Below are 57,671 nucleotides of genomic sequence, written 5' to 3' on the forward strand. Positions count from 1 at the left end.
TGAATATGACCTTAGTAGGTATCGTGCTGGCGATGCTGGCCGCCATTTGGGTGTTGATAAAGGTATTTGGCTACCCGCGCAATATTTGGGTGCTGTTTGTCACCATGCCGATGTTGATGTGCATCAGCTCTACCATCACCTTTATTGGCGGATTGTTGGCAACAAAAATTGCCCCAGATCCCACATTAGCTACCATGCCATTAACAACGATGATTATCGGCACGGCTTTGGCGACATTATTTATTTCAAAATTAAACCAACGCTTTGGCCGTAAAATTGCCACCAACATTGGCTTTGTTATGGCGATTATAGGTGCCAGCTTAGCCTGTATTGCCGCAATGAACGGCTCGTTCGGTTTATTATTGTTAGCGACCATGATCATGGGCTCGAGCTTGGCATTTGCACAACAAATGCGTTTCGCGGCGATTGAAAGCGTTACCGCCGAGCAAGCCCCCAAAGTGCTATCCGCATTGATGTTATCCGGTGTTTACGCCGCCATGCTGGGACCAGAAGTGGCATTTCTCGGCAAAGATTGGATAGCCTCTGAACACGGCTATGCGGGGTCATTTCTCGGTTTAGCACTAGTGGTTGCCTTGGCAATGGGGCTGTTTCAATTATTCAGTAACCCTAGCGTCAAAGAAGAGAGCCAAGTGCACGGCGATGCTCGTGGTTTATCGGTCATCATAAAACAACCGATATTTATGATTGCGCTGCTATCAGCGGCGATTGGCTATGGTTTGATGAGCTTTATCATGACCGCAACGCCATTGAGCATGCACGACATGAACGGTCACTCATTGCATGATACAAAGTGGGTTATTCAAAGCCATGTGATTGCCATGTTTTTGCCATCACTGCTAACCGGTTGGCTCATTAAAAAGTATCATTCGGTATGGGTATTGAGCGCCGGACTTGCTGCTTATGCGTTAGTCGCTATTATCGCCTTAAGTGGCCAGCATGTGATTCATTATTGGTGGGCATTGGTACTATTAGGCATCGGTTGGAATTTTCTGTTTATTACCGGCACGGTATTATTGCCACAAAGTTATCAAAACAATGAACGATTTAAGGTTCAAGCGGCCAATGACTTTGTCATCTTTGTCACTCAAGCGTTAGCGTCTTTATTGGCGGGTTGGTTGTTATTTAAAAGCAGCTGGACAATGGTGGTGCTGTCTATGGTGCCATTTATTATCATTATGTTTTTTGTTATCCGCTGGCACAACAAAGATCGCAAGCATCAAATTTAAACGCAAAATGTCGCAATGATTTATTGCTGTCATAACCGCATGTCATAACCTCGAGTCATAAGCGCGTTGCTCGCAAGCCGCGCACAAAAAAGCCGGCATCAGCCGGCTTTATAACTTATTGTGTCAGCAACTGACTAGTAGTAAGAGTGCTCACCACGCTGATGTTCAGTCACATCGCGTACACCTTTGATCTCACCAGCCATGATATCAACCAATTGTTTTTCAACACCGTCTTTTACGGTTAAATCAATTTGCGAACAACCGTTACAGCCACCACCAAATTGCAAGATAGCAATACCGTCATCGGTAATTTCAACCAACTGACAGTTACCGCCGTGACCAGCAAGTTGTGGATTAACTTCTGACTCGATAAAGTAATTTACGCGCTCAAATAACGGCGCATCTTCGTTCACTTTACGAAGCTTAGCGTTTGGTGCCTTTAAGGTTAACTGTGAGCCCATTTGGTCGGTTACGAAATCAACCTCGGCATCTTCAAGGTACTTTTCACTGTCTTTATCAACCAAGGCAGCAAAACCATTATATTCGATGCGAATATCGTCAGCTTCAATCGCTTCAACAGGGCAGTATGAAACACCACACTCAGCTTGGGCTGTGCCTGGGTTTACTACAAATACGCGAATACAGGTGCCTTCAGCTTGTTGTGAAAGCAGTTTTACAAAATGCTGCTGCGCAGTTTCGGAAATATTAATCATAGGTGTCTCGCTAAATGCTCACTTCGACATTTAAGGTCAGGATAATTCCCGACTATTTAACTCAAGTATGGGGCCTATAATACGCTTCTCAAGGGGAAAACTCCAAATAACTTTTTAATTTTGTCTATGCTTAAACAACCCCTGTTCTGAAAATAGCTGCAACTTTGCTAGTCATTTTTGCTAAAGTATTAAAAATAATCATGTTTTATACGTTTTTTCATTAATGGAGTGCATTTTGTTGTCATTGCCACGATTTTTTCTCGCTGTTTGCGCCTGTATGTCTTTATCTCTCGCTGCAGAGCCACTCTCCTATTACTTCCCTGATCAGTCAGACTACGAGCAACAGATACCAACGCCAAAACAAGTGTTTGGCTTTGAGGTAGGTGATCGCCACCTTCGTCACGACCAATTAATAGATTATTTCAAACAGTTAGCGCAAGCCAGTGACAAAGTACAAATCACTGAAATGGGCTACAGTCACGAATATCGTAAGCAAATAATTGCCACCATTAGCAGCAAAGAGAACCTTGAAAATCTCGATGACATCCTCGCCCAACGTCGCAAATCTGGCAAACAAGCAGACGATGCACCAGCGGTTGTTTGGCTTGGATATAGTATTCACGGTAATGAAATTTCTGGCTCAAATGCCTCGGTATTGGTTGCCTATTATTTAGCGGCAGCAGAAAACGGTGATGTTGAAGATATACTCGACGACTTGATCATTGTTATCGAGCCTAGCATGAACCCTGATGGCATGGACCGATTCACCACGTACGCCAATGCTAATCGCAATGTCAGCCTAAACACCGATCCCAACCATCGTGAACACCATTTTCAATGGCCGTGGAGTCGCACCAATCACTTTGTGTTTGATTTAAACCGCGACTGGTTGCCATTGACGCAAATCGAAAGCCAAAACCGTGTACGTCAGTATCATTATTACAAACCGAATGTCCTCGGCGATTTTCATGAGATGGGTCACAACAGCAGTTATTTTTTCCAACCGGGCGTACCGAGTCGTAATAACCCGATTACACCAAAAGAAAACTTAGAGATGACCCGACTGTTCGCCACCTATCATGCCAAAGCATTGGATAAGGACAATAGCCTGTATTACGCCGAAGAAGACTTCGACGATTTTTTCTATGGCAAAGGCTCGACCTACCCAGATATTAACGGCACCGTAGGCATTTTATTTGAACAGGCAAGTTCACGTGGTTACGCGCAAGACACCATCAATGGCGTATTGACCTTCCCTTATAGCGTTAAAAACCATGTTGTGACCTCCTTTTCAACCTTAACCGCAGCACAAGAGAACAAGCAGCGATTACACGATTATCGCGCCAATTTTTATGATGATATTGAAGATCTTGCCGATAACGAAAGTTTTGCCGGATACCTGTTTACCGAACAGCATGACCAGACTCGCTTAAATATGTTTTTAGAGCTGTTGAATCAACATGAGATTCAAGCGTTCCCGTTAAGCAGAACCTATAACGGCAAAGAAGTCGATTACAAGGCCGGTTCAAGTTACTTTGTGCCGCTAAAACAAAACCAATACCGTGTGATTAAAACCATTTTTGATCAGGTTGTCAGCTTTGAAGACAAGACCTTTTATGATGTGTCTGGCTGGACCATGCCACTGGCCTTTAATATTCAATTTGCCAAAGTTGAAATTAGCCGCGGTTTGTCGATATCGTCATCACCGTGGCAACCCAAAGAGAAACAGTTAGCGCCGTTCAGCCGCGATGCTTATGCCTATGCGTTTCGTTGGGATGATTATCTCGCACCAAAATTTTTGAATAAGTTGCTAGAGCAAGGCATCAAAGCGCGAGTGGCCAACCAAGCCTTTACCGCCAGCGTTAACAATGAAGCGGTTCGTTTTGACAAGGGCACGGTGATCATCCCCGCCTATGTGCAAGATAAAAGCAGTTGGGTTGATATCTTGGTCAGTATTCAAAAAGACATCCACATAGATGTCTTCGATTTACAAACCGGCCTTAATGCTGGTATCGATATAGGCAGTCCGTCGATTGTGCCAATAAACCCAGTCAAAGTATTGATGATTGGCGGGCGCGGCGTATCGGAAGCCGAAGTCGGCCATATGATGTTTTATCTCGACGGGCAAATGAACATCCCGGTGTCGGTGGTCGATATATATCGCCTAAATAGCATCGATTTTAACGACTACACCCACATTATGTTGATGGATGGTAAATACAATAATTTCCCGCAAGGCACAGGCAAGCGCTTGCTCGCCTTTGCTGAACAAGGTGGCACCATCTATGGTCAAAAACGGGCGATGAAGTATCTTGCCAGTAAGAACATTTTGCAAGCCAGCTTTACCAGTAAAAGTGAGATTAATCGCGCCTTTGACACCCGAGATTTAGCTTATGATGACAAGCAAGACCTAACCGCCAATAAGCGTATTGCTGGCACCATCTTTAATAGCAAGCTTGATACCAGCCATCCATTGGCTTACGGCTTTAATAAAGACGACTTGGCTTTGTTTAAAAACTCCACCGACATTATTGAAATGCCGTCTAAGCCATTTATCACCTTGGCCCGATACACCTCAGCACCATTGATGAGCGGATATGCGGCAGAAGAGTTGATTGATTTGGTCTCCGGTAACGCGGCTATCATTGCTCATAACGTCGGCAAAGGTCGCGTGGTGGTCAGCGATTCCAACTTAGTGTTTCGTGGCTATTGGCCAGGGCCTGCGAAAATCATTGCCAACACCTTGTTTTTTTCTAAAGCTTTTAGCGTCAAGGTAAGCGACTAGTATTAAGCGATTAACCTTAAGCGATTAACCTTAAACGATTAACCTAAAGCGAATAAAAGATTCAGCTTATTTTATTTAGGCTGAGCACTTAACGCATTGCCATACAAGGCAACACTGATACTGAGCACGGTGACTCTTGCAGCACCGTGCTTTTTTAGTAGCTTGGCAATGGTATTTACCGTCGTACCTGTAGTCACCACATCATCAATCAGCAACACATGTTTACCCTTAAGCTGCATATCACCACCGGTCACATAAAACGCTTTGCTCAATGCTCGTCGTCGCTGCGCACCGCTTTTACCAACCTGACGACGCACGCTTTGCTGGCGCCGAAGATAATGATAGTCACATGAAATAGCACTGTATTTGGCCAAAGCTTTGGCAAGCAATACCGTTTGGTTAAATTGTCGCCAGCGCAAACGCGCATAGGATAACGGCACCGGCAGCATAATATCGGCGGTTACGTTTGTCGCTTGTATTTGTTGATACATCAAGTGAGCCAGCATGGTTGCTAACTCAAAACGCCGAGCGTATTTAAGCTGAGCTATCCAGTCACTAAACGGGCGCATATGCGGCGCCACGGCTATTAACGCTTCGTAATGCTGATGACTAAGGTACCGAGCAATCGCAGGCGTATGCAATAAGTTATTGCTGCAATGTGACCAATCAAACGCCGCCAAAGTTTGCTGGCAATCGATGCACAACAATGGCTGGTTATGACTTGCTTGGTGACATAAATCACAATGGTAATCCTGGCTAAAAGCGCCACTAACCGTGTGTTTTAGAGTGGCAATGGCGTTGGTTATTGTCTTCATATTCATCCTTGAGTCGTCAATAAAACTACATCTGGGCACTGGTTCGGGCTAGAATAGCGCCATCAACTACAGTTATTAGCTTAGAACAAAATGAACAACGCAATGCGATATCAAAGTCAGGGTGATGGCACACCTGTGGTTTTTATTCACGGTTGGGGACTTAACAGCGCGATATTCAGTCCTCTGGCAGAAATGTTAGAGAATGAACACCGGGTGACGTTAATCGACTTACCGGGCTTTGGTGACAACCATGAAAACATCCCAGCAAGCTATGACATTGCATCGATTACCCACATGGTTGCCGATTGCATCGATCAACCGAGCATCATCGTTGGCTGGTCATTAGGTGGTCTGGTGGCAACCGAATTGGCGCTGCAACACAGTGACTTGGTAAAAGCGGTGGTGACGGTTACCTCAAGCCCGTATTTTGTTGAGCAAGACAATTGGCCAGGCATAAAACCAGAATTGCTCAAGTCTTTTCATCAACAATTGGCGGTCAATAGCGATAAAACCATTGCCAACTTTTTAAAAATTCAGGCTATGGGCTCTGAACATGTGCGCCAAGACATAAAAGAGATAAAGAGTCTTATCGACTCTCGGCCGAAAGCGAATATCGACATATTAGACGCTTCACTGTCATTGCTAGAAAACGTCGATTTACGGCGACAAGTTGGTGATTTACAGGTACCTTTATTGCGCTTGTATGGTCGCTTAGACTCGCTGGTGCCCAAAGCGGTTATCGAGCGTATGGATGAGTTGGTACCGCAATCGGACAGCTTTATGTTTCATCGAGCCTCGCATGCGCCTTTTATTTCCCATAAAGACGAGTTTTATCGGGTGTTAAGAGATTGGATTCAAGGTATAATCGCTAACTAATTACGTCTTTTCACCGAATTTCGCCGCATTTAATAACAATTAATTAACAAAGCGGCACAAGTTAAATATTTTAGGAAACACAGTTAATGTCACCTTTAGCACAATCATTAACGCTGCCATGTGGCGCCGTTATTAACAATCGACTTGGCAAAAGCGCCATGACCGAAGGTCTTGCCGACGCCCACGACCGACCAACAGAACAGCACAATACCTTGTATCGTACCTGGTCATTAGGCGGCACTGGTGTACACATTACCGGTAACGTGATGATCGACCGACGCTACTTAGAGCGCGCCGGCAATGTGGTTCTTGAAAATGACTCGGCCATCGACAAGTTTAAAGCTTGGGCTGCGGCGGGTACCGAAGGTGGTAACCACTTATGGATGCAGATTTCTCACCCTGGACGTCAATGTCCGTCTTTGGTCAATGCCGAGCCGTTGTCGCCATCAGATGTGCATTTAAAAATGCTTGGTTCATTTTCTAAGCCACGGGCGCTAACGCAACTAGAAATCGAAGATATTATCCAACGCTATGCCAATACCGCCGCATTAGCGAAAGAAGCAGGCTTTACTGGTGTGCAAGTACATTGTGCGCACGGATACTTGATCAGCCAATTTTTATCACCAAAAACCAATCGTCGCCAAGATCAATGGGGCGGCAGTTTAGAAAATCGTGCTCGATTCGCCCGCCATGTTGTCCGTGCCGTGCGTGCTGCAGTTGGTCCTGAGTTTCCGGTCGCGGTTAAGCTTAACTCAGCAGACTTTCAAAAAGGTGGTTTTTCACTAGACGATTGTGTGCAAGTTGCCGGTTGGTTAGCCGAAGACGGTATCGATTTACTTGAGATCTCGGGCGGCACCTACGAGCAGTTGTCATTAATGGGTGTTGAAGCGACTGAAGTTAGAGAAAGTACCCGCCGCCGTGAAGCGTATTTCCTTGAGTATGCACAAGCGATTAAAGCCAATGCTAAGGTGCCATTAATGATCACCGGTGGCTTTCGCTCTCGTGAGGTGATGGAACAAGCGGTTGCCAGTGGTGAAATTGATATGGTCGGCTTAGCGAGACCACTATGTACCATGCCCGCGGTATCTGCTAAATTAATAGAGCAAAGCATTGACAGTGTTGATGATTTTGAAACGAGTTTAAAAATAGGTGATGGCTTTTGGGGCAATAACAGTCCGTTGGCGTTAATTAAATCAATGAACAGCGTCGGCCAAGTAAGCTTTTATTATCAGCAGATAATACGTTTATCAAAAAATGAAAAAGTAGATACTAGCCTTAAAGTCGCTCCATTATTTTTCAAGCACTTATACAACGATACCTGTTTGAATTTGCGACGCAAAAAAGCGCAAAATAAGCGTTTGATATCAAAAGATTAAAACCATAAGAAACACAAAGGGTTGGCTATGGAAAACCTCATGCAACAACTAAGGCATTACCTTGGCTTTATCGGCGATAATTTATTCCTACAAGCCGGGATAGTTGTTCTTGCCTCGTTTCTCTTCGCCTGGATATTAGACAAAGTCGTTATATCTTGGGTAAGACGCATGACGGAGCGCACCGACGGCAAGTTCGATGACCAATTAATTGAGCTGCTGCATCAACCCTTATTTTATTCTGTTGTTGTATTCGGCATCTCCGTCGCATCTAAGATAATTCAGTTGCCTGAACATGTTGGCGGCTACATATTCCCAGTTTTGTATACATTCTTGTTAGTGCTGTGGACCATGTTCTTTATTAGAATTACCCGCATCATACTGCGTCGCACAGCAGAAAATGAGAAGCATTTCAAAGTCTTGCATATGCAAACTTTGCCACTGTTCGAAAACCTTGCGTTGATCATTATCATTGTCCTATCGATATACTACATATTATCGACGTGGAAAATCGATATGTCGGCTTGGTTGGCCTCGGCGGGTATTGTTGGTATCGCCGTGGGTTTTGCCGCAAAAGACACCTTAGCAAACCTGTTTTCAGGGGTGTTTATCATGGCTGATGCGCCATACAAGATTAAAGATTATATCGTCCTTGAAACAGGCGAGCGTGGCGAAGTCACCAATATAGGTTTGCGTAGTACCCGTATTCTTACCCGTGATCATATTGAGATTACTGTACCGAACTCGGTTATGGGTAACACCAAAATCATTAATGAATCAGCTGGCCCAAGCACCAAGTCTCGTATTCGAGCCAAGATTGGCTGTTCTTACGACAGTGATATCGATTTGGTGCAAAAGGTGTTGATGGAAGTCGCACAAGAAGAAAACGAGTTATGCCGTTATCCAGCACCGATTATTCGTTTTCGTAATTTTGGTGCATCGAGCCTTGATTTTGAATTAATGGGTTGGATAGACCTACCGGCCAATCGTGGCCGGATATTGCACCAAATCAATAACGCTATTTATAACAAATTTGCTGAAAACAACATTGAAATTCCTTATTCGAAACAAGATTTATACATCAAGGAATTACCGCCCTCATTAATGAAGGGCACAAGCGATGACAAAGACAGCGAACAACCAAGCTAATGATCCACTGGCCAGCACTTATAAAGCATGATGGTGAAGATGAACTGATATTCATTGAAAACCGTGATGCGTGGCGCAATGATGAAGAAATGCTATTGTATTTGTTCACCGAGTCCGATGTGCTTGTCGACAGCACAGGCCAAATATTTAGCCTGCCCGATTTACAAAATAACCTAGATAGCGAGCAAGTTTTAGGACAAGCGAGCTTAGACAATGTCATCGAATTGGTCGCCAACCATGCCGTAGTTTGCAACATCTGTTGCGCCGAAAAAATCAATGCAAAAAATATCTTGGAAGCCGTTGAACTAGTCGCTAGTATGAAAGACTAAATAAAAAATGCGCTAACACCTCTGCAAACCTAAATAAACATAGTGTTAACAAACTCACACAACATAAAAATGTCAGGTTTGTAGAATAAAGCCTCAAATTCCTAATGGTTTTTCGTATGAGACTTATCGCCGCTCTGATGCTGGTTTTTATCTGTAGTTTATTGTTTATGGCCAATACCGGTCAGGACAACCTGTTTTTTGAATTTAAGCGCGGTATTCCTTTTGGCGATAAAGTCGGCCACTTTATGTTATTTGGCAGCCTTGCCATGTTTGCCAATTTCGCCTTCAGGTTTCGTCATCTCGCGAAAACATCTGTACTTCAATACGGTGCCTTGCTGGTATTATCCCTATCAACAATAGAAGAGTTTAGTCAGATTTTTATCAGCACCCGTACCTTTAGCTTTTATGATCTTGCCGCCAATTTTCTTGGCATAAGCCTATTCACCATCTTATCGATAGGTTTAGGTAAACTGATCCCTCGCTATAATCGGCGTTTACTGAAAAGCGCTTAACCTACAACCCTTGCAAACTGTCATTCAATAAGGTTTTAAACCAGTTATGTACTTTGCTTTGCTCATTGCGTTTATGGCGGATAAGGTAAAACTTCATTTTTTGTTCATCGGTTAAATTAAAATGATATACAGGCGCAATGTGGTCTTTCAAACTGTGACTGGCGATAAGAGACCTAGGACCAATAAACAAGGCATTACTGCTATTTAACACCTCCATGACTGACGACAGTTGGCCGCTAGAGAAAATAATGGAGCGCTTTACATTTAATGAATTTAACAGGTTATCAACGGGGTGAACGAACGACGTTCGAGCGCTTTTATCAACCATCAAGTTAACGAATCCATAACCTAAACATTGGCCAAGGGTGGCTTGCTTAGAGGCTAAGGGATGGCGCTTACTAGCGTAAATCGATAAGTCAGCACTACCGATTAAACTTACCTCAAAATCCTCGTTAAAATTGGCGTTAGGGTGTATGGCAAAATCTATCTCACCGGTTTCCAACGCGACCGATGGGTCACTGACCGGTGGGTGTTCTTCAATGACCACGCTAGGTGCAAGCTGCGCGACTTGGGTAAACAGCCCCAGTAAACAGCCTTGCCCAATCAATGGCGGAATAGACAAGGTAAATACTTGCTCTATGGTGCTCGGCGAAAATTCTTCTTCACCAACAATCGATAAGGCTTGCTGTAAAAATACTGGTAACTGTCGGCCAATCTGTTTCGCTCGCTCAGTTGGCATCATGCCTTGTGAAGTGCGATACAAAATATCGTCGTTAAAGGTATCGCGCAAACGCGCCAGGGTTTTACTCATCGCCGGTTGACTGACAAATAACGTTTGTGCCGCGCGGCTGATATTGCGTTCCCTCAACAATACACTCAAGGCCACCAGCAAATTTAAATCAATTCGATGCAGTTGCTGTTCTGTAATCACCACTATTCCAAATAGTTATGCACTTGTATAAATTTTATTCATTTTAAGAATAGTAATTAAACAACTAAACTACAATCCATCAACACATTAATTCGTTTATAAAACCTTTGGAGTAAATGAGATGAGATTTACAATATCAAAAGCCATGCTAACTACCGCAATGATTGCCGCAAGCAGTATTGCCCTTGCAGGTACTGCAACCTATCAGGCCGAGGTGCCAAAATCGATCATTACCGCCAATCAAGTTGAGTCAAAATATCTTGGCGACTTGTCTTATACCGACGGTGCTCCAAGCTTAAATACCCACCATAAAGCCCGTGATTTTGTTGATACCGCCGATGCCGTACGAGTGTTCTTGTCAGGCATCCCAGTCGCCTCGATTCAGGGCTTATTAGCCGGCCATCAAAGCATTGGCATGAAGCCAAACCAAACCATCGGCATTTCCGAAGGCTTATTAAATGCGAAAAGTATTTGGTTAACAGCCAATACCACCACCCCATATGTAACCGGTGAATTGGACGTTAAACATGGCCCAGTCGTTCTTGAAGTGGGCACGCCTATTCTTGGCTTAGTTGACAATGCCGCCTTCAAATTTGTTTCACGTGTTGGTGTAACTCACCCAGAAGATAAAGGTAAAGGTGGTAAATACTTCTTCTATCACAGCTCATACAAGGGTGAACTACCAGAAGGCTATATCCATGTGAAAACCGACGGTTATCGTCATTGGTTGCTATTTCGCATCATTACCAAGCCAGATACCATGAAAGCCGATATCGCCAAGCTAAAACAAACTATGAAGCTATACCCCTATGGCAAACAAGATCGAACCAACTTTGTTAACTTTACCGATGTGAAGTACAACACGGTTCATGCCATGGACGAAACCTTCTATAACGAGGTCAATAACCTGATTCAATACGAGCCAGCGGCTATATTTGATGCGGAGTGGTTATCAATTGCCAAACGTCTTGGCATTGAGAAAGGTAAAGAATTCAAGCCAGATGCGCGTATGCAAGGCATCTTAAAAGAAGCCTCTAAGATTGCGACTGCAGAAGCTCGTAGTTATTACTTCCACCCGGATGCATCGGTAACGACTTATGATGACCGCAAATGGTTTACACCACTGATTAACGGCCACAAGTTCATTGATAACGAGCACGGTGTGGTTAATGCCGATGACAGAGCCATGTTTCATTTTATGGCAACGGGCATCACCCCAGATATGGTAACCAAAACCGTTGGTGCCGGTTCAGACTACCGTTTAGCAACTCGTGATATCGACAATAAATTATTGGATGGCTCGAAGCATTACACGGTTACCTTGCCAGCCAATGCACCGGTTACCAAGTTCTGGTCATTTATGATTTATGACAATCAAACACGTTCAATGCTGGAAACCGATCAAGCGGCGGCAGGTATTGATGGTCTGAACAAAGGCGTGAAGAAAAATGCCGATGGTTCAACCACCATTCACTTTGTTCCAGAAGCGCCTAAAGGTGCTGAAGGTAACTGGGTACAAACCACAGAAGGTAAAGGCTTTAATGTTATCTTTAGAGTCTATGGACCAACCGAAGCTTGGTTTGCTGAAAGCTGGAAGCCAAGTGACTTCGTTGAAGTAAAATAAGACTTGCTTTAATACAAACAAAAAAGCCGCTCTAATGAGCGGCTTTTTTTTGTTCGATAACGGCGGTTATTCGATGCCGTATTCGGCGCGATAGGCTTTAACCGCATCAAGATGCTCAGCCATATCACCGTTTTCAGTTAAGTAGCTGATCACATCATTTAGGCTAACAATAGAAATAACCTTGGTGCCAAAATCGCGCTCGACTTCTTGAATAGCCGACAGCTCACCTTGACCTTTTTCTTGACGATCAAGAGCGATAAGAACACCAGAAAGTTCGGCGCCATTGGCTTTGATGATTTCCATTGATTCACGAATTGCAGTACCTGCGGTGATCACATCATCGACCAACATGACTTTACCTTCTAGTGCAGAGCCAACTAAGTTGCCTCCTTCACCATGGGTTTTCGCTTCTTTGCGGTTAAAGCAATAAGGTACGTCGGCATCATGATGATCAGCCAAGGCAACCGCGGTGGTTGTCGCAATTGGAATACCTTTGTACGCTGGGCCAAACAGTAAGTCGTAATCAATACCTGAATCAACTAGCGCAGCGGCATAGAAGCGGCCTAAACGAGCCAAATCACGACCTGTGTTAAATAAGCCAGCATTGAAAAAATATGGGCTAGTACGACCTGACTTTAAGGTAAATTCGCCAAATCGTAGTACTTGTTTCTCAAGAGCAAATTCAATAAATTCGCGTTGATAATCTTTCATTGTTGTTCCAATAAATGCGTTTAGTTTAGCGCTGCTTTTTGCGCATCAAATAGTTCATTAATGCCCGCTTTTGCTAGCTGCATCATATCGTTCATTTCATCAAAGCTAAACGGCTCTTCTTCCGCCGTGCCTTGTACTTCGATAAGCTTACCGGTGTCGGTCATAACCACGTTCATGTCGGTTTCAGCGGCGCTGTCTTCTGGGTAATCCAAATCAGCAACCGCCGTGCCTTTGTATATACCAACCGATACAGCAGCGATCATGTGCTTAAGTGGGTTGGTTTTTAACAAACCTTTGGCGCGCATGTAATCAAGCGCATCAACTAATGCCACGCAAGCACCAGTGATAGAAGCGGTACGTGTACCACCATCGGCTTGGATAACGTCGCAATCTACGGTTACGGTATTTTCACCAAGTGCCGCTAAGTCAACGGCGGCACGCAATGAACGAGCAATTAAGCGAGAGATTTCTAATGTACGACCACTTTGCTTACCAGCAGCGGCTTCACGGCGCATGCGGGTGTGCGTAGAACGCGGCAACATGCCGTATTCAGCGGTGATCCAACCTTTGCCCTGGCCCTTCAAAAATCTTGGTACACCTTCTTCTACGGTTGCTGTACAGATTACTTTGGTATCGCCAAACTCGATTAGAATTGAGCCTTCCGCATGAGCGGTAAATTGACGGGTAATGGTTACTGGGCGAATTTGCCCTGCACTTCTGCCACTTGGTCGCATAGTCTATCCTACATTTAAATTTTTACTGGCGCGCATTATAAAGCTTATCCACTGAGTTTAATAGAGAAAGTGTCGACTGCTTAGCCAATTATGGCACCAGGTGCAAGTTGTTGAAATTTAGTTAATACTAAAGAGGTCACATTAATAGTGTAGAGAAAGTGTAGACCAAAAAATATGATGAAAAGCTGTAAAAACATAATTTTAGCGGTATTGGTAAGTCTATTTAGCTGGCCGTTAATCGGCCTAGCTGACAATGTCAGTGACAGCACCAATACCAAAGCGGTGGCCAATGCCAGCATTGAAAATGCGCTGCCTTTATACTCGAAAGTATATGATCCTAAACGTGATCCATTTCAAGATGCCAAAGACGCGATTAAACTCGCTAATGAGTCTGAGCGTAATGTATTGATAGAAATTGGTGGTGACTGGTGTACCTGGTGCCACAAAATTGATGCCTTTTTGGCGGCGAACCCCGATATTTATAAGCAACTGCATGACACATTTGTCTTACTTAAGATTAATGTCAGTGACGTAAATGAGAACGCCGATTTTATGGCCGGCTTTCCCAAGGTTCTTGGTTACCCGCATATGTACGTGTCCACAGGACAAGGCAAGGTCATATTATCAAAAGATACGGCAGAATTTCTCGACAACTCTGGTGTTGCCTATTCACGTGAAGCCTGGCTTGAATTTATCGACACCTTCAACGCAGAAAATAACAAAACCAATTTACGTAAGTTTGAAATAGACAAACTCACCCAGCGTCAAGGCGACCAAGGTTAACAACTCACGTAACTAATTTAACTAAATAGTTGAAGCAAATGACTAGGGCGAATAATTAAGGTAGTGCTATGAATTCTTTTTTTGATAAAGAGTATCACCCCCCAAAAGCCATACTGACCCGCATTTCCCGCCGGCAGTTTTTAAAGTCTGCGGCAATGAGCAGCGCGATATCGATGGCACCGGTTAGCTTAGCCTTTGCTAACAATGCCGGCAAAGTCGACACCAGCCAAGATCCATGGCTAACCTTAGATATAACGATGCAACATTTACTGCCAAGCTCAGATACTGGCCCTGGCGCCAAAGAGTTTCAGGCCATCAACTATCTGGTTAATCTGCTTGAAGAGCAACCCATTGACGAAGAAGAAAAGCAGTTTGTACGCAATGGCATTGGTTGGCTCAATGGTTACACACAAAAACATTACCAACAGCCATTTAGCAAACTAACCCACGACGATAAAGAAAAAGCGCTGCGGGCGATTAGCAAATCTCGCGCCGGTGAAAACTGGCTGAGCACCTTGATAAGTTATGTCTTTGAAGCCATGTTGGCGCCGAGCAGTTACGGCGGCAATCCAGATGGTATTGGCTGGCAATGGCTGCAACATAAAGCGGGTTTTCCGATGCCCGAAAAGGGTAAACGTTATTACGAGCTCACCGCCTATGGCAATATCGATGTGAAGCAAGAACCACAACAAGATAAAGATAATAAGGCGCGCTAATGAAAACAGAATTTGATGCAGTAATCGTTGGCAGCGGTGCAGGGGCATCGCCTGTAGCTTACACCCTGGCGAAAGCTGGTAAAAAAGTCTTGGTGTTAGAAAAAGGCCCATGGCTAACCGAAGAAGACTTTTATAAAGACGAGCTTGCCTGTTGCCGCCGAACCACTTATTCACCAAAGCTTGAAGACGAGCAACACGTTATCGAAGAAGAATACGAAGATAACGACGGCAACAGCTACTGGCAGGGTGAAGCGACCAGCGAGTCTGGGTGGGATTTTTGGAACGGCAATATGGTGGGTGGTTCATCTAACCTAATGAGTGGTTATTTTCATCGTTTAAAACCTATGGATTTTCGCTTAAAGTCTGAATTTGGCGGCATAGACGGTGCCAACATTGTTGATTGGCCAATCAGCTACGATGACATGGAACCATTTTATGACATGGTCGATAACGTTGTTGGTGTTTCTGGCAAAGTGGTTGAACACCCTCATTTAGAGCCGCACAAATCGGATTACCCATTTCCACCAACGGCCGAACACCCAATATCCGCTTGGATTGACGACGCCGCGAAACAAATCGGTTACCACAGTTTTCCTGTGCCGCGTGCGGTATTATCGCGCCCAGCGATGGGCAGACGTAGCTGCGAATATTCCGGTTACTGCTCAAACTATGGTTGTTCTTCCGGTGCCAAAGGTAGCGGCCGTGCAGCTTTACTAAACCATGCAGTAGCAAGCGGTAATTGCACCATAAAACCACACAGCAAAGTGTTCAAACTGGAATCAGATGATAATGGTGATGTCACTGGCGTGTGGTTTTATGACAAACACAATCGCAAACACAAAGTCACCGGTAAAACCTACGTGATTGCTTGTCAGGCCATCGAAACCTCGCGTTTGTTGTTGGCTTCTACGGGGCCAAAACACCCGAATGGTTTAGCCAATAACCAACAACAAGTCGGTAAAAATATGATCTTCTCCGCCGGAGGCACTGGCCGTGGTGATTTTATCTTTAAAGACATAGATAAAGACAAAGAAAACCAATTGCGCGTGGTTGGCCCGTTTATTAACCGCGCCTTGCAAGACTGGTACAAAATAGACGATAAAGCCTTTGGCAAAGCCGCTAAAGGTGGCACCATTGATTTCTTGTTTCATCAAAACCCTATTTCCAAAGCCGGCTCAACCAAATGGGACGATGACGATCAATTGGTGTGGGGCGAACCGTTAAAAAGTAATCTGCAAGATGCCTTTAACTTTGGCAAAACATTACGCTTTGAAGTATTTAATGACTGGCTACCCACCGACAACTGCTTTGTTGAGTTAGACAGCGAGGCCACCGATAAATGGGGTGATCCTGTCGCCAAAATACGCATAGGCGCCCACCCACACGACATTAAAGTAGGCGAGTACATAAGTGCCAAAGCTGAAGCCCTACTCGAAGCCATGGGCGCGACCAATATTAGCTCATCAGTAAGTAGTTACCCACCGCCGAATCTGCAAGCTGGTGGCTGTCGCTTTGGTGATGACCCAAAAACCTCGGTGTTAGATAAGAACTGCAAAGCGCATGATGTCAGTAACCTGTATGTCACCGATGGCTCGTTTATGCCAACCGGTGGTAGCGTACCGTATACCTACACCATTTACGCCAACGCATTTCGGGTTGCCGAGCACATAAAGCAGCAATTGAGCGGCTAGCCGACCGCAATCATAAGTACAATCACCGACAATTTCGTCTGTTTTTCGCAAGAAATTGTCCCGATTGGCTATTCCCTAAGCAATTGAGCCAACACAAGTTTGCTCAATGCCAACCCTTGTAGCATAATTTGAGTTAGCAATTGGCACAGATATAGAGAAAGAGAAAGTGTGCCGATTGCCCTTTAAAATTTAAACAACAATACAAGGGTAATTTTATGATCCACAGCATGACTGCGTTCGCTCGTCACGAAGTAAAAAGTGACTGGGGTAACGCCATTTGGGAAATCCGCTCGGTAAATCAACGCTTCCTTGAAACCTACTTTCGCCTACCAGAACAGTTTCGTGGGTTAGAGCCGGTTCTACGTGAACGCTTTCGCAAGCAACTAAACCGCGGCAAGGTCGAATGTAGCTTACGCTTTAACGCCAACCCGGCAGCAAAAAGCAATTTGTCAATTAATGAAAAACTGGCCGAACAACTGATTGCCAGCGCCCAATGGATAAATGACAAAGCCAACAACTCAACACTAAACCCAGTTGAAATTATGCGCTGGCCTGGCGTTATGGAAGCAGAAGAAGCCGATATGGACACAATTTCAGCAGAACTATTAGCCGGCTTTGATAAAGCATTAGGTGACTTTAAAGCCGCTCGCGCCAGCGAAGGTAAAAACATGGCAGCATTGATTGTTGAACGCCTTGAAGGCATCGTCACACAAGCAGAGCAAGTAAAGGCACAAATGCCAGACATTGTGAAATGGCAACGTGAACGCATCATCGAAAAATTCAATGACGCCAACATCGAACCAGACTCAGGCCGACTAGAACAAGAGTTGGTATTACTGGCGCAAAAAATGGACGTTGATGAAGAAATCGACCGCCTATTCAGTCACGTAAAAGAGACCAATAAGATCCTCAAAAAAGGCGGCGCTCAAGGCCGACGCTTAGACTTTATGATGCAAGAGTTTAACCGCGAAGCAAACACCCTAGGTTCAAAATCTATTAATACCGACATCACTGCTGCTGCAGTTGAGTTAAAAGTATTGATTGAGCAGATGCGTGAGCAGATCCAAAATATAGAGTAACGTTCACTGGCTTCCGGTAATGTGTAGTAGGCATCATTATTAAACAATAAAGCGACATGGTAATGAGGTACAGCAGAGTCGTGCTGCTCTTTAGCCCAAATATAGCGGAGTGTGTTGGGGTGGACTCGCTTACCAGCCCGAAGACTTCTTTCTTGTTGCGCCCGCAGCTGGGATTTTAGCGACTCAATAAACCGAGTGATTGCCTCAGTATTAAAGTCAGAAGGAAAATCTGGGCAAGCCAAAATCTTAGGTAAGTGCAAATCGAATCGAACCAAAAAGGTTCTAGGGTGCTGCTGCAATGACTTATTTAATACGCTTTGTATTTTACTGAGATATTCTTGGCTTAACTGATAATTGGTTAACACATCCCAGTCATTGAACTTAGGTTCATGATGAATTGTTAAGTTTCTATTGGTTGAATGCCTTGTCATGATTGGCTCCTATTGATTAAGTATCAAGAGAAGTAATCGTTAAGTAATTTTAAGATGTATTGATTTTATATATTAACAATCAGACACTGAGCCGCCGGTAATGAACAGCCATAGCTATGGGTAAAAAATTTGAAGGCTAGCTTTACAGTGGTTTAGCAACGAGCAAGCTACTCTGATAACAAATGCAAAGCCCTATTTCTAATCAACGAATGCTGAATCAGTCTCACTTTCCAATCCCATATAACTAAAGCCTTGTTGACGTTTTATAGAATTGTCGCCCAAACTCGAACCCCTTGATTTTAAAGGCTTGTAGGGTTAACCGTCTACCAAGCTATCCGAAACGGCGTTTCACAATAAAAAGTCGAGTTGGGTCTGACCTAGCGAGTACACAAACGATCACCGCAAATAATCAATGCTGTACAGCTTTCTGGCAGTAAGCAAGAAATCGCTCAAGAGGCACAAATGTTTCTCGGCGTTGGTTACTGCGCTTTACCTGACTGTTTAAGTACATAGACAGCTCTTCCGACAGTTCATAAGGCAAAACATCAAGGCCTCTATCTCTGAGTGTATCTGTAACCCACAGAGCTGCATCGGTAATATGGCCATTTATACTGAGGTCGGTGTTTTTACGCCACTGGATTTCAAACGGCAAACTATCAAGTTTGCTCAAGAGAAAGACTGCATCGCTGTTTGGCATTAGCACAGGTAAGAAACAAGTGAATCGGCTGAATGCCTCTGTGGCAATGATCGTTTTTTCAAATGACCGGTAACGGTTGTCAACGATATGCAACTGCCAACTTAGGGTACACTCATCCGAGAAAATCGGATTGCGTCCTTTCTGTGGCCCTTCCAGACTTGGGAGATCCGCTTTAAGCCATTTATCGAGCGCTTTGCTTGTTGAATACAATAACCGCATTTAATTCACCAATTCCGGCCATTGAATACTAGATTTATCTTTACCATTTCGACAGCTGAACTCCTCGTTCCCTTTGTAGTTTCTGCACCCCCAAAACTCACCTTTAGGGCCATTCCTCAGGGCCATTTCAGCCCCGCATTTTTCACAAACAGGTACTATATGGTTACAGCCATTGTTAATACATAGCTTAAACCCAGTGTAACGGGTTCGTGTCATAGGGCTCTCGCATTGGCTACAAGGCTTCTCAACATGCCCACAACGGGGAAACATAGAACATGAGTAGAATGCCCCAAAACGACCGTCTCTCTTTTTTAGAGTGCCGGTGTCACAACGCATGCAATTTATATCCTGCACAAAAATTTGATCGCATTCACTGATAAACTCGTCAGTCTCAATTTCGTGGTCTGCAATGAGTTCATTCACAAAACAGCTAGCATTGGCCATATCAGCAATAATATAAGCTCTGTGCTTCGCTCGCGTGAGAGCTACGTAGAAAAGGCGTCTTTCCTCAGCATGAGCAAAAGCCTCTTTTTGCGGCAACATTGCATCTAGTATCGGCGGGGTTGCTTTCTCACAGGGGAAACCGTGTTTTCCCTTTTGCATACCTAAGACAATAACATAGTCTGCCTCTTTCCCTTTTGACGCATGAAAAGACTGAGTATCTATCTTCAGCAAGGGATACTTTGCACACAAAGCCTTCACATCAGCTTTGTTAGGTAGCTGAAACCAAAAACGCGCCAGCAGGTATACAGTGACTGATTTTGTCACCCTAGTTGATATCGATTGCAACACATCATCAATCGCGCCATTCGATAGTTCCATCAGCGGGCTTTGATAGTAATTGCCGGTTGCACCACTTCCCCTTCTTAAAAGGGATATTGCAGGCGTTGATTCCTGCCTCAGTGATGATATTTCCTTGTCTATCTGATCGGGGTTTTGCCCTATAAACTCAGAGGCTACCTGGCCTATCTTATTATTAAAGCGGAAAGTTAAATTAAGTGCGGTCTGAGTGGTAAAGCCAAAGTATTGCTCGAACTGAGTAGTCAGCCGGATATCAGCACCGCTAAAACGATAAATCGCCTGCCAGTCATCTCCGACCGCAAACACTGAGCAACCTCGATGGGAATTTCGGAGTGCTTTCACTAACCGGGCTCTAGGCTCAGAGATATCCTGGAATTCATCAACCATAATGTATTTCCAAGGGGATACGAAACGACCTGACTCAACGTAATCGATTGCTTTCACAATCATATCTTCGAAATCGATCTCTTCACGATCGCGTAAATGCTGGTTGTACTGCGATAGGATTGGTTTAAGCAGTTCTAAAGCTTTCTCCGTCTGCTTGGCATCGGCAGATCTTTCGATAACGCCCCTCTCATCACTGTCAGTTAAGTTGGCTCCTTTATACAATCCTAGCAACTGCCCAAACAATTCGGCCAATACTGTGATCCTGCCGGTTTCTTTAAGGCTTGCCAGAATAGACTCAACAGGTAACAGCTCATAGCTAATTTCGTGTTCAGTTAGAGCTTTCTGCAAGCATTGTAGTAAATGCCCTCTTTTATGTTGAGCATAGGTGAGCGGTATGCATTTAGTGCCGAATCGTTCATGGGTTTCTGCCTTCCATGTCATTGCGTTATGGTATTCATCCTTGTTGATATACGGCGCAGTATTACCCTCTTCATCTATGCCGTAGTACTCAATGTAGAGATCGTATTCCGGTAAATAAAAATCAGGCTGATATTGTCTACGCTCAATCGTTTTTACATCGAACTGAAAAGCCGCCTCGTACTCGTAATCAATACCGTGGTAGAAAAGCCAGTTGGCAATATACAACTCACCAAAACTTTTAACCTTGTCACCTTTCAAACTACGAATATCATTGTCTTCTAGGTATTGGTAGTAATCGCCTAAGGTCTCGAAATCGAAATCATTTTTTTCTACGTAGTAATACTTGCTGAAATAACTGAAAACTAGGCTTCGATATTCAGGGTGGTTGTCGATCAGTGACTCAAAGCAGTCTTGTACCCACTTTGCTTTAGCTTTCTCATCTTCGGCAAAATTTGAAAGGCTGGGTTTTGCACGTTCAACCTGAGAAATGATTTGCAGGCCTACGCTGTGAAAGGTGGCAGCCTTGATCTTATCGGTTGCCAGCTTATCCTGGATTCTTTCATCCATTTCATCAGCAGCTTTGCGACCATAGGCAAGTAAAAGGATATCCTTGTACTCGGCCTGGTTACTTTCAACCAAAAAACCAGCCCGACCCACCATGACACTGGTTTTTCCTGTTCCAGCGCCAGCCAACAATAAATTATTGTCATCATCAATGACGCACGCCCTTCGCTGTCTTTCAGTTAACGGGTTCGCTTCTACATTGTCGAAAAATAACTGATGGCGCTGTAGCTGAGTCTGAACATACTTCTCTTGAAAATGCTTGGTCAACTCATCGTTCCAAGCTACGTACTTTTCCAAAAGTTGAATTTGTCGCGATATGGTTGAAAATGATTTGCTATCCGTTAGCCACGGTAACCAACGACGATGCTCTTGTAAGACTAGGTTTTTGATAGTGCCTACCGTCGATTGACGCAAAAAGCGAAGGTTTACTGCTTTATCTATTTTACCAAGCAGAGAATCAAGCTGTGGGAGATTTCCTTTTATCCAATAGTCCTGGCACCGCGAATGTAAAAAGTACTCGCTGCTGTAAGCCATCATGGAAAACTTGTAGCTTCTACTGGATGTTGAAAAGGCGATGGCTTGGCCTAACAATCCAAACTCAAAGGTGATCGGCGCAGTTAGTTCGCTCCATTTTATCAACTTAGATGAATCACCTTCGGGTATGAGCAAACCAGTATCATCGAGCGCAACCGGCGACAGAGAAGAAAAAATACGACCAAAGATACTTGGTGCCAACGAATCCATTAAATACAGAATTCCTACTAAAAATTAGGGACATAGGCACATTCTACGCCAATAGGCTGGATTAGTGAAAAGCTAACTCAATTCCAAAATCTTCAAACCTATATTACTGCTATCCAATGCAAAGGAAAGAGCGACTTCTAAGATAAATGATAATACAACAATACTAAGTAAAATAAGGCCTAAGCTCGAAGAAGAAATTAAAGCGTTAGAGGCTGATACGCCAGAGTATCTAGACGAATTTAAAAATAAATTCTATTCCGGCGAACCGTCAATAACTGAGTTTTTTCAATGGACTGTTGGTGATAGTTCATTCTATTTTTCATCCGCAGGTATCCGCCTAATAAGAGATGACAAAATTGAAAATACTATTGAATACGGTGACAGAGGCATTAGTGAGGTATTGCCCATCGTTTATCAGAAGCCAATTTCATTTAGCTCTGTTGTTGATTCGAAATTCTATTTTTATAAAGTCGATTGGTTATTTGAAAATTATAAGCAATAGAATCAGAAGCGATTGAAGCATTTTGAAAGCGAATTATGCACAATAAAACCAAAGATATAGCACGAGTGATGAAAATGCTTAGACATAGCTCTGAAGGCATTACATTGCGTTATATAGGCATTACTCAAGACGTTATTGATCGTGACTTTGTTGAGCTGGAAATATAATCATTATTTAGGAGGTAATACTCCTCCTAAATTTTTTTTACTTCATTTTATCTATAGTATGAAACCACTCAATTCCGAATGGGAGAAGGGGGAAAGGGGGTTGAGGGTAAAAACAGATTAGTAATTGGAATGTAATGACAATTACTAACACATTTAGAATTAATAAAACTTGTTTAGGTAGACTGTAAGAGTCTACCCTAATTATGATATTTACTAACTAAAGTAGATTGAATATGAGCAGGTTGCTAATTGTTTAATCAATTAAACTGATTATTATCTTATTGATTGTTAAATCATTAATCTAGTACATTGAAAAGAGTTAAATTGACAAATTGTTCTTTCGTCTACTTGCAAAGCCTTGTGTATCAAAGGCTCTGGTCAAATTAGTGCTTTGAAGTAGTCAAATCCCCGTTATATGCGAAATTAGGAACTTGGAAGTTCATATTAGGTAGATGTGATTTCCCACCCTGGTTTTAGCCGGTATAAAACTCTAGCTCCACCTTTTGGCGTCGCCTCTTCATGTACGTCAAATATCTCAGTTGCTTGGATTAGTTTCATCAATGAGTTGTAACCAAGCCTTTCTTTCATTTGTTCAAGCTCTTCTGGCGCATGACGTTTAACTATATGGCCAGCAGTACTTATTAAAGCCCAGCCATCTTCACGATTCATTTGGGTGGCTATATCGCCAAGCATCAAAACCAAGCGACTTTGTCTTAAAAAAGATAGCTCGAGTTCCTTTTTGCCTTCTTCAGATTGCAAGTAATCGCCTAGTTCCTCTCGTCCTTTATGTAAGGCTTTCGCAATGGATTGTACACTTTTTATTTGTGACCTAATTTTTTCAGCTTGTTCATCAAGTTCCTGACTAAGTGCTTCACAACTTTTGGCTGAGCTCATATCAAATCTTGGTAACAAATGATGAATGAGATCATTTCGCTCTGATACCAATTGAGCAAGAGCCTCTTTCTGGCTTTGATAATAGTCATCATCACATTCGACCCTAAAACTAAACGAAAAATATGCTTCATCAAGTTGTTCAGGTTCAAGTGAGGCAGCTTCTGTCAAAGGGTTTGAATTTTCAACATACTGCCCAACTAAAGTCCCCATGGTTTGCTTATTTATTTTGTTGTCTTGCTCTTGCTTGACCGTTTTGATCTCACTAGCAAAACCAGCAAAGTTCCCGTTAGCAACAACATACTTAAGCAACTGTTCTAGTTGCTGAAAAAGGACAACATTTCGGCCAACCTTTCTTAGAACATCATCTACAAATTCTTCGTTTTTCAAATCCATTAATCCTTTATCATTACTTAGTTCCGATATCATTGACCATGTGTGAGTCCATTGCTTTGCATAGAACAATTGTTTTTAACGTCACTATTACTAACATGTTTTTGAAGGCTTAAGCTTTTGAGTTCCTCTATAAGGCTTATAAAGCTCCGTCCAAAAGTGAGTATCTAGATCATCTGCAACAGCTTCAAGGCTGATCTTTACAAAAGGCGAGGCTACCTCAAAAGCATCGTTAGCCATCATTTCTCGTAAATATCGTTCATGATTGTTTTCGTTAAGCTTTTCAACTTGAAGTAATGTTGCCAAGGTATCCCTCGCAATTAACCCTTTTAATGGACCGTAACTTCTTTTTTCACATGCTTCCAATGCATGTTTAAAAAGCTGAACACCGGATTTAAATTCATTGATGGAAATAAAGTGCTTTGCCTTCGCACAGAGAAGTGGTGCTTTCCACGCATCAAATCCAGCATGTTGTTCGATATCCTCGAGCAATGATGCTAGCCTATTTTGAATATCCACTGGCCTTTTATTTTTGGGCAAATCAATTAAGTAGCTGCACTCAAGCAATATTGCCCCCGCTTCTTCTATAGGACTCTTCGACAAATCATGGAGTCGCTGAATCGCTGCTTCTTTAATACGATCACTATAAGAGTTGCTTTGAGCAAATTGAGTGATAATCCAATAATTATTTTCTTTTTTAAAAGATCTCCAAGGAGAACCTTTACGAACCTGTTTCTCTAACTCAGCTTCTGCGATTGTTTCTTCGGCCCATAGTTTTTGTTCTATCAGTTTTTGCTTAAATACGTCTAAATTTGATTCTGGGTTTGGGTCGAAAAGGTTTGCTAGAGGAGTGTCTGGCTTCATTCGCATAAACCGTTTTGTGAATAGCCCCCCCAATAACGAAGATGAGCAAGAAAATCTGGATGGTGCTACAGATATAAATAATCCATTTTTATCAATATCTGATAACTTATTATCAAACCATGCATTTTCTTCAAGCTCTCCGTGATTTAAACGGTGTGCTTCAATGGTTAGGTTATAGATGTACTTATAAATATGGCAAAGTTGCAGTACCTTGTTTTTATTTAAGTCTTCGCAGCTTGGAGATACGCCAGGGCATAAATACTTCAATAGCCTTTTATATCCATCTTGTACAGCCTTTGCGATATGCAGCCTTTGCCGGATAGTTTTAAAACTTGGTTGTGCATACCTAATACACATTAAACTTATAAATTTCTGGCTACTTTCTGAGTCAGCATTACCTTCAATAATTTTTTCTATAATTGCGGATTTTTTGATTGGAATCTCATGAACTAAATCGGCAGGAGATAAACCTTTAAGCTCCATAAATTCAATTACTTGGCTAAGCTGCTTTTCTTCAGACAATGATTTATCAATATATAAACAGCCTTTAAAGGAGATGTTTGCAGTATCAGGAAAATTGCTTTTTATCGTTTCAAAACGCGGAACTTTACCATTTTTCCAGTTATAGATATTTCTTATTAAGGTTTCAGAGTTTTTGTCACTTAGATTAACATCTCTAACTTTATCTAGAGGAATGCCGAGTAAATCGAGCAACCAATTGCAAACTTGCTCAACTGGCATCATTACCCTAGCAGGATCTGCAGTTTCTGTTGGTAAATACCAGAAGTAGCCTCCAGGCATTCCTTTATCTGTAATATCTTCCAGATTCCAAAAAGCCATAAATCGTGCAATGCCTGGAATGTAAGAGTGACTTACTAGGTGCCAAATAACCTGCTTTGCTTCTGCATTAAAAGTCCACGTTTTTAGTTCCAAAGCTTTTTGAAAGGATGCAAAATTAACTATATGGTTACTTAAGTCAGCACACGCTAGCTCATCTTTGTGGATTTCTAACGCCCGAAAAATGCCATCCAAAATTTCATTAAGCTGTTCATAGTGCTTTTTTAAAGGCCTTTTTAACTGAGCAAATGAGGCCTTTTGTTTGCTGGTGTAAGCTGGTAATTCCAGACTTTGATGAACTTGTAAAAGGATTGATTCGATCGAGGGAATTGCGCTCATATGTTTCCTTGTTTATTTAACTTTCCCTAATTATTCCCGTAGGGAAACAACTCTACCATGAAACACCATGTTCCCTCCTTCAAATCCATAAATTAATAAGGGGGGAACAATTAGTTTCATGTTTTGCGGTTGAGCTAAGTTCTAGTATTCCAATTGTCGATTAAGTCGATAGGCCTGAATAGGCCAGCAAATAGCTTAGCTATTTGAATTATTAATCCGGAATTTTTAATTCCAATTAAAGAGGAATTTAACATGCCAAATACTGATGACATGTCAAAAGATGAACTAGATCTTTGGTCTGATATTAACAATCCAAACAATGATGCTGATATGGATGATTGGGCAGACGCTCATAATCCAAACAATGATGATTACTTAGGAGATTAAAATGAACTTAGTTAAATTTGCAAAAATGGCGCAAACCCCAAACTGGCCAAGTAAAACTGGCAACCCTTCAGGGCCTGGAAGAGGAAATAACCCACCGAAGGGTAGATAGCATTGGTCAGAGCGGTGGTACTCACCGCCGCTCAACCGTAATCAATACAAAAGGTTTTAAAATGCATATTATTCTATAAAAATGCTTTCACTACGGATTTTTATAGATCCCATATTGTGGCATTAATGCCTTCAGTGCTACAGGTAAACCACCGCAGCTATACATTTCAAAAACTTCAGGATAAACCTCCAACAAGAGCTCAATCGCAAGCTTATGAATTTTTTGTATAAATACTTGTAAAGCTGAATGGCTCGTTTGATAACTTTCTAGTAACACTGACGAAAATAAAGATTTAGCAAGCATAGTTTTATTATTGTCTGGTAAGTAAAAAAGCCTTTGTTTGATGTAGGGCGCTAAGGGTAGCGTTTCTTTATTGATAACTGATTCAATAATCGAGAATGCATGTCGCCAAAACCAGTAAAGAAAATACCGCTGAACATCAGCTCGATGTAAGTCATTGCCAATTTTGTCTAAAATTTCTTTGCTCTCACTATAGTCTTGCTGTAAGGCTGAAAGAATCTTAAAAGCTGATATGACTATGTCATTATTTTTTTTCTCAATGCGAGGTAAATTTAGGATTAGATAAGGCGATATTTCCGGAGGAGTTAATAAATAAACAGAATCCTTTAATCCAAATAGTGCTTCTGCCGTAAAGCCTGGCGAAATAAGTTTAAGTAACCCTTTGTCAACTAGACTCTTAAGGTGTCTGCGGACACTGTCTTTTGAACATCCAACCTTCTTAGCTAAGATACTTGTCCCTATATTTTCTAATACACCAGCATCACTAGCCTGAAGCCAAAGAATTGCAAAAAGTAGCTTTTGGGAAATAGTTAAGCCAAGCTCTGAATCACAAAGGATGTAATCGATGATTTGTTGTTTGATTAATAAAGATTCAGAGTATGGTCTCTGGATAGATTCGAATCGTCTTTTGACTTTGCTGATAGCTGTTTCTACATTCAATTTATATTTGAAATTAGGCTCTCCTTTCATTCTAGCCACTCTAGTACGAGTCATCAGTCCCTGGGATGACATATCCCTCAGAGCTTTTGTCACTAATTTAGGTGACATAGAGAATCTATCACTGATCTCTTTGATACCTATTAATTTTACTTCATGCTGAAAACACTCGAACCAAAGCAGCAAAAAATATTTTGAGCTTGGTGATAGTCCTGGAAACTTTCTCGATATGATGTCTGCATTCACCTGAATATCGCCCTAAACACCACTAAAACCTATATGCAAATGGTAACTTATTATAGGTAACGTTAACAATAACGTTTTGTTTTTCATGTTCAAGTAAGGCTATACTTCGCATATGCTTGGAAAATGTGTGTTATTTGAATGGAAGATATTTTTAAGTTTTTAAAGCTGTTCAATGAAGTAGAAGAGCGTGAGTGGCTGATCAAACAACTTGGAAAGAAGGGTCTTGTTATTCTAGAAAACCAACGGTTCTGGGATGAGACTCTGTTAGCTCAAGCACTAAATGAATACACTTCACGAGACGCAAAACTATTGGTTAGACTCCGTAATAATTGGCGTCAGTACAAATTCAAAATGAATAGGAAGTCGATTGGTGACGTAACGTTTCAGGTATCGATAAGTAGGCACGCAAACTCAAATTTGTTGTCCCTACAAAGGCAAAGCAAGCTCACCAACAGCGCGATTTTTGAGCATCTTGTTAATGATACTTTTCAATCTGAAATGGCAGAGCAACGCCTTCAAACGTTACGAGTAAAAGAGATTAAGTTATCCGAGCAACTTGCCAAGACGAATAGAGTCCGTTTTCAAAATTTAAGTAACAGGCTGAATAAGATAAGTAATGGAGCTAAGGTTGCAGATGAGTTAACTTCCGCTCTATCACAAATTAGTGAGCTCACCACTGATAAAGAGCAGCTAATTAAAATGGTAAGAGATCTGGAAAAAACTCTTGAGAGTCAAAAAGACGAACTCAAAAAATTGGAAATACTCCTATCTGCTGAGAAGCGACTTAATTCTAAGTTGATGAATGAATTAAAAGACACAAGGAATTGAGTTATAATCTAACGGATTTCAAGTGGTGGGTGATTTGGTGGGTACCAATCAACATTACACTAAATCAAATTATTTAACCGCATGATTTTTAATGAGAATAATTTATTTTATTATATTCAGATCCAGAATATAGAATAGCCACACCGATTAAATATTTGGCGATATACCAACAATATCGCCAAGATATTTCTAGTTTACTTTATGACATGCTTGTTCCATCAAGTCATGAACATCTAAGTCGTTTGGATCCTGTTTATATTTTTCCGTCCAAAATTTACATGTCCCTATGATGAAGGTACTCGCTTTCTGTTGATTAGCATTTTGTACACCAAAATCACTTTGCGTTGGAATATTTGTACTGGTTGCCGTATTCATTCGATGCCAATTAGCAGAGAATTTTTTAGCTGCTTCATCTCGATGATTTATGCATTTTGCAAATTGACTGCTTGTTTCAGGAGAGCGGCACTCCTCAGGGCGCTGATAATGGTCTAACCATGCTTGTTGCTTACTTCCCTCAAAGAGCCCTTTTATAATTAATGGTTGTCGCCCTAATTGGTCTTTGTTCGGTACGTGAATACTTTGCAGTTTCTTTTTACGTGTTTCTTTTTTGGTTATATAGTTATACGTTTTTGTGCTTTTTTGCTTTGATTTTTTACATAAGCGAATGTCTTCTTTTATCTCACGTTCCCTGCTTCTCAAATACTCTCCATATGGCTCTTTATAGCCGGCTCTCATGATAGTTCTGATACTTTCTAGGGCGTCGAAATGTCGTTGGCAATGTTCTTGAGCTTGAGCGTTGCTTGAAATGAAAACGATATAGACAAGGGAAATAACAATTAAATAGCGCATTAAATAGTCCTTTATGTTGATGCGAAGCATAAGGTACTAATTTTACTATTTTATATCAATAGTCAAAGTTTTGACGTTAGTGTTATTGCCGAAATGTAAGCTATCTTTTAGCCGCGATATTATTCAAGAAGTTAATACTAAAGGCTCCTTTTTCTATGCTGAAAAAGGAGCTTACACTAGGTAAATATTTATCTAAATGATTAAACATCATTGCCAAGTTCTTGCTAGTCGGCTACAAATAAGCACATATCCTCAGTTTCGGGTCAGTCTTATGATTTCATTAACCGCCACTCAGGCGCGTATTATTGGTGTGATGTTGGAAAAAGAAACCACCACACCAGAACAATACCCATTATCCCTAAATGCCTTAACAAATGGCTGTAATCAAAAAAGTAACCGCGAACCGGTGATGTCGCTGTCAGAAAGTGATGTGCAACAAGGTGTTGATGAGTTAGTTCAATTGAACCTGTTGATGGTGGATAGGAAATCATCAAGTCGAGTGCCTAAATACACGCACCGCTTTTGTAATACCGAATTTGGTGATTTGCAGTTTAGTGCACAGCAACGCGGTATTATTTGTGTGATGTTACTGCGTGGCGCGCAAACACCGGGTGAGTTGCGCACTCGTACCAATCGCTTGGCAGAATTTGCCGATGTTGCCGAAGTCGAACTGACGCTCAATCAATTGCAAGATCATAACAGTAAGCAATTGGTGCAAAAGCTAGAACGTGAACCTGGTAAACGCGAAAATCGCTGGGTAAACTTGTTTGTTGACCAAAGTGAAGCGATCACGAGCAGCAATGAGAAAAACATTGCTGAGGTCATGCAACAACAGGACGGCAGCTTACAACAACGTGTTGAGCAGTTGGAGCAAGAAGTCGCTGAGTTAAAACAGCAAATTGCTGAGCTATTGTCGTAATTGCCTTCGGCTATACCGCGGTGCCCTTTCTCGACTAATGCCGTTGTGATTACGTACTACAACGGCTTCTCGTAATAAAATGTAAAGTTTCCTTTCTATAACTAGCAATAAAGTCAATTAGATTCATATAGATACAAGAACATCAACTCAGTTGATGCTTGACCATCGTTGCATTTATTAGTCTTACCATTGGTGACTCCTTACACTGTGCGGCATAAATCGTTTGTCACAGTTTTGGAGCCAACAATATGAGAAAGCTATTACTAACCGCTGCACTTATCGCGTCGCTTGGGGTTATAGGCAATGCAACAGCCAATACCGAACTCAATGCAAATACCAAAAAAGTTGAACAGCAAGCGCTAAGTGAGACTGAAGAGTTGGCCGAACTGTCAAAGAAATTAAATAATCCGTTAGCGGACCTTTGGATGCTATGGACTCAACATGATGTCACCTCACTTGAAGACAAAGCAGGTAACAGCTACATCAGCCACAGCACCAAGTTTCAGCCGGTGATGTCGTTCGACTTTAGTGATGATTACAACTTTATATTACGTCCAGTATTTCAATTTCAAAGTATTGAAGTGCCTGGCATGGAGCGCGAGAATGGTTTAGGCGATACCGCTGTATTAGCGGCAATAGGCCCGAAAACACCGAAAAATGGTTGGACTATAGGCGCGGGTGTGTCGGCCTTCTTGCCAACCGCTGAAGAAACCTACTTATCTACTAATGGTGCCGACCAATTTGCCATTGGCCCAAGCTTGATTGCCATCAAGTTAGGTGAAAAGTACACCTATGGCGCTGTGGTTCAGCATTTCGAAGGCGTAGGTCAATCAGAAGCGGTGAACAGCAAAGGTGAAGAAGAAGACTTAAGTCTTACCGATATTCAATACATCTGGCGGGTAAGAATGTCATCAAAATTGCAAATTGGTATGGCGCCTAACATCACCATTGATTGGAACAAATCTGGTAGCGACAAGTACACCGTACCTGTTGGTTTAGGCTTTGATTATATGACCCGCTTTGGTGATACGCCGGTGCGACTGGCGGTTGAAGGTTACCGTTACGTGATGCAGGCCGATGAGTTTGGTCCAGAATGGGGTATTCGTTTTGTAGTGATCCCTGTGGTTAAAAACCCACTGTTGTAATTAATTGAAGAATTCAATGACTTTACTGCGGCGCTTGCTTGAGTTGCTCTAACAAGCGCACGCTTTGTTCAATAACAAACTCACGAAACCAACGATGTTGATATTCATATTCCCGCGATACATGCCAGGTCAAATACGTCGTTAACGGGTTACAAGGGAACGGTGGCTGAAAGGCTTTCACCGGAAACACATCCGCCAGTAATAAAACCAAACTTTGTGGCAAAATGGTGATCACATCTGTGGTGGCAATCAACGACATAGCGGTGACTTCAGATGAGCCGTAATAAACAATGTCCCGTTCTTTAAAGCCTGCGACCATCTCTTTAATAAACACTTGATTAAACACGTCGAGATTAAATCCCGAGGTATACACCGCGTGTTGTTCTTGTAAAAAATCCTGCATCGAGATCTCAGACTTATCGGCAAAACGCGGGTGGCCTTTTCTGGCTACCACCAACATGGGATCAGACTCAACCAACTGACAATGAAAATCCGAATGATCGACATGCTGGTAATTAAGGTGCAAATCAATATCACGATTACGCATTAAATCTAATGGATTTTGTTGGTAATCGGTGGTGACGGTTAAGGTGCATTTTGGTGCTTGGGCGGCAAGGCTAACCAGTAACTTGGGGGCAAATAATTGTTCAGCGAAGCTAAACGCATTGAGTTTAAAGTTCACCTTAGAACTTGCCGGATCAAATAACTGTTTGTTGGGTAGGGTATTTTCAATGATATCTAGCGCGCCATTTATCTCAGCGCCAAGCTGTCGGGCTTTGGCTGTCGCTTTAAGGGTACGGCCATCGCGCACAAACAGTGGGTCATCATATAAGGTTCTCAAGCGTTGTAAGGCCATAGACACCGCCGGCTGTGACATATTCAGCTTTTTTGCCGCCGCGGTTAGGCTTGGTTCACTTAATAGTGCTGCCAAGATATTTAATAGGTTTAAGTCAATGTGCCTGAGATTGTTTGCCATAACACCTTAAGTTATTGATTCAATGAACACTAACCTCAAGTATTACCTGTATTTACTGAACTACCAAGATTCCCCGAAAAACACAGGTCAAATTATGGCTTTTTACTTATAAAACAGCAAAGTAAGATAAGATTATCGGCAGCAATATGGCGGTTGCACAGGCGGTAAGCGCCATCGCTAAACCAGAAAATGCGCCCATGGTATTACTCACCTGAAACGCTCGGGCCGTACCGATACCATGTGAGGTTAGCCCCATAGCGATGCCTTTGATGCTGTCGTCTTTAATTCCCATTAACGAAAACACTTTGGTACCAAATATAGCTCCAATAACCCCAGTCGTTGTTGCCAGTCCTGCAGTTAATGAGACAATGCCACCAATATTTTCAGAAATGCCCATCGCGACCGGTGTGGTGGTTGATTTAGGGGCGATAGAGATTTGCGTTAACAGACTGCCACCGAGCCAATCCACAAGGTAAATCGCACTAAAGGCACCAATAAATATCGAACAAAACAGGGTTATGGTGATTGGTATCAGCAGTTTTTTAATGCGATGCAGTTGCAGATACAAGGGAATGGCTAAAGCGACAACCGCTGGCCCCAATAAAAAGTGCACTAACTTGCCGCCGATAAAGTAATCTTCATAAGAAATGCCAGTAACCAATAAAATAGTGACAATAATGATGACCGATATGATGACCGGATTAAGTAGCGGGTTACCGCCACAACGTTTAAATAACGCCATGGCACCGGCATAGGCAAATAAGGTAATCAATAAGCCCGTGAGCGGTGAGGTATGAATTAACGTTGCGATGGCATCGAGCTTGTCAGCATTAATCATCGATAGCCTCCGGCGTAAATAGTTTCGCCATTAGTTGCATGATTAGCGCGCAACTGAACAGCATAATTAGGGTACCGGCGACTAACCCAATGCTTATTGCCAACCACTCTTGCGCCAAAAGTTTATAATGAGTCATTAAGCCCACGCCAGCAGGGATAAACATCAACGATAGATGACCCAATAAATGGCTCGACGAGGTGTTTAGTGATTCACCAACTTGGCCACGTACAATCAAGGTCGCCAATAACAGCAACAAGCCTATCACCGGGCCGGATACGGATAATTCCAACAAGATGACCAGGATCTCGCCCAGTAACTGATACGCCAATAAAATGGCAAAGCCCAATACAAACTTCATGTAACTCGCTTACTCGTTAGCTTTATGCAACATAACCTTATCTTAGATTTCGGGTCTGACTGTCGACTTGAATGCCATAGGCAGTATCGATGGTTATGTCGCGTGGTTGATAAACAGCAGGGTAAATATATCAGTTATGGAGGCGAGAACAAACAACACCAGCAGCAATTGCGTTTTAAATGTCACCATCGATTAAGTTTGCAAATGCTACTGATATAGACGTTTTGATGCCTTGCTGAGCCTAGTTGAGCTTAGCTGAGCGTTGATGATGGTTAACGTCTTATAAGTTGTCGATTTGACGCTTTAGATCATATTGGCTGTCGGTCACTAGCTTTTCTAATACCGCCACACGCTCTTTTAGTGAGGCGATTTCATCATCTTTGGCCGATTGTTGTTTTGCAGTATCGGTAAAAAGTGCACCTAAGCCAAAGTCACTGCTATTTACCGACATCATGTTGGTGCCGTATTTTTTGTCACACAAGTAACCAACACCAATGATTAATAAAATAAGGCTAAATAATCCAATAAATTCTAACATTTTCTGTTCCTCTTTTTAGCTGATTACTTCTCATAGTCATGGCATCCGTCGATTTATTACAAACAGGCGCAATTAACCTTAAAAAAATCGTCGACCGGTTCGGCAGATTGAAAAAATTTCTACTATATTCAGAGATGTAATAATAAAAACTTAATTGGGTTTTAACTATGGATGCTTTAGAAGATTCCGAGCTTCTCGAACATATAAACGTAGAATCACTACAAGAACACATCAGTACCTTTATCGATCTATTCATTATGCTGGCAAGCAAAATTGTTATTGCCGTTGTTGTTCTGTGGATATCGCTGTGGTTGGTCAAACGCCTAATTGGTATGGTTGACACATCAATGAGCAAGCGTAACGTTGAAGTTACCTTGCACAAATTCTTATTAAATATTTTAAGCCTTGGTTTAAAGGCTATTGCCATTATCATTTTCGCCTCTATGTTGGGGGTCGAAACTGCATCTCTTGTCGCCCTATTAGGTGCCGCGGGTTTAGCGGTTGGTTTGGCATTGCAAGGCAGTTTGGCCAATTTCGCTGGCGGTATCATAATTTTATTTTTCCGCCCATTTAAAGCCGGTGATGTTATCGAAGCACAAGGCTTTATTGGTCGTATTGAAGAAATTCAAATCTTTAATACCATTTTAGTGACCTTCGATAACCGTAAAATTTTTATTCCCAATGGCTTGTTATCCAATGGTTGTTTGGTTAATGACTTTGCTATGCGCACCCGACGTGTCGATATGAAATTTGGGGTTAGTTATAGCGATTCAATCCCTCACGTACGTGAAGTCGTACAAAAGGTTCTTGCCGACGATGAGCGCATATTAAAAAGGCCAGAGCCTGACATATTTGTTGGTGAGCATGGCGCCGATTCAGTTAACTTTTTTGTCCGTCCATGGTGTCGAACCGAAGATTACTGGGACGTATATTTTGCCGTACATGAAGAGATCAAACTTGCCTTTGACAGAGAAGGGATCAGCATTCCGTTCCCGCAACGCGATGTACATTTTTACCCTGCGGAAAAAGCCAGCGATTGAATTTAACCTGAAATAAAATAGCCACGGATGGCAAGTTCAATCCAGCATCAATGACAGCAGCAAACCGGTTTCTTTGCTGGCTAATACAGGCTATATTGCTAACTGACATTAAACCCTAGCTGTGACTACCACATACCATGTTAACCGAATACAATACGGTGAATTTTTCACCTTCATGCGAACGTAATAAGCAGGTGATCCTCGAGCAACTCTCGCCTTTGCTTGCCAAGCATAGCAACATCCTTGAAATTGGCAGTTTATCGGGGCAACACGCCGGCCATTTTGCGCCAGCATTAACCCACCTGATATGGCAGTGTAGTGATATTGCCTTCAATATTACCGGTTTAAACCACAATATAAAGCAACTGGCCTTGGCCAATCTACCTGCACCACTCACCATTGATTTAGCACAACCGAACAGCTGGCCAGAGCAAAATTATGATGCCATGTTCAGCGCCAATACCTTACACATTGTTGCTTGGCCTTTGGTTGAAAAGCTGTTTCAACTGGCTGATGACAGCTTGAGCAAACACCAGAGCAGGATATTCATTTATGGTCCATTTAAATACGGTGGCGAGTACACCAGCGCATCGAATGCTGATTTTCAATTATGGTTAAAAGACCGCGACCCGTTAAGTGGTATCCGTGATTTTGAAGCGGTTAATGAGCTGGCACAACGCTATGGCTTTACCCTTGAACAGGACATTACAATGCCTGCGAATAATCAATTACTGGTTTGGAGACGCTAATGATTGCCAAGACCCCAACACCGCCATACTATGCGGTTATTTTTACCAGCACCTTACAATCTGACGATCCCGAATATGGACGTACCGCCGAGCGAATGTTAGAGCTGGCCGAGCAACATGCCGGTTTTCTAGGTGAAGAGTCGGCGCGAGAACGGCTGGGTATCACCGTCTCCTATTGGCAAGATCTTGAGTCCATCAAGCAGTGGAAACAACAAAGCGAACACGTGATTGCCCAACAAATGGGGCGCAAGCATTGGTATAATACCTACGCCACACGCATCTGCTTAGTCGAGAGGGATTACTTCTTTGCCGACGACAGTGCGTAAAAAATAACGCCAAGCAACACCCAACCCAAGACCATGACCCATTCATAAGGCCAGAGTAATGAACCTGGCCCCCACGGCATGTAAACATAGGCCAAACATAAACTCAAAATAAACGCACTGCGACCAACTAATACACCATGTTTGACGCGAAATGGCCGTAGCATGTCCGGCTCGGTTTTACGTAATTGCAAAAACGCCAATGCCACCATGCCATAACCAATTACCACGGCAAAACTGCCCGAGTTAATCAGCCAGATCAAAATGGTTTTACCAAAAAATGGTGCGATGCAAGACAACACACCAATAAATAGAATTGCCACATACGGGGTGCGATGTTTGTGATGTACTCGAGCAAATATCGCAGGTAGCATGCCCGCTTTTGCCATCGCATAAATGGCGCGACTGCCGCCAAGAATAAACGCATTCCAACTGGTAATGATGCCGGCAATACCGGCAACCACCATCAAGTTACCCGCCCATTGCCCCTGCCATACTTCGGCTGTCGCATCGGCGGTTGCCATAATGCTGTTGTCTATTTGTTGATTATCAAGGGATAGCGCCACGCCAAGGGATATTAAGCAATACCACAGCACCGCAGCGGCAACCGAAATCACCAATAGCTTGCCAATCAATTTTGGCTTGAGGTTAATCTCTTCTGCTGATTGCGGAATAACGTCAAAGCCTATCATCAGCGCAGGCACCATCGTCAGTACCGCAAAAAAGCCGATGTGGCCATCAACAAACAAGGGCTGGGCATTGGCAAAGTTGAGATTGACACCAACTCCGGCCAAAAACATCAAACCAACAACTAAAAAGCCCGAAGTGATGGCGGTTTGCACCACCGCCATAAACTTAACACCGAGGTAATTAATCAAGGTCATGATGATTGAAGCGACCACGCCAATAATGGCGTAACTGATGTACACATCGGCATCGTAAATGCGCCACAAATAGCCAAGTTTGATGTTAGGAAACAAATACTCCATCGCCGTGGGTAATGCCGCCGCTTCAAAGATAGGCACGGTAACGTAGGCCATAATAATGGCCCAGGTACAGATAAACGAGCCAGTTCGGCCAAAAGCGCGCTGGGTATAGACGTGCTCGCCGCCAACTTTGGGCATCGCCGATACGAGTTCAGCGTAGGTCAAACTGATCAGCAAAATAGCAAAACCACCGACAACAAATGCCAGCAGAGTGCCCAAGGTTCCCGCCGAGCTTATCCACACACCGGTCATGATCACCCAGCTCCAGCCAATCATGGCACCAACCGCTAAAACCAGCACTTCTTTACGTGATAAGGTACGAATTAAACCGTGATCTGACATAAAATCGCCACTCTTGTTGTTTTTTTACCAGTATTACCCAACAAACCACACTTGTCATTTGTTTGTATTTTAAGCACTTACCAAACGCTTCACAAAGTTGGCGCAACAATTACATTTCGATAACAGCTTTATTTTTAAGCAACATTATAATGCTTAGCAGAATGATTTTTCATTCGTTTTCTCTCCCTGAGATATCCCTTTTTATACGCCCTCTACTTTTGAGGGCGTTTTTTTTATTTGTCATACTTCTACCTACACTAAATTTCAGGTTAATAACGATCAATGTAGATTTAGTGACCGATCAGCTTAATTTCTAACCAACCCGATTCCCATTAACTCAGCGTATCGTTGTTTATATTCAGGATCGATTTCAACACCAATTTTCTTCATTCTGGATTTCATTTGCAGATAGGTTTCAGCTGGTACCATCTTGAAAACGGTGTCATCATCCTGAATATCTAGCTTAGTTCGTTCCAACCAATCCTGATAAGCCGCCTCAGGTGCCATTAAGCCGTAAAAGATATTGTCATAGTGCTGATGGTCAGTTTCGTAAAACTGTGGCTGTCGTTTGTCACCCCTGACCAACTGAGCCTCAATAACTAAATCAGTGACGTTTTGTTTCTTTATCATCTTTTTTATTCCTGTATTGTTGGCACAAATGGATCTCCTCTCTCAATTCCTCAACCAACGACTCCAACTCAACAAATTTACTTGCTGAATAAAGCGCTGATAGCAATTGTGAGCCTGAATCGGGATCGATATTACCCTTACATACCTCCCTGATTAATAAGTCGGCTGTCTGCTCTGCTGATGCGTTTTCAGGTATCTCAAGGAATATCGGTTCGGAGTGTGGTCGTGGTCTTGATATGAATGGCGCAATGATTTTCAGTGCGTCCATCCAATCAGGATTTTTATCATCACAAGCCGCATTAGCCGCCCTCATCAATGCCCGTTTTGCTTTATTGTGAAAAGCTGTTGTCAGTCTGTTTTTACTACCCTTTGGTCTTGCCATTACCCCTCCGTTTATAACTAATACATTTATTCGTAAGTGATTGTTTTTGTGCGCAAAAGAACCATAGTTTTTTCGGGCGTTTTTTTACCACAACTCGCCTCGAACCTTATTCTCCAACCATCGCACGAATCCACCACTTTCTTCCTCCTCCTCCTCATCATCTGGTGTCTGACCATGCTCAATAAGCGAGTCAGTGAGTGAGAATGCAAGTCGATGAGAATATTCATCATTATTCAGATCAACTTTGCCCCGTTGCATACCGTCGTTAATTCGTCTTTTGATTGGCATAAGCCCCCCTAAAAAAAAGCCCTGACAAATGATGTTAGGGCTATAAATACCAGCTTTTCAAAAGGCGTGATGATGGTGCTGATAGACCTCAGAAGATAATCAGCCCTTAACCCCTGTTATGGCGTGATATTGGTCGCAATAGAGCGAGCCAACGTCACCAAATCAAACGGGTTCAGGCTGTTTCTTGATGAGTTACGCATTAAATCGTATAGAACTGATAACTCATCTGCTGTCAGTGCTTGATTCGTGGCCTCGGCCTCAATTTCATTCGCTCTCGAAACTCGTTTCGGTATCGATAAAGCGTTATAACCCTCGTTTGCATTGACGCTTGCTAGTGCATTTACTGTTGGCATTTTGCCCCCCAAATTACTAAAACTAAATAATGACCGTTTCTCGGTTTGCCCGACGGTACGGCTGAACCTCACTGTTTAAATAGCGTGTTGTTTCATAGGTGGAATGACGGTTAACCTATTGGCACAACACAAGCCTGAGCGCAGAAAGTGGCGTTGTTTTATGAGTAGAAAATTCAATAAAACTCAACGGTACAACACCAAACCAATCCCTCGTTAGAACTTACGGGATATAGGGATTAGCTGTAATAAACAAGGCCATCAACCTCATCCATTAACTTTAATTTCTTAGGATCGGTTGTGATTCGTTTGCCTGACGGTGCTTGATTACCTTTGAGTAGATTAGTTAAGCCAACTCGATCAATTTCCTCATCAACCAAACGCTGATGCTTTTCGTCCTGTTGTTGTTTCTCTGTCTTAACAGGCTTTTTCTTATTGGCAATATGATCACGATGAAGTTGCTCAATATCCAATAACTCTAGGTTGTTGTTTCTATCCATTTTCAATACTCGCAAATGTGCTACGGGAAAAATCAACATTATGCGCTGATTGCGCTTTTTGGTGTTGATCTAGACGATGCTTGCGAATATGCTCCTCTCGGCAATCTTTCATATACGTAAGCGCTTTTAAATTCTCTTTCCATTGTTTAACAAGTGAGTTCTTACCAATAAGAGTCAAATAATCCTCCCAAAAGGTAACACCATGCCAAATCAAGCTCTCTCGCTCCCTCTGACCAAAAAAAGAGTTTTTAATTCGATAGTAAGCCTTGAACATTTCTATCTTATTGGAGTTTTGAACTTGCTCTTTATAGGCTCTCAGCCAACCAGCGTAGGACAAGGTGCTCGCCGCACCGCCGAAGCTCAACATCAAATCGTTATAGGAAATACTGAATTGGTGAATGTCGTCTTTTTTGGTATCAAGATCCATATCAGGAATAAAACTGGTGTTTTGCTCAACCAATTTCTTTTCTAGCTCAACGATTTCAACAAAGGGATCAGCAATAAAAGCCTCGATTTGTAACCTTTCTTGAGATATTTCACCCAATCGTTTTTGAGCCATATCCCATTGCTCATCAAGACGTTCAAACGCCTTTTCAACTTTGTTTAATTGGGTTGAGCCTGTAAATGGAAACTTAAACATAGATATCCGCCTTAGTAGTTTGTTTTGGTTATACAGTTAATTTTAGTACCTCTTGTATGTTTTTTAAGCATATTTTGCTATAAAAACACACAACAGCAGTATAATTGACTATAAAAAATACATTTTTTAAGGGTTTTGTGCTGATAACGGGTGATTTATGAGTAAAGGTATTGTTTTAAATTTTGAAGATGAGCCGCCACTAGATGAGCGAGTGAGTGAGCGATCAAGAATGTCGCAAGCTCGATGGGATAAACGATTAAATAAGGTATTCGGAAAAGGTCACTTTGCTGATGAATTATATAAAATGCTAAAAATGACCTTTGGTGGTGATCTGATGGTTGCTCAGGCGACTTCACTTCGTTTCAGTCAAATTCGTGGCATGAGTTGGTCAGATATACAGGCTTTCACCATGAATGACCTGTATTCGGCTGTTGAGGCGGTTTACTGGCAATGTGAATTTACTTTTGACGAACACACGTATGATTTCAGAATAACCACACCATTCAAGGATGTTCGGGTTCGTGGATCTTATAAAGATTGGGATTAGTATGGTTAGTCGTATAGTTTTTCAGGCTAACCACCAAAACCCCTTTATTATCAAAGGTCGGCTAATCCTTTAGACAGATTAACTTTGCCACTTTTATTCAACTACCAACACCATCAACCATCGCCCATAATGAAAATACGCTCATAAAACAGGATGCTCATTATGGATGATGATTATAATTCGGTTTATTGCGGTGAATGCCGTAAAACAACCCCTCACAATTATTGTGGGTCAATTCAGCAAACAAATTACTCTACCGATTTATATGTCTGTGCTACGTGCGGAGAACCACAAGACATAGATTTCTTTCAACCAGAGGAAATAAAAAAGCCCGCAACAATGCAGGCTTTTGATTAATGTAAGACTTTAGCCTTTCTAAGTTTTGTTAGGACGTGAGCGGTAATGATCAGTCACATGTTCTTTGCGACCATATCTAATCCGCTCATAGTCCGAAACGTATACAGCATCTGTTGAGATGGTCATTTCGTTCCCCTATGAGATTGGTTAACACTCTGAGGATCATCTGGCTAAGGTCAAAAATATGTTGTAATTCTGTCAGAAATTACTTATATATATTGATGTGTAGACAAACCAGATTTACCTCTGCGCTTGTTGAATATTAACCCCAGTATTTTTAGTCGGATCTGGGGTTAGTTCCATCTCTTATTTACTTTCCCTCAAAGACTGACTTCTTTATAAAAAATCAACCTATGCCTCTCAAGATAAAGAGCTTTATTTGCAAATGCAAATGTAAAATAGTGGATAAATTAAGACTAAATAATAAATGTGTGTTTTAGGTTAGTACATACTTACCAGTGTATAAAAAAGGTTAGTAGCACCTTTAAAAAAGCAATATCTTTTTTTGAGCAAAAAAAATTTTTTAATAACTTTTTTAATAAAGCGATTAACTGTTGATAGTTAAGTCTAAGCACTCACTCACTCACCGTATATATAGACTGAGTGAGTGAGTATTTCACTCACTCACCACTCACTCACCACTCACTCACGGATGAGTAACTAAGTAAATTTTGCCTGTATCATGGTCATAACTGATTAAATTTTTCTCCGCCAATTGGTTAAGGTTTCTTTTAAAATTGTTCAATTTTTTCTGATCCCAATTACATTCACGTTTTACGTGATCTCTAACACCTTGATAAAAACAAGAGTCATTTTTATCAACAGTTGCTTTTATGGCGTTTAACACTTCGCTTTGATTGGTTGTTAAATCATGTGGTTGCATATCGTCAATTTCTGGCGGTTCATAGCCCTCACAATTAAGAGCAAGGCTTGTTACTTGTTCTCCATCATCATCTATATATAAAACTCTCGTATTGAGCGTATAGGCGGTATCTCGGTTTGTTTCGTCGTCTTTCATTTTGTAGTTTTTCAAAACGATTTCTTTAATAGGGCTTTCGTGATCATTTAGTCGTTTAACTTCATATTCAAAATCACAAGCGGCTTTTAGCGTACTACTACCCCTAGCGCCCTTTGTCGCATCCTTGCCCGTATGATGGACGATTAACACACTTGCACCTGTAATCGCTTTAACGTGATCACAACCGCTAATAAAAGCGCCCATATCTGCCGCCCTGTTTTCGTCACCACCAGCGAAACAACGAGCTAGTGTATCGAGTACGATTAACTTAATTTCTACACCAGTTTGCCGCTTGATTTCATTTACAGTTTCGATAAGTCTTGACGACTCAAGATCAGCCGCCATATGTATCGGTTGATCAATACGAAATAGATTCGGTATATCAGCACCATTATTATATTGCTCAGACCATGCCTTAAAACGTCTAGGCACTCCAATACCGCCCTCTCCGACGACGTATAAAACGCCTCCTTGTTTAACCTTTTTATTATTCCAATCTTTGCCAGTTGCTATGTGACAAGACCATGAAATAGCGAGAAACGATTTATAAACACCTGATGCACCGATCACCATGCCAACACTGTGATCAGGTATTACGTGTTTAATTAAATAACTCGCTTTAGAGTCGTAACCATCATAACCAGAAATAAAATTAAATATTTGTGGTTGATTACTCTGGTTTAAATTAGCAATACCTAGTTTTTGCCTAGCTTTAGGATCGCCAGCTAGAGCGTTTTTTAATAAGGCTTGTGTTTTTCGCTCTTGATGGTCATTTCGTAAAACTTTTGCGTACTGAATGGCTAGAGTTGGCGAAAAGGCTTTATTCTGTAATGAGAATAAAAACGCGGTTGTGTCTTTTGCGTTTTTACCGATATTTATATGCTTTTCCAATAACGTCGCATCTACCGCATGACCGTTATTTATTAACGTCGATAGTTTGTCGTATATGCGCTGAGAATATCCCGTAAAACACTCACTATCGGCTATTTCTGAGATATCAGCTAAAACATCATTGTTTTGTAGAATCGCACCGATTACGTCTAACTGTAATTGCTGATTTTCATCAATACTGTTTGATAATTCGGTTTCGAGTAAGTTATTATCTTTTTCAGTTAACATTTTGTTATTCTCCAAACCCTGCTACCGTTCGCCAAAACTAAGCAGGGTTTTTTATTTCGTATAGCTCAGGGTATGGTTTTTAAACTAGCCACCCTGCATCCCTTATAAAATGGGCGTATGTCATTTCCTATTAAGGATTAGCTTTGATCACATTCTCTGATGTGATGCGTTCATACTCTGAGTAAGGGATTCGGACAGCACGACCCAACTTATACGCTTTTAAATGACCATGCTTGATGCGTAACCAGATAGATGAGTGACTCAAACCAACCAGCGCACCAAATTGCTTAACTGATAGATCGCCATGAATTTTTAAATGTTCGTTTACTGTTGCTGTCATTGTTAAAGTTTCCTTAATACAAGCTAGGATTATTTAACAACATAGATCAGAAAATCGGCAATTAAAAGCGACCAAAACCAGCCTGAACCCGTTGAATTTAAAAGCTTTAATCTAAATAAAGACTTTTACCCAAAAAGCACTATCTAACTAAAGAAAATTGACGCTTTTTGAGGTATTAATGGGAATGAAAAAATTTTTATTTTTTTGCGCTAATAGTAATTACGTTTGAAAAATCCATATCATTTCTGATGTGATCAAGATGGTCACACCACTTTTGCAGATAATGGTGCTGTTCCTGATAATGTGGATCGGTGTCGTAGGTTTCGAGTAGTTTGTCTTGTGAATGACCGATGATCAGTTCCGCTATTTGAACAGGACAACCAATGATAGGTTTTGTGAGTCCTGTTCTCACTGTTCTTCGGAGATCGTGTGGTTTGAATAGAACAGGACAACCATCAATAATACGCTTGCCCTTTCTAACCTCAGTTAGTTTCTGGCTTAACGTCTTTTGTTGAATGGCTTTGCCTGTTTTTTGTGATGGGAATATATAGGTTTCGTGCTGACCTCTACGGGATTTAATAACCTCCATCGCTTGCGTAGATAGTTGCACATAACGACTCTTGCCGTTTTTGGTTTCAGGTAATAGCAATGTGCTGTTGTCAAAATCAACATGATTCCATTCTGCTCCAACAAGCTCACCACTACGACAACCAGTGTATAAAGTTAATAAATAAATATCTTTGATATTCTCGCTCAATGGCGCATCATCCAGCCATTTAAACCAACTGGCAAGCTTAACGTCCGACAATGTATTGTAACGACTTTTATTAACTTCATACTTCACTTTATATCGAACAGGATTACCCTTTGGTGATTCAATTCGATCCGATTCAATAGCATTATCAAAGGCGGCTTTAAGATCCACTTGCACTTTTTTGGCTATCGCAGGACTAACCATTTGCAACTGGAATAAATGCTCACGTATTTGAGTAATGGTTAGTTCAGTAGCAGGGATATCACCCCAAACATCAACAACGTGCTTTTGCAAATAACCATAGGCTTGATCAGCACTTCGTTGTTTACGATTAACCTTGATGCACTCTCGATAATAATCTTCGATTAAGCAACTGATGGTGTAAGCCTTGATTGCCTTTTGACGATTATTCGCTTTATCCTCAGCCTGTTTATCGGCAATATCCTGTTTCTTTAGTTCGGCAGGATCACCACCTTTATCTCGAATCGCTTTTTGCTCCAAATAAAGCAAACGTGCATCCGAAACAGATAATGCAGGATATGAGCCTAGCTTGATTTGTTTCAGCTTGCCTAATTGGTTTCTATAACGATAGATCCATGATTTAGTGCCGTTTTGATTAGCAACTAATCGTAAACCTCTGTTTGGGTGAGTATCAGCTAAGTATTCGCCAGCCTTTAGATTTTTTGCAGATAAAGCCGTGATTGGTTTATTATTGTTGGTAGCCATAAGTGTTCCTTATTCAACATTTAATGGTTAGAAAAGCGGAATGTATGCCAGTACGATCCGCTTTTTGTTTGTCACTCGATCAATAGCCTACACTAGCACCTATACTAGATCAATAAGATTCAGTCATATTAGTTAAAACAAACTAATACTATCTAACACTATATAACTATATAACAAGCCCATATAAACAGTGACTTAACCCTAATATTAACAGGACGTTAACGGTTGTTTTTGAAGTGATTTATTGATGATTGGCGGCAAAAGAAAGATATCACTCCCTGAGATATCCCTTTTTAGAGCCCTACTATCGTGTAGGGCTTTTTTTTTTGTAAAACATTCATTACCCTGTGTGCACACGCTATTAGGATATTTACCAGATGAAAACACTGATCACCGCTATCCTTGTTGCCAGCTTACCTTTAACCAGCCAAGCCAGTGACGATACCCAACCTAACCCTATGATTGATGCATTTGCCAAACAACACTCTGAGCTGATGCCCAAAGTTGCGGTGGCAGATATGTACTATGGTTGCCTATTAGAAAAAGGCGAACAGATGCCAAGCTTTACCAAGCTTATTAAAGAGACCGACAAAGAAACTCTGGCAAACGATTTAACCGCCTGCCTGGGCGACAAGTCATTGGCATCTGATGCGGCGCTTAATTACGGCATCGCTGCCTGTTTTTACGACCAAATGGCGCAACTCGATGAGGCGCAGCGCCAGCAAAATATGCAGCAAGTAAAAGCCGCGTTAGCTGACTTACCTCGCCAAGAGCGACAAAAAAGTTTCACGCAATGTGTTAATAATCAAACCTTAAAATACCTCAGCAACTAAAATTCAGCGGTTATTACTTGATTCACTCTGACTCGGCTAGCGGGTCAGAGAATTTGCGCTATTCTTGGATACACACCCACCAATTTTGGGAGTACCCATGAAAGGTAGTCAAAAAGTAATTGATGCGTTTAATCGCCTACTCGCCAACGAACTCACTGCTATCGACCAGTATTTTATTCATTCTCGTATGTACGAAGACTGGGGCTTAATTAAGCTTTACCAACGCCTTGAACATGAGCGTGAAGAAGAAACCCAACACGCCGATTGGTTAATCAAACGAATGTTATTCCTCGAAGGTCAGCCTAACTTGGTAGACCGTCGTGCGTTGTTGATCGGCAGCAATGTTAAAGAGATGATGCAAAACGATTTAACCTTAGAGCTGGAGGTTGTTGACTGCGTGCGTGACGTTATAGCCCTATGTGAGCAAGAGAGCGACTATCAGTCGCGAGAGATTCTAGAGAAACTGCTCTACGATACCGAAGAAGATCATGTCTACTGGCTCGAACAACAATTGGGGCTGATTGATAAAATCGGCATAGAGAATTATCTGCAATCACAAATGGGTGATGAGCAGCCGGCCGGGTAGGAGCAATGCATGAAAAGTAACAAAGAAGTGATCTTGCACCTTAACAATGTTCTCGCCAATGAGCTGATTGCTATCAACCAATATTTTTTGCATGCCCGCATGCACAAAAACTGGGGGTTTGAGCAGCTTAATAAAGCCGATTATAAACGCTCAATTAAGGTGATGAAGAATGCCGACGCGATTATGGAACGCGTCTTATTTTTAGAAGGGTTGCCGAATCTACAACATTTAGGGCGCCTGCGTATTGGTGAACATTGCAAAGAAATGATTCAAGCCAATCTCGATTACGAGCTAGACGCTCGAGATACTTTAGTGCGTGCTGTTGCTCATTGCGAGTCGGTCAATGATTATGTCAGTCGCGATATGCTTGAAGACATATTGGAGTCGGCAGAAGAGCACATTGATTGGTTAGAAGCGCAGCAATTTATGATTGAAAAATCAGGTATCAAAAATTACTTACAAGCGATGATGTAACAACGCAGCGGTTGTTTGGATAAATCGGACGTAAAACCAGTAGGTAAAAAGTGCTAGGCGACTTTTACCGCAAGGTCATAATTGCAGTTATGCTCGGCTAATACCTGCTTGGCGAACTGAACGCACTTGCCACATTGACTGGCCACGCTTAATTGATCGCGAATTTCCTTCATTGTATTGGCACCTTGTTCAACGGCATTGGCAAGGTCAGCTTCGGTAATTTGATGACAAATACAAACAAACATTGTTAACTCTTTACGACGTATTTTTGTTGGCAATAGATAACTTGCCGCCACTTTAATCTAAATACGAATGATTATCAACATCATTTTTGTTAATGAGTTGTATGGCGATAAAAATGGCTCTCTATAGCCACCGATAAACACCTCACACAACATCTCTCGCAACACCAAGTTAACGACTATTACGATCACAAGATATGCGTCGCAGTTGAAAGCTCTTAACAGCCCTTGTAACATTGCGTCATTCCGTGACTTACTTTGACCAATAAAAATGAATAAATCCCTGTTCACCAATGGCCTAGCCTTTATCGTCACCGTTATCGGTTACGTTATAGCCAATGATTTTGTCTTTTATACCGGCCTATTTGCGCTGTCCGGTGCCATCACTAATACCCTAGCGATTCACATGTTGTTTGAGAAAGTGCCGTTTTTATATGGCTCAGGTGTGATACCCGACCGCTTTGAAGAGTTTAAAACCGGTATTCGCGACTTAATGATGACGCAATTTTTTACTGAGCAAAATATCGATCGTTTTCTGTCTGAAAAAGACGGCAGAGCCAGTGATTTCGATTTAACCAATATCATCAGCAAGGTTGATCTTGAGCCGGCCTTTGATTCACTGGTTAAAACTATTGAAGAATCGCCATTTGCTAATATGCTTGCCATGTTTGGCGGCACAGATGCATTATTACCATTAAAACAATCATTTATTGAAAAGATGCAGGCATCGCTGGTTGAGATTTCTAGCAGCGATAAGTTTCATGAAATGGTAAGAGCTGAACTTGAACAACCTAATGTTATTGATTCAGTGCGTGACAAGGTTGAGGCGATCATCAACAAACGCCTTGATGAACTAACGCCGCAAATCGTTAAACAAATTATCCAAGACATGATCCGCAAACATCTTGGCTGGTTGGTTGTTTGGGGTGGTGTTTTTGGTGCCCTTATCGGTCTTGTGAGCGCGCTACTTTTCTAAAAAAATCTGATACTTTTCAGCTTTTTGAAGGCGTTTTTCCAATACCAAGCCACAAGACTTAAAAAAAAGCGCAAAAATAGCCAATTTTTCGCGCTTTTTGTCTTAATTTTAAACGCTTTCTGATATATCCTTGGCCTTTAACAATTCTAGCTTGCGGCATGTTACGTCGTCAGGCATTTTAATTTCAGGAAATCACGACTATGTTCGGTAATTTATCAGCGTTACCTGCCGACCCTATTTTGGGCCTGCTGGCTAAGTACAGACTAGACGAAAACCCAAATAAAATTGACTTGGGTGTTGGTGTTTACAAAAATGAAGCAGGTCACACTGCGATTCTAGATTGTGTAAAGACTGCTGAAAAATTCCGTTTCGATAATGAAGACACCAAAGTCTACATCGGTCCAACAGGCTCAGCCTTGTTCAACGACAAAATGACTGAGTTGGTTTTCGGCGAACACCGCGTGATCAGTGAAAACCGAGTTCGTACCGTTTCGACACCAGGTGGTACCGGCGCATTGCGTGTTGCTGCTGAGTTTATTCGCTCTTGTAAGCCTGGCGCGACAATTTGGGTAAGTGACCCGACATGGGCTAACCACACAGGTTTATTCCAAGCATCAGGCTTAACAGTAAAAACCTACCCATACTACGATTTCGAAAACAAAAACCTGAAGTTTGCCGAAATGAAAGCGGCTATTGCCAATGTTGCTAGCGATGACGTGGTATTGTTCCACGCCTGTTGTCACAACCCAAGCGGCATGGACCTTAACCAACAGCAATGGCAAGAAATGGTTGAACTAGCCAAAGAAAAAGGCTTCACGCCATTAATTGATATGGCTTACCAAGGTTTTGGTGACGGCCTTAACGAAGATGCCTATGGTGTTCGTCTTATGGCTGACTCGGTTGATGAAATGATCTTAGCCAGTTCATGTTCGAAGAACTTCGGGTTATACCGCGAGCGCATTGGTGCCTGTTCAATCATTGGTAAAGACAGCACAGTAACCGATATCGCCAATTCGGTATTACTTAGCGTGGTTCGTTGTATTTACTCTATGCCACCAGCGCACGGCGCGGCCATCGTTGAAACCATTCTTGATTCAGCAGAATTAACCACACAATGGCATCAAGAACTGGCAGAAATGCGTAATCGCATCAACGGTAACCGCCAGTTATTGGTCGACAAATTAAGCGAGCAAGGCGTGTCTCGTGATTTTAACTTTATTACTGAACAAAAAGGTATGTTTTCATTCCTAGGTATTACTCCAGAGCAAGTACAACTCCTGCAAGATGAATTCAGCATTTACATGGTTGGTTCAAGCCGCATGAGTATTGCCGGTATCGCCAATTCAAATGTTGACTACCTAGCAAAAAGTATTGCCAAGGTATTGTAATTAAATACTTTAATTGAATTTATAAAGCTTCCTTCGGGAAGCTTTTTTTATGCCTGTAATAAATTCCGCAACGGATAAATATCAGTAAGATGATAATTTGACCGCCAACTAAATAACCGCTAAGTTAATTTTCCCGTTATTCATTTTTCTGCCAGTCAGTTTCGAGGTCATTTATGGGCAAAGGAAGTCATCACTCAAACGCCGATCCACGTAATCAGGATATTAAGATCAACATTAATGGTGAGTTATTTCACCGCGATGAAGCCAAAATATCGGTTTTCGATTCAGGGTTTATTCTCGGTGACGGTGTGTGGGAAGGATTAAGACTACACCACGGAAAATTGCCATTTATCGACAAGCATATGCGCCGTCTATACGAAGGAGCTAAGGCTCTGGATATGGATATCGGCATCAGCAAAGAAGAATTAATCGAGCGTATCATCACCACCTGTAACGCCAATGACATGCACGACCATGTACACATTCGCTTGATGGTAAGTCGAGGCGTAAAATCGACGCCGTATCAAGACCCGCGTGTGACCATCAGCTCCGCCACCATAGTCATCATTCCTGAATATAAAATGCCTGCACCTGAAACCGCAGATAACGGTTTAAACCTGTATACCGTGTATGTGCGTCGCGGTTACCCCGATGTGCAAGACCAAAAGCTTAATAGTCATTCCAAATTAAATTGTATTTTTGGTTGTATTCAAGCCACCAAAGCCGGTGCCGATGAAGCCTTGATGCTAGACCCACATGGCTTTGTCTCGACCTGTAATTCGACGCACTTTTTTATCGTCCGTGATAATCAGGTATGGACCTCAACCGGCGATTACTGTTTATCTGGCATCACCCGTAGCAATATCATCGACCTGTGCAAGGAAAATGGCATAGAGGTGTATGAGAAAAACTTCACCTTGTCGGAAGTTTACGGTGCAGAAGAAGCGTTTGTCACCGGCACCTTCGCTGGGGTTACGCCAGTGCAAACCGTTGATGGTCGTGAAATAGGCGAGTTTGCCGAGCACGGTAAAGGCGCCATGGTGCAAAAACTGCAACAACTGTATTTGCAACGTATCGCCAAAGAATGTCCACATGAGTAAGTCGATGAGCAAACATATCGCGATGTGGTCAGGACCACGAAATATTTCGACGGCGATGATGCGTTCATTTGAAAATCGCAGCGATACCTGCGTCGTTGATGAACCATTTTATGGCTATTATCTGGCGCAAACTGGCCTTGAACACCCAATGGCTGCTGAAGTCATGGCAGATCAAGCCAATGACTGGCAAACGGTCGCTAGCCAAATGGCGGCGGATTTCGCCGAGCCTGTGTGCTATCAAAAAATGATGACCCATCACATGCTAGATAACGTCGACTTTCAATGGTGCAAAGACTTTAGCCACTGTTTTTTAATTCGTGACCCGCGGTATGTGATTAATTCTTACATTAAGAAAATGCCGACGGTAAACAATGAGGATATTGGCATTATCAAACAGCATCAGTTGTATAAACAAATATCCGATATCAGTGGTCAGCAAATTCCGATCATCGACAGTAAAGATGTGCTACTTAACCCTCGAGGCATGTTGAAGGCGCTATGTCAGCAATTACAAATCGACTTTGAGGAAAACATGCTCAACTGGCCAAAAGGTCGTCGTGACAGTGATGGCGTCTGGGCTAGTCATTGGTATCACAATGTGGAGAGCTCCACTGGGTTTGCTAAGTTCAGTGAACCAGATTTGCAGCTCAATGAGCAGCATCTGTTGCTGGCAAAAGAGAATATGCCCTATTATCATGACCTATATAGCAAACGATTACAGCCGGTTGACGATTAACTAAGCGCGTAAAACTTAGCGCGCTTTATACGGCGCCGATAGCGGCAATAGATATAGTCCATTTGTCGCTTTTGCGCTACAATGCCATGCTTAATAGCATATGCAATATTTTAAGGATTCAACGTGACGGTTTCTGGTAACCTGTTTATCCTGTCGGCACCAAGTGGCGCAGGTAAGTCCAGCCTAATCAAGGCACTTCTGCAACAATCAAATGACAGAAAAATGCAAGTATCTGTCTCGCATACCACCCGTGACCCTCGCCCAGGAGAGGAAAACGGCGTTCACTATCACTTTGTCAGCAAAGCAGAGTTTGAACAAAAAATTGCCGCCGGCGAATTTTATGAGTGGGCTGAAGTGTTTGGTAATTATTATGGCACCAGTGAAGCGGCGATTGATGCCCAGTTAGCCCAAGGCATTGATGTCTTCCTTGATATTGATTGGCAAGGTGCGCAGCAAGTGCGCATGAAAAAACCAACTGTAACCACCATATTTATCTGCCCGCCATCACGCCAAGAACTGGAATCACGGCTGCGTAGCCGTGGCCAAGACAGTGATGAGGTGATTGCTGATCGTATGGCGCAAGCACAGTCAGAGTGTTCGCATTATCAAGAGTTCGATTACATAGTCGTCAATGACGATTTTGATCAAGCGGTAACCGATTTACAAATCGTGATCAGCAACCAGCGTTTGAAACGATCGCAGCAATCACAAAAGCATGCGGCTTTGTTTGACGCATTACTTGCTGAATAAACAACACATCCCGTGTAAACAGGCTAGACTTATCGCTGAGTTGATCGATATTTTGATCAACAAAGATCTAGCATAAAGATTAAGCATTTAGTAAACTATGCTACTTATTGATTAAAATTAGCTTTGTGGAGTAAATGAATGGCTCGCGTTACTGTTGAAGATGCAGTTGATAAAGTTGGCAACCGTTTTGACTTGGTACTTATTGCATCACGTCGTGCACGTCAAATCGCAACTGGTGGTAAAGATGCATTAGTTGAAATTGAAAACGACAAACCAACTGTTTTGGCGCTTCGTGAAATTGAAGCTGACCTGATCAACAACGATATTATGGACAACGCTGATCGTCAAGAACAGGTTCAACAAGAATCTGCTGAACTTGCAGCCGTTGCCGCAATCGTTGGTAACCAAGTTTAAGAGAACATTCTCTTAACTCTGTTTTATAGGAAGCCAATGGCGTTTGTCATTGGCTTTCTTGCAATTTAAGGGTATCTTTAGAATATCCGTGCATTTCCAAGTATTTATCTTATCAAAACTGCGAATAAAAAGGCGTTGGAGCATTAAGTGTACCTTTTTGAACCGTTAAAAAAACTTGCAGAAACCTATTTAGCTGCCGACCAAATCGAACAGCTTAAACAGGCCTATATTGTTGCCCATGACGCTCATGATGGGCAAATGCGTTCCAGTGGTGATCCATATATCACCCACCCAGTTGCGGTTGCTCGTAACTTGGCCGAGATGCACCTCGATCATGAAACTTTAATGGCAGCCTTGCTGCATGACGTAATTGAAGATACCGAGGTTACCGGTGACGAATTGGCAGAACAATTTGGCAACACCGTCGCAGAACTGGTTGAAGGCGTCAGTAAACTAGACAAAATTAAGTTTAGTAACAAGCAAGAGATGCAAGCGGAAAACTTCCGCAAAATGATCATGGCCATGGTACAGGATATCCGTGTTATTTTGATCAAGCTGGCTGACCGTACTCATAACATGCGCACCTTAGGCGCTTTGCGTCCTGAAAAACGTCGTCGCATTGCTCGTGAAACCCTCGAGATTTACGCCCCAATAGCGAACCGTCTTGGTATTCATGGCATTAAAAATGAATTAGAAATTCTCGGTTTTGAAGGTTTATACCCTATGCGTCACCGTGCCCTTAAGGCAGCGGTCTCGCAAGCGCGTGGTAATCGTAAGGAAATCATCGAGAACATCCGCGAAGAAATCGAAGCACGTTTGTCAGAATCTGGCATTGAAGCGCAAGTGGTTGGCCGTGAAAAACACTTATATTCGATTTACCGCAAAATGCTCAACAAAGAGCTGATGTTCAACGAGGTTATGGACATTTACGCGTTCCGTATTATTGTCGATAACAAGTTTGACACCTGCTACCGAGCACTTGGTGCGGTTCACAACCTATTCAAACCAATTGAAACCCGCTTTAAAGACTATATCGCCATTCCTAAAAGTAATGGTTATCAGTCACTGCATACCTCATTGATTGGCCCACACGGTATCCCTGTTGAAATCCAAATCCGTACCCTAGATATGGACCACATGGCCGACCGAGGGGTTGCTGCGCACTGGGTGTATAAGCAAAAAGGTGACGAGAACGACGGCACAACCGCACAAGTTCGCGCCCGCAAGTGGATGCAAAGCCTGATGGAGTTGCAACAAAGCGCCGGTAGTAGCTTTGAATTTATCGAAAACGTAAAAACCGATATGTTCCCGGAAGAAATCTACGTGTTTACCCCAGACGGCAAAATAATTGAATTGCCAATGGGTGCAACCGCGGTCGATTTTGCCTATGCAGTGCATACAGACGTTGGTAACAGTTGTGTCGGTGCCAAAGTTGAACGTAAGCCGTATCCATTACGTAAGCCATTAAACTCGGGGCAAACGGTAGAGATCATCACCTCAAGTGGTGCCCGTCCAAACGCAACTTGGTTAAACTTTGTAGTGACCGCCAAAGCACGTATGCAAATTCGTAATTACCTGCGTTCGATGGAACAAAACGAATCATTAAATCTTGGTCGTCGATTGCTAACTCATGCCCTCGCGGCAACAAAGCTCGAAGATATCAGTGAACACGTAGTTCATGAAGTTGTCACCGAAGCAGGCTACAAAAACTTAGACGAGTTGATGATCAACATTGGTTTAGGTAACGTTTTAAGTATTGGTATTGCCCGCCGTTTGACCGGTGAATTTACCAGCGACAACAATGAACCAAGTTTTGGCAAAGCGAAAATGCCAATCAAGGGGTCAGAAGGCATGCTGGTTACCTATGGCAAATGCTGTCACCCAATCCCTGGCGATGACATTGTCGCGTACATGAGCTCAGGAAAAGGCCTGATGGTTCACCAGGATGGCTGTCGTAATATCAAAGGTCGCGAAAAAGAATTAGGCAAATTCTTCCCAGTCAAATGGGATGCAGATATCGATCACGAATTTTTGGCATCACTGCGCGTTGAAATCATCAACCATCAAGGGGCATTGTCAAAATTAACCTCGATTATCACCAAGGCCGATTCGCATATTCGTACCTTAAATACCGAAGAAAAAGATTCAAACCTGTATCTGATTACCATGGAGATCACCTGTCGTGATCGAATCCATATCGCCAACATCATTCGTAAGATAAAAATCATGCAAGATGTGCAACGCGTATTCAGACCAAGAAAGTAAAGAGATTACTATGAAGACAATTATCAGCACCGAAAACGCACCAAGTGCAATAGGTACGTACAGTCAGGCGGTAAAGGTTAATAACACCGTTTACTTGTCGGGACAAATCCCATTAGAACCTCAATCTATGGCTGTGGTTGATGGTGGTTTTGACGCACAAACCCATCAAGTGTTTAAAAACTTAGCGGCGGTATGTAGCGCTGCGGGTGGCGACCTAAATGATATGGTTAAGGTTAATATTTTTATGACCGACTTAAGCAACTTTGCCACCGTTAATGAGATTATGAGCCAGTACTTTTCACAACCGTACCCAGCTCGTGCTGCAATTGGTGTAAGCCAATTACCTAAAGGCGTTGATATTGAAATCGACGGTGTAATGGAACTTCCTAATCTAAACTAACGTTATGACTCCAGAAAGACACAAGCGCATACTCGATATGCTAAACAAACGTCAGGTCGATCTGACGGTTTGTATGGAAGGCATTCACAAGCCTCACAACCTTGCTGCAGTAGTTCGTACCTGCGATGCCGTCGGCTGTAACGATGTGCATGCGGTATGGAAGAATGAAACCATGCGTGTTGGCGGTGGTACTGCATTAGGCTCACAAAACTGGGTTAACCTACATAATTACAGCAGTACCAAAGAAGCTTTAACTCGTTTAAAAGAGCAAGGCATGCAAATTTTGGTGACCAACCTATCCGATACTGCGGTCGATTATCGTGAGATTGATTACACCAAACCAACCGCGGTTATTCTTGGCCAAGAAAAATTTGGTGCCTCTGATGAAGCACTAGCTATGGCAGACCAAGATATCATTATTCCTATGGTCGGTATGGTGCAATCATTGAACGTCAGTGTTGCTTGTGCGGTCACCTTGTACGAAGCGCAACGCCAGCGCCAAGCGGCAGGTATGTACGATACCCCATCTGAGCTAAGCCAAGAGCAACGCAATCGCGTATTATTTGAAGGTGGCCACCCAATTTTTGCGCAAGCATGTCAGCGCAAAGGCCTGCCTTACCCACAAATCGACGCCGACGGACAAATTGTTGCCAGCGACGAATGGTGGCACAAAATGCAAATGAACAAAGAATCCTGGCAAGACCTAGACGATTAAATACGAGTTACGCTATTGATCGTTATGGCTATACCCTGTTTAATAGGACGTTGAATTAGGCATTAAGTTAAGCACTAAATAGCAAGTTGTAAAACAACCAGTGGCACAACCCAATGTGTCACTGTGATTTGTGACTAAACACCGCAGCTAAACTGGATTGGCGATAACAATAATCATGACTGACAATCGAGCCGTCGCAGCACGCGAGGGATTGCAAAATTTGGCAAATATCCCGGTAACGGTTCTTAAAGGCGTTGGTCCGAGTATTGCCACCAAGCTTAAAAAACTCGGCCTGTATACGGTTCAAGATTTACTGTTTCATCTGCCCATTCGTTACGAAGATCGCACCCGCATTTATCAAATCAGTGATTTGATGCCTGGCATTCACACCTCGGTTATCGGCGAGGTTGTCGACAGCAATATTCAGTTTGGTAAGCGCCGTATGTTATTGGTACGTATCAACGATGGCAGTGGTGAATTAACCTTGCGCTTCTTCCACTTTTCTGCAGCACAAAAGGCCAATTTAGTGCCCGGCAAGATGATCCGTTGTTTTGGTGAAATCCAACGTGGTGGCCGTGGTTTTGAAATTATCCACCCCGAATACAAAAGCGCAGAGCAAGACCAAGATACGTCGCAGGTTGAAGAAACACTGACACCGGTATACTCGACCACCGACGGCTTACGACAAATCAGTATTCGCAATATCTGCGAACAAGCTTTAGTACGTCTTGACCGTGGCAGTGTTGAAGAGTTATTACCAGAAGGTTTTTCTAATGAAGGCCTAACACTGGCACAAGCAATTAAACTGATTCACAAGCCAACCCCTGATGTGTCTACTCTGTTGTTAGAAGAAGGCCGTCATCCGGCGCAAATACGGCTTATTCGCGAAGAATTGCTGGCCCATAACTTAAGCATGCTCAAGCTACGACAATCCAGTGACAAACTGCCAGCCAAAGCGATGCAAATAGACGAGTCGCTGCAAGCACAGTTTCTCGATACCCTGCCGTTTTCACCTACCGGCGCGCAAAGTCGCGTAGTTGCGGATATCCGCAACGATTTACAACAAGACATACCAATGATGCGTCTAGTGCAAGGTGATGTTGGCTCAGGTAAAACCCTGGTTGCGGCGCTGGCGGCATTAACCGCTATTGGTCAGGGCTATCAGGTGTCATTGATGGCACCAACTGAAATATTGGCCGAGCAGCACGCGATTAACTTTAGCAAATG

General features: G+C 42.4%; 59 protein-coding genes and 1 pseudogene (2 of these 60 running past the window's edge). 34 read left to right on the forward strand and 26 right to left on the reverse strand.

Going from position 1 to position 57,671, the window contains the following annotated elements; all coding sequences use genetic code 11:
* On the forward strand, positions 1 to 1,247 hold the 3' portion of the coding sequence (locus tag HII16_RS07075; protein ID WP_169128761.1) for an MFS transporter. 1 nt of this gene lie to the left of the window's left edge; only the last 1,247 of its 1,248 coding nucleotides appear in the window; only part of the start codon is in view: it crosses the left edge, with 2 bases visible at positions 1 to 2; its stop codon occupies positions 1,245 to 1,247.
* A gap of 134 nt (positions 1,248 to 1,381) precedes the next feature.
* On the opposite strand, the gene nfuA is transcribed toward HII16_RS07075, so the two are convergent.
* Positions 1,382 to 1,960: a Fe-S biogenesis protein NfuA gene (nfuA, locus tag HII16_RS07080; RefSeq protein ID WP_169128763.1), complete on the reverse strand. Its 579-nt coding sequence runs from the start codon at positions 1,958 to 1,960 to the stop codon at positions 1,382 to 1,384.
* Positions 1,961 to 2,237: 277 nt separating this feature from the next.
* Here nfuA and HII16_RS07085 point away from each other — a divergent pair, with 277 nt between their 5' ends.
* Positions 2,238 to 4,745 carry a M14 family zinc carboxypeptidase gene (locus HII16_RS07085; RefSeq protein ID WP_248289536.1) on the forward strand — a complete coding sequence of 836 codons (2,508 nt, stop codon included), beginning with the start codon at positions 2,238 to 2,240 and terminating at the stop codon, positions 4,743 to 4,745.
* A gap of 71 nt (positions 4,746 to 4,816) precedes the next feature.
* Here the strand turns inward: HII16_RS07085 and HII16_RS07090 are convergent, their stop codons facing one another.
* The gene (locus tag HII16_RS07090; protein WP_169128767.1) at positions 4,817 to 5,560 is read right to left on the reverse strand and encodes a phosphoribosyltransferase family protein; all 744 of its coding nucleotides are present in this window, start codon (positions 5,558 to 5,560) and stop codon (positions 4,817 to 4,819) included.
* Positions 5,561 to 5,650: 90 nt separating this feature from the next.
* Here HII16_RS07090 and bioH point away from each other — a divergent pair, with 90 nt between their 5' ends.
* From bioH to HII16_RS07115, 5 genes are all read left to right on the forward strand, one after another.
* A complete protein-coding gene (gene bioH, locus HII16_RS07095; RefSeq protein WP_169128768.1) occupies positions 5,651 to 6,436 on the forward strand; it encodes a pimeloyl-ACP methyl ester esterase BioH in 786 nt (261 codons plus the stop codon).
* Positions 6,437 to 6,522: 86 nt separating this feature from the next.
* The gene (locus HII16_RS07100) at positions 6,523 to 7,812 is read left to right on the forward strand and encodes an NADH:flavin oxidoreductase/NADH oxidase family protein (protein WP_169128769.1); all 1,290 of its coding nucleotides are present in this window, start codon (positions 6,523 to 6,525) and stop codon (positions 7,810 to 7,812) included.
* Between the two features lie 39 nt (positions 7,813 to 7,851).
* Positions 7,852 to 8,958, forward strand: coding sequence for a mechanosensitive ion channel family protein (locus HII16_RS07105; protein ID WP_248289537.1), 1,107 nt, complete (start codon positions 7,852 to 7,854; stop codon positions 8,956 to 8,958).
* Entirely contained in the window at positions 8,958 to 9,287 is a 330-nt protein-coding gene (locus HII16_RS07110; RefSeq protein WP_169128771.1) for a DUF4144 family protein, read from the forward strand. The genes HII16_RS07105 and HII16_RS07110 overlap by 1 nt, the downstream gene beginning before the upstream one ends.
* Before the next feature lie 116 nt (positions 9,288 to 9,403).
* Complete coding sequence (locus HII16_RS07115; RefSeq protein ID WP_211183440.1) at positions 9,404 to 9,799, forward strand: VanZ family protein; 396 nt, start codon at positions 9,404 to 9,406, stop codon at positions 9,797 to 9,799.
* A 1-nt stretch (position 9,800) separates the two neighbouring features.
* Here the strand turns inward: HII16_RS07115 and HII16_RS07120 are convergent, their stop codons facing one another.
* On the reverse strand, positions 9,801 to 10,730 hold the full coding sequence (locus HII16_RS07120; protein WP_169128773.1) for a LysR substrate-binding domain-containing protein: 930 nt from the start codon (positions 10,728 to 10,730) through the stop codon (positions 9,801 to 9,803).
* 121 nt (positions 10,731 to 10,851) lie between these two features.
* Between HII16_RS07120 and HII16_RS07125 the strand changes: the two genes are divergently transcribed.
* Positions 10,852 to 12,354 (forward strand): DUF1214 domain-containing protein, encoded by a 1,503-nt coding sequence (locus tag HII16_RS07125; RefSeq protein ID WP_211183441.1) that lies wholly within the window; start codon positions 10,852 to 10,854, stop codon positions 12,352 to 12,354.
* A gap of 66 nt (positions 12,355 to 12,420) precedes the next feature.
* Here HII16_RS07125 and pyrE read toward each other — a convergent pair whose 3' ends face one another.
* Positions 12,421 to 13,065 (reverse strand): orotate phosphoribosyltransferase, encoded by a 645-nt coding sequence (pyrE, locus tag HII16_RS07130; protein ID WP_169128774.1) that lies wholly within the window; start codon positions 13,063 to 13,065, stop codon positions 12,421 to 12,423.
* Between the two features lie 20 nt (positions 13,066 to 13,085).
* The gene (gene rph, locus HII16_RS07135) at positions 13,086 to 13,799 is read right to left on the reverse strand and encodes a ribonuclease PH (RefSeq protein WP_135438373.1); all 714 of its coding nucleotides are present in this window, start codon (positions 13,797 to 13,799) and stop codon (positions 13,086 to 13,088) included.
* Positions 13,800 to 13,973: 174 nt separating this feature from the next.
* Between rph and HII16_RS07140 the strand changes: the two genes are divergently transcribed.
* The 4 genes from HII16_RS07140 (at position 13,974) to HII16_RS07155 (ending at position 18,068) form a co-directional block, all read left to right on the forward strand.
* Positions 13,974 to 14,582, forward strand: a complete 609-nt coding sequence (locus tag HII16_RS07140) for a thioredoxin family protein (protein ID WP_248289538.1) — start codon at positions 13,974 to 13,976, stop codon at positions 14,580 to 14,582.
* A gap of 68 nt (positions 14,583 to 14,650) precedes the next feature.
* On the forward strand, positions 14,651 to 15,298 hold the full coding sequence (locus HII16_RS07145) for a gluconate 2-dehydrogenase subunit 3 family protein (RefSeq protein WP_169128776.1): 648 nt from the start codon (positions 14,651 to 14,653) through the stop codon (positions 15,296 to 15,298).
* Entirely contained in the window at positions 15,298 to 16,989 is a 1,692-nt protein-coding gene (locus tag HII16_RS07150; protein WP_169128777.1) for a GMC family oxidoreductase, read from the forward strand. Before HII16_RS07145 ends, HII16_RS07150 begins: the two co-directional genes overlap by 1 nt.
* A gap of 215 nt (positions 16,990 to 17,204) precedes the next feature.
* Entirely contained in the window at positions 17,205 to 18,068 is an 864-nt protein-coding gene (locus HII16_RS07155; RefSeq protein ID WP_169128778.1) for a YicC/YloC family endoribonuclease, read from the forward strand.
* An 840-nt stretch (positions 18,069 to 18,908) separates the two neighbouring features.
* Here HII16_RS07155 and HII16_RS07160 read toward each other — a convergent pair.
* Positions 18,909 to 19,415: an amino acid adenylation gene (locus HII16_RS07160; RefSeq protein WP_169128779.1), complete on the reverse strand. Its 507-nt coding sequence runs from the start codon at positions 19,413 to 19,415 to the stop codon at positions 18,909 to 18,911.
* A complete protein-coding gene (locus HII16_RS07165; protein ID WP_169128780.1) occupies positions 19,416 to 22,331 on the reverse strand; it encodes a UvrD-helicase domain-containing protein in 2,916 nt (971 codons plus the stop codon).
* Between the two features lie 537 nt (positions 22,332 to 22,868).
* Between HII16_RS07165 and HII16_RS07170 the strand changes: the two are divergent.
* Positions 22,869 to 23,000, forward strand: a pseudogene (locus tag HII16_RS07170) (site-specific integrase); the annotation flags it as partial.
* Positions 23,001 to 23,444: 444 nt separating this feature from the next.
* Here HII16_RS07170 and HII16_RS07175 read toward each other — a convergent pair.
* Positions 23,445 to 24,281, reverse strand: a complete 837-nt coding sequence (locus HII16_RS07175; protein ID WP_169128781.1) for a hypothetical protein — start codon at positions 24,279 to 24,281, stop codon at positions 23,445 to 23,447.
* A gap of 96 nt (positions 24,282 to 24,377) precedes the next feature.
* Entirely contained in the window at positions 24,378 to 26,324 is a 1,947-nt protein-coding gene (locus tag HII16_RS07180) for a hypothetical protein (RefSeq protein WP_169128782.1), read from the reverse strand.
* A 252-nt stretch (positions 26,325 to 26,576) separates the two neighbouring features.
* Here HII16_RS07180 and HII16_RS17040 point away from each other — a divergent pair, with 252 nt between their 5' ends.
* On the forward strand, positions 26,577 to 26,711 hold the full coding sequence (locus HII16_RS17040) for a hypothetical protein (protein ID WP_282434731.1): 135 nt from the start codon (positions 26,577 to 26,579) through the stop codon (positions 26,709 to 26,711).
* Positions 26,712 to 26,910: 199 nt separating this feature from the next.
* Here the strand turns inward: HII16_RS17040 and HII16_RS07185 are convergent, their stop codons facing one another.
* The gene (locus HII16_RS07185; RefSeq protein WP_169128783.1) at positions 26,911 to 28,023 is read right to left on the reverse strand and encodes a helix-turn-helix domain-containing protein; all 1,113 of its coding nucleotides are present in this window, start codon (positions 28,021 to 28,023) and stop codon (positions 26,911 to 26,913) included.
* Between the two features lie 138 nt (positions 28,024 to 28,161).
* On the opposite strand from HII16_RS07185, the gene HII16_RS07190 reads away from it, so the two are divergent.
* Positions 28,162 to 28,851 carry a hypothetical protein gene (locus HII16_RS07190; protein ID WP_169128784.1) on the forward strand — a complete coding sequence of 230 codons (690 nt, stop codon included), beginning with the start codon at positions 28,162 to 28,164 and terminating at the stop codon, positions 28,849 to 28,851.
* A 189-nt stretch (positions 28,852 to 29,040) separates the two neighbouring features.
* On the opposite strand, the gene HII16_RS07195 is transcribed toward HII16_RS07190, so the two are convergent.
* A complete protein-coding gene (locus HII16_RS07195; RefSeq protein WP_169128785.1) occupies positions 29,041 to 29,700 on the reverse strand; it encodes a hypothetical protein in 660 nt (219 codons plus the stop codon).
* A gap of 271 nt (positions 29,701 to 29,971) precedes the next feature.
* Here HII16_RS07195 and HII16_RS07200 point away from each other — a divergent pair, with 271 nt between their 5' ends.
* Both HII16_RS07200 and HII16_RS07205 read left to right on the forward strand, forming a co-directional pair.
* Complete coding sequence (locus HII16_RS07200; protein ID WP_169128787.1) at positions 29,972 to 30,619, forward strand: DUF480 domain-containing protein; 648 nt, start codon at positions 29,972 to 29,974, stop codon at positions 30,617 to 30,619.
* Positions 30,620 to 30,867: 248 nt separating this feature from the next.
* Positions 30,868 to 31,764 (forward strand): hypothetical protein, encoded by an 897-nt coding sequence (locus HII16_RS07205; protein WP_169128789.1) that lies wholly within the window; start codon positions 30,868 to 30,870, stop codon positions 31,762 to 31,764.
* A gap of 22 nt (positions 31,765 to 31,786) precedes the next feature.
* Here the strand turns inward: HII16_RS07205 and HII16_RS07210 are convergent, their stop codons facing one another.
* The 4 genes from HII16_RS07210 to HII16_RS07225 all read right to left on the reverse strand — a co-directional run bounded on the left by HII16_RS07210 (position 31,787) and on the right by HII16_RS07225 (position 34,474).
* Positions 31,787 to 32,740 (reverse strand): LysR substrate-binding domain-containing protein, encoded by a 954-nt coding sequence (locus HII16_RS07210; protein ID WP_169128790.1) that lies wholly within the window; start codon positions 32,738 to 32,740, stop codon positions 31,787 to 31,789.
* A 106-nt stretch (positions 32,741 to 32,846) separates the two neighbouring features.
* Entirely contained in the window at positions 32,847 to 33,578 is a 732-nt protein-coding gene (locus HII16_RS07215) for an LrgB family protein (RefSeq protein ID WP_169128791.1), read from the reverse strand.
* Positions 33,571 to 33,936 carry a CidA/LrgA family protein gene (locus HII16_RS07220; protein WP_169128792.1) on the reverse strand — a complete coding sequence of 122 codons (366 nt, stop codon included), beginning with the start codon at positions 33,934 to 33,936 and terminating at the stop codon, positions 33,571 to 33,573. The genes HII16_RS07215 and HII16_RS07220 overlap by 8 nt, the downstream gene beginning before the upstream one ends.
* A 280-nt stretch (positions 33,937 to 34,216) precedes the next feature.
* Positions 34,217 to 34,474 carry a hypothetical protein gene (locus tag HII16_RS07225; RefSeq protein ID WP_169128576.1) on the reverse strand — a complete coding sequence of 86 codons (258 nt, stop codon included), beginning with the start codon at positions 34,472 to 34,474 and terminating at the stop codon, positions 34,217 to 34,219.
* A 167-nt stretch (positions 34,475 to 34,641) separates the two neighbouring features.
* Between HII16_RS07225 and HII16_RS07230 the strand changes: the two genes are divergently transcribed.
* The 3 genes from HII16_RS07230 to HII16_RS07240 all read left to right on the forward strand — a co-directional run bounded on the left by HII16_RS07230 (position 34,642) and on the right by HII16_RS07240 (position 36,589).
* The gene (locus tag HII16_RS07230) at positions 34,642 to 35,514 is read left to right on the forward strand and encodes a mechanosensitive ion channel domain-containing protein (RefSeq protein ID WP_169128793.1); all 873 of its coding nucleotides are present in this window, start codon (positions 34,642 to 34,644) and stop codon (positions 35,512 to 35,514) included.
* 137 nt (positions 35,515 to 35,651) lie between these two features.
* A complete protein-coding gene (locus HII16_RS07235) occupies positions 35,652 to 36,263 on the forward strand; it encodes a DUF938 domain-containing protein (protein ID WP_169128794.1) in 612 nt (203 codons plus the stop codon).
* A complete protein-coding gene (locus HII16_RS07240; RefSeq protein ID WP_169128795.1) occupies positions 36,263 to 36,589 on the forward strand; it encodes an antibiotic biosynthesis monooxygenase in 327 nt (108 codons plus the stop codon). Before HII16_RS07235 ends, HII16_RS07240 begins: the two co-directional genes overlap by 1 nt.
* On the opposite strand, the gene HII16_RS07245 is transcribed toward HII16_RS07240, so the two are convergent.
* From HII16_RS07245 to HII16_RS07275, 7 genes are all read right to left on the reverse strand, one after another.
* The gene (locus HII16_RS07245; RefSeq protein WP_169128796.1) at positions 36,562 to 37,914 is read right to left on the reverse strand and encodes an APC family permease; all 1,353 of its coding nucleotides are present in this window, start codon (positions 37,912 to 37,914) and stop codon (positions 36,562 to 36,564) included. The two genes, HII16_RS07240 and HII16_RS07245, sit on opposite strands and share 28 nt — an antisense overlap.
* Positions 37,915 to 38,220: 306 nt before the next feature.
* Positions 38,221 to 38,544: a hypothetical protein gene (locus HII16_RS07250; protein WP_169128797.1), complete on the reverse strand. Its 324-nt coding sequence runs from the start codon at positions 38,542 to 38,544 to the stop codon at positions 38,221 to 38,223.
* Entirely contained in the window at positions 38,519 to 38,926 is a 408-nt protein-coding gene (locus HII16_RS07255) for a hypothetical protein (RefSeq protein WP_169128799.1), read from the reverse strand. Before HII16_RS07255 ends, HII16_RS07250 begins: the two co-directional genes overlap by 26 nt.
* Positions 38,927 to 39,010: 84 nt before the next feature.
* Positions 39,011 to 39,214, reverse strand: coding sequence for a hypothetical protein (locus HII16_RS07260; RefSeq protein ID WP_169128801.1), 204 nt, complete (start codon positions 39,212 to 39,214; stop codon positions 39,011 to 39,013).
* 116 nt (positions 39,215 to 39,330) lie between these two features.
* A complete protein-coding gene (locus HII16_RS07265; RefSeq protein ID WP_169128803.1) occupies positions 39,331 to 39,567 on the reverse strand; it encodes a hypothetical protein in 237 nt (78 codons plus the stop codon).
* A 236-nt stretch (positions 39,568 to 39,803) separates the two neighbouring features.
* On the reverse strand, positions 39,804 to 40,064 hold the full coding sequence (locus HII16_RS07270) for a hypothetical protein (RefSeq protein ID WP_169128805.1): 261 nt from the start codon (positions 40,062 to 40,064) through the stop codon (positions 39,804 to 39,806).
* Positions 40,057 to 40,704 (reverse strand): hypothetical protein, encoded by a 648-nt coding sequence (locus tag HII16_RS07275; RefSeq protein WP_169128807.1) that lies wholly within the window; start codon positions 40,702 to 40,704, stop codon positions 40,057 to 40,059. The genes HII16_RS07270 and HII16_RS07275 overlap by 8 nt, the downstream gene beginning before the upstream one ends.
* Before the next feature lie 157 nt (positions 40,705 to 40,861).
* Between HII16_RS07275 and HII16_RS07280 the strand changes: the two genes are divergently transcribed.
* The gene (locus tag HII16_RS07280) at positions 40,862 to 41,251 is read left to right on the forward strand and encodes a hypothetical protein (protein WP_169128809.1); all 390 of its coding nucleotides are present in this window, start codon (positions 40,862 to 40,864) and stop codon (positions 41,249 to 41,251) included.
* Between the two features lie 1,003 nt (positions 41,252 to 42,254).
* Here the strand turns inward: HII16_RS07280 and HII16_RS07285 are convergent.
* From HII16_RS07285 to HII16_RS07295, 3 genes are all read right to left on the reverse strand, one after another.
* Positions 42,255 to 43,745, reverse strand: coding sequence for an AAA family ATPase (locus HII16_RS07285; protein WP_169128811.1), 1,491 nt, complete (start codon positions 43,743 to 43,745; stop codon positions 42,255 to 42,257).
* A 130-nt stretch (positions 43,746 to 43,875) separates the two neighbouring features.
* Complete coding sequence (locus tag HII16_RS07290) at positions 43,876 to 44,085, reverse strand: helix-turn-helix domain-containing protein (protein ID WP_169128813.1); 210 nt, start codon at positions 44,083 to 44,085, stop codon at positions 43,876 to 43,878.
* 196 nt (positions 44,086 to 44,281) lie between these two features.
* Positions 44,282 to 45,565: a tyrosine-type recombinase/integrase gene (locus HII16_RS07295; protein ID WP_169128815.1), complete on the reverse strand. Its 1,284-nt coding sequence runs from the start codon at positions 45,563 to 45,565 to the stop codon at positions 44,282 to 44,284.
* A gap of 377 nt (positions 45,566 to 45,942) precedes the next feature.
* Between HII16_RS07295 and HII16_RS07300 the strand changes: the two genes are divergently transcribed.
* The 3 genes from HII16_RS07300 to bfr (HII16_RS07310) all read left to right on the forward strand — a co-directional run bounded on the left by HII16_RS07300 (position 45,943) and on the right by bfr (HII16_RS07310) (position 47,458).
* Positions 45,943 to 46,398 carry a hypothetical protein gene (locus HII16_RS07300; RefSeq protein WP_169128817.1) on the forward strand — a complete coding sequence of 152 codons (456 nt, stop codon included), beginning with the start codon at positions 45,943 to 45,945 and terminating at the stop codon, positions 46,396 to 46,398.
* A gap of 97 nt (positions 46,399 to 46,495) precedes the next feature.
* Positions 46,496 to 46,984 carry a bacterioferritin gene (gene bfr / locus HII16_RS07305; RefSeq protein ID WP_169128819.1) on the forward strand — a complete coding sequence of 163 codons (489 nt, stop codon included), beginning with the start codon at positions 46,496 to 46,498 and terminating at the stop codon, positions 46,982 to 46,984.
* 9 nt (positions 46,985 to 46,993) lie between these two features.
* Positions 46,994 to 47,458 carry a bacterioferritin gene (gene bfr / locus HII16_RS07310; RefSeq protein ID WP_169128821.1) on the forward strand — a complete coding sequence of 155 codons (465 nt, stop codon included), beginning with the start codon at positions 46,994 to 46,996 and terminating at the stop codon, positions 47,456 to 47,458.
* 53 nt (positions 47,459 to 47,511) lie between these two features.
* Here bfr (HII16_RS07310) and HII16_RS07315 read toward each other — a convergent pair whose 3' ends face one another.
* Positions 47,512 to 47,736: a (2Fe-2S)-binding protein gene (locus HII16_RS07315; RefSeq protein ID WP_248289539.1), complete on the reverse strand. Its 225-nt coding sequence runs from the start codon at positions 47,734 to 47,736 to the stop codon at positions 47,512 to 47,514.
* Positions 47,737 to 47,971: 235 nt separating this feature from the next.
* Here HII16_RS07315 and HII16_RS07320 point away from each other — a divergent pair, with 235 nt between their 5' ends.
* From HII16_RS07320 to recG, 10 genes are all read left to right on the forward strand, one after another.
* Positions 47,972 to 48,676, forward strand: a complete 705-nt coding sequence (locus HII16_RS07320) for a DUF445 domain-containing protein (RefSeq protein ID WP_169128823.1) — start codon at positions 47,972 to 47,974, stop codon at positions 48,674 to 48,676.
* 200 nt (positions 48,677 to 48,876) lie between these two features.
* The gene (locus HII16_RS07325; RefSeq protein ID WP_169128825.1) at positions 48,877 to 50,064 is read left to right on the forward strand and encodes an amino acid aminotransferase; all 1,188 of its coding nucleotides are present in this window, start codon (positions 48,877 to 48,879) and stop codon (positions 50,062 to 50,064) included.
* 173 nt (positions 50,065 to 50,237) lie between these two features.
* Positions 50,238 to 51,164 carry an aminotransferase class IV gene (locus HII16_RS07330; protein ID WP_169128827.1) on the forward strand — a complete coding sequence of 309 codons (927 nt, stop codon included), beginning with the start codon at positions 50,238 to 50,240 and terminating at the stop codon, positions 51,162 to 51,164.
* Positions 51,157 to 51,900 (forward strand): HAD family hydrolase, encoded by a 744-nt coding sequence (locus tag HII16_RS07335; RefSeq protein ID WP_211183442.1) that lies wholly within the window; start codon positions 51,157 to 51,159, stop codon positions 51,898 to 51,900. Before HII16_RS07330 ends, HII16_RS07335 begins: the two co-directional genes overlap by 8 nt.
* Positions 51,901 to 52,023: 123 nt before the next feature.
* Positions 52,024 to 52,650, forward strand: coding sequence for a guanylate kinase (gmk, locus tag HII16_RS07340; protein WP_169128829.1), 627 nt, complete (start codon positions 52,024 to 52,026; stop codon positions 52,648 to 52,650).
* 138 nt (positions 52,651 to 52,788) lie between these two features.
* On the forward strand, positions 52,789 to 53,064 hold the full coding sequence (rpoZ, locus tag HII16_RS07345) for a DNA-directed RNA polymerase subunit omega (protein WP_135438399.1): 276 nt from the start codon (positions 52,789 to 52,791) through the stop codon (positions 53,062 to 53,064).
* Positions 53,065 to 53,211: 147 nt separating this feature from the next.
* Positions 53,212 to 55,329, forward strand: coding sequence for a bifunctional GTP diphosphokinase/guanosine-3',5'-bis pyrophosphate 3'-pyrophosphohydrolase (spoT, locus tag HII16_RS07350; protein WP_169128831.1), 2,118 nt, complete (start codon positions 53,212 to 53,214; stop codon positions 55,327 to 55,329).
* 10 nt (positions 55,330 to 55,339) lie between these two features.
* Entirely contained in the window at positions 55,340 to 55,729 is a 390-nt protein-coding gene (locus HII16_RS07355; protein WP_169128833.1) for a RidA family protein, read from the forward strand.
* Between the two features lie 4 nt (positions 55,730 to 55,733).
* A complete protein-coding gene (gene trmH, locus HII16_RS07360; RefSeq protein WP_135438402.1) occupies positions 55,734 to 56,444 on the forward strand; it encodes a tRNA (guanosine(18)-2'-O)-methyltransferase TrmH in 711 nt (236 codons plus the stop codon).
* Positions 56,445 to 56,655: 211 nt separating this feature from the next.
* Positions 56,656 to 57,671, forward strand: partial view of an ATP-dependent DNA helicase RecG gene (gene recG, locus HII16_RS07365; protein ID WP_211183457.1) — the 5' end (the start) only. It continues 1,063 nt past the right edge of the window; 1,016 of the gene's 2,079 nt are visible here — the first part of the coding sequence; the start codon lies at positions 56,656 to 56,658; its stop codon lies beyond the right edge, outside the window.

It is taken from the genome of Thalassotalea sp. Y01, assembly GCF_012932945.1.
Taxonomy (GTDB): Bacteria; Pseudomonadota; Gammaproteobacteria; order Enterobacterales; family Alteromonadaceae; genus Thalassotalea_A.

Coding starts and splice junctions, on each gene's coding strand:
- nfuA (WP_169128763.1), bottom strand. CDS start 1,960: ATGATTAATATTTCCGAAACTGCGCAGCAGCATTTTGTAAAACTGCTT.
- HII16_RS07085 (WP_248289536.1), top strand. CDS start 2,238: ATGTCTTTATCTCTCGCTGCAGAGCCACTCTCCTATTACTTCCCTGAT.
- HII16_RS07090 (WP_169128767.1), bottom strand. CDS start 5,560: ATGAAGACAATAACCAACGCCATTGCCACTCTAAAACACACGGTTAGT.
- bioH (WP_169128768.1), top strand. CDS start 5,651: ATGAACAACGCAATGCGATATCAAAGTCAGGGTGATGGCACACCTGTG.
- HII16_RS07100 (WP_169128769.1), top strand. CDS start 6,523: ATGTCACCTTTAGCACAATCATTAACGCTGCCATGTGGCGCCGTTATT.
- HII16_RS07105 (WP_248289537.1), top strand. CDS start 7,852: ATGCAACAACTAAGGCATTACCTTGGCTTTATCGGCGATAATTTATTC.
- HII16_RS07110 (WP_169128771.1), top strand. CDS start 8,958: ATGATCCACTGGCCAGCACTTATAAAGCATGATGGTGAAGATGAACTG.
- HII16_RS07115 (WP_211183440.1), top strand. CDS start 9,404: ATGAGACTTATCGCCGCTCTGATGCTGGTTTTTATCTGTAGTTTATTG.
- HII16_RS07125 (WP_211183441.1), top strand. CDS start 10,852: ATGAGATTTACAATATCAAAAGCCATGCTAACTACCGCAATGATTGCC.
- pyrE (WP_169128774.1), bottom strand. CDS start 13,065: ATGAAAGATTATCAACGCGAATTTATTGAATTTGCTCTTGAGAAACAA.
- rph (WP_135438373.1), bottom strand. CDS start 13,799: ATGCGACCAAGTGGCAGAAGTGCAGGGCAAATTCGCCCAGTAACCATT.
- HII16_RS07140 (WP_248289538.1), top strand. CDS start 13,974: ATGATGAAAAGCTGTAAAAACATAATTTTAGCGGTATTGGTAAGTCTA.
- HII16_RS07145 (WP_169128776.1), top strand. CDS start 14,651: ATGAATTCTTTTTTTGATAAAGAGTATCACCCCCCAAAAGCCATACTG.
- HII16_RS07150 (WP_169128777.1), top strand. CDS start 15,298: ATGAAAACAGAATTTGATGCAGTAATCGTTGGCAGCGGTGCAGGGGCA.
- HII16_RS07155 (WP_169128778.1), top strand. CDS start 17,205: ATGATCCACAGCATGACTGCGTTCGCTCGTCACGAAGTAAAAAGTGAC.
- HII16_RS07160 (WP_169128779.1), bottom strand. CDS start 19,415: ATGCGGTTATTGTATTCAACAAGCAAAGCGCTCGATAAATGGCTTAAA.
- HII16_RS07165 (WP_169128780.1), bottom strand. CDS start 22,331: ATGGATTCGTTGGCACCAAGTATCTTTGGTCGTATTTTTTCTTCTCTG.
- HII16_RS07180 (WP_169128782.1), bottom strand. CDS start 26,324: ATGAGCGCAATTCCCTCGATCGAATCAATCCTTTTACAAGTTCATCAA.
- HII16_RS17040 (WP_282434731.1), top strand. CDS start 26,577: ATGCCAAATACTGATGACATGTCAAAAGATGAACTAGATCTTTGGTCT.
- HII16_RS07190 (WP_169128784.1), top strand. CDS start 28,162: ATGGAAGATATTTTTAAGTTTTTAAAGCTGTTCAATGAAGTAGAAGAG.
- HII16_RS07195 (WP_169128785.1), bottom strand. CDS start 29,700: ATGCGCTATTTAATTGTTATTTCCCTTGTCTATATCGTTTTCATTTCA.
- HII16_RS07200 (WP_169128787.1), top strand. CDS start 29,972: ATGATTTCATTAACCGCCACTCAGGCGCGTATTATTGGTGTGATGTTG.
- HII16_RS07205 (WP_169128789.1), top strand. CDS start 30,868: ATGAGAAAGCTATTACTAACCGCTGCACTTATCGCGTCGCTTGGGGTT.
- HII16_RS07210 (WP_169128790.1), bottom strand. CDS start 32,740: ATGGCAAACAATCTCAGGCACATTGACTTAAACCTATTAAATATCTTG.
- HII16_RS07215 (WP_169128791.1), bottom strand. CDS start 33,578: ATGATTAATGCTGACAAGCTCGATGCCATCGCAACGTTAATTCATACC.
- HII16_RS07220 (WP_169128792.1), bottom strand. CDS start 33,936: ATGAAGTTTGTATTGGGCTTTGCCATTTTATTGGCGTATCAGTTACTG.
- HII16_RS07225 (WP_169128576.1), bottom strand. CDS start 34,474: ATGTTAGAATTTATTGGATTATTTAGCCTTATTTTATTAATCATTGGT.
- HII16_RS07230 (WP_169128793.1), top strand. CDS start 34,642: ATGGATGCTTTAGAAGATTCCGAGCTTCTCGAACATATAAACGTAGAA.
- HII16_RS07235 (WP_169128794.1), top strand. CDS start 35,652: ATGTTAACCGAATACAATACGGTGAATTTTTCACCTTCATGCGAACGT.
- HII16_RS07240 (WP_169128795.1), top strand. CDS start 36,263: ATGATTGCCAAGACCCCAACACCGCCATACTATGCGGTTATTTTTACC.
- HII16_RS07245 (WP_169128796.1), bottom strand. CDS start 37,914: ATGTCAGATCACGGTTTAATTCGTACCTTATCACGTAAAGAAGTGCTG.
- HII16_RS07250 (WP_169128797.1), bottom strand. CDS start 38,544: ATGATAAAGAAACAAAACGTCACTGATTTAGTTATTGAGGCTCAGTTG.
- HII16_RS07255 (WP_169128799.1), bottom strand. CDS start 38,926: ATGGCAAGACCAAAGGGTAGTAAAAACAGACTGACAACAGCTTTTCAC.
- HII16_RS07260 (WP_169128801.1), bottom strand. CDS start 39,214: ATGCCAATCAAAAGACGAATTAACGACGGTATGCAACGGGGCAAAGTT.
- HII16_RS07265 (WP_169128803.1), bottom strand. CDS start 39,567: ATGCCAACAGTAAATGCACTAGCAAGCGTCAATGCAAACGAGGGTTAT.
- HII16_RS07270 (WP_169128805.1), bottom strand. CDS start 40,064: ATGGATAGAAACAACAACCTAGAGTTATTGGATATTGAGCAACTTCAT.
- HII16_RS07275 (WP_169128807.1), bottom strand. CDS start 40,704: ATGTTTAAGTTTCCATTTACAGGCTCAACCCAATTAAACAAAGTTGAA.
- HII16_RS07280 (WP_169128809.1), top strand. CDS start 40,862: ATGAGTAAAGGTATTGTTTTAAATTTTGAAGATGAGCCGCCACTAGAT.
- HII16_RS07285 (WP_169128811.1), bottom strand. CDS start 43,745: ATGTTAACTGAAAAAGATAATAACTTACTCGAAACCGAATTATCAAAC.
- HII16_RS07290 (WP_169128813.1), bottom strand. CDS start 44,085: ATGACAGCAACAGTAAACGAACATTTAAAAATTCATGGCGATCTATCA.
- HII16_RS07295 (WP_169128815.1), bottom strand. CDS start 45,565: ATGGCTACCAACAATAATAAACCAATCACGGCTTTATCTGCAAAAAAT.
- HII16_RS07300 (WP_169128817.1), top strand. CDS start 45,943: ATGAAAACACTGATCACCGCTATCCTTGTTGCCAGCTTACCTTTAACC.
- bfr (WP_169128819.1), top strand. CDS start 46,496: ATGAAAGGTAGTCAAAAAGTAATTGATGCGTTTAATCGCCTACTCGCC.
- bfr (WP_169128821.1), top strand. CDS start 46,994: ATGAAAAGTAACAAAGAAGTGATCTTGCACCTTAACAATGTTCTCGCC.
- HII16_RS07320 (WP_169128823.1), top strand. CDS start 47,972: ATGAATAAATCCCTGTTCACCAATGGCCTAGCCTTTATCGTCACCGTT.
- HII16_RS07325 (WP_169128825.1), top strand. CDS start 48,877: ATGTTCGGTAATTTATCAGCGTTACCTGCCGACCCTATTTTGGGCCTG.
- HII16_RS07330 (WP_169128827.1), top strand. CDS start 50,238: ATGGGCAAAGGAAGTCATCACTCAAACGCCGATCCACGTAATCAGGAT.
- HII16_RS07335 (WP_211183442.1), top strand. CDS start 51,157: ATGAGTAAGTCGATGAGCAAACATATCGCGATGTGGTCAGGACCACGA.
- rpoZ (WP_135438399.1), top strand. CDS start 52,789: ATGGCTCGCGTTACTGTTGAAGATGCAGTTGATAAAGTTGGCAACCGT.
- HII16_RS07355 (WP_169128833.1), top strand. CDS start 55,340: ATGAAGACAATTATCAGCACCGAAAACGCACCAAGTGCAATAGGTACG.
- trmH (WP_135438402.1), top strand. CDS start 55,734: ATGACTCCAGAAAGACACAAGCGCATACTCGATATGCTAAACAAACGT.